The 55,304-nt window shown below is 61.4% G+C and carries 54 protein-coding genes and 2 pseudogenes (2 of these 56 only partly in view); 34 read left to right on the top strand and 22 right to left on the bottom strand.

What is annotated here, in order from left to right:
* Positions 1-216, top strand: the 3' portion of a protein-coding gene (locus Thiofri_RS19525) for an OmpH family outer membrane protein (protein WP_040856103.1). The gene continues 303 nt to the left of window position 1, outside the view; 216 of the gene's 519 nt are visible here — the last part of the coding sequence; its start codon lies beyond the left edge, outside the window; it ends in the stop codon at positions 214-216.
* A gap of 159 nt (positions 217-375) precedes the next feature.
* A complete protein-coding gene (locus Thiofri_RS19520) occupies positions 376-633 on the top strand; it encodes a YdcH family protein (protein WP_009147818.1) in 258 nt (85 codons plus the stop codon).
* Between the two features lie 93 nt (positions 634-726).
* On the opposite strand, the gene Thiofri_RS19515 is transcribed toward Thiofri_RS19520, so the two are convergent.
* Together Thiofri_RS19515 and Thiofri_RS19510 are read right to left on the bottom strand one after the other, a co-directional pair.
* Positions 727-1,614 (bottom strand): amino acid ABC transporter substrate-binding protein, encoded by an 888-nt coding sequence (locus tag Thiofri_RS19515; protein ID WP_009147817.1) that lies wholly within the window; start codon positions 1,612-1,614, stop codon positions 727-729.
* Between the two features lie 9 nt (positions 1,615-1,623).
* Positions 1,624-2,133: a PH domain-containing protein gene (locus tag Thiofri_RS19510; protein WP_009147816.1), complete on the bottom strand. Its 510-nt coding sequence runs from the start codon at positions 2,131-2,133 to the stop codon at positions 1,624-1,626.
* A 372-nt stretch (positions 2,134-2,505) separates the two neighbouring features.
* Here Thiofri_RS19510 and Thiofri_RS19505 point away from each other — a divergent pair, with 372 nt between their 5' ends.
* Together Thiofri_RS19505 and treZ are read left to right on the top strand one after the other, a co-directional pair.
* Entirely contained in the window at positions 2,506-2,946 is a 441-nt protein-coding gene (locus tag Thiofri_RS19505) for a hypothetical protein (RefSeq protein ID WP_040855523.1), read from the top strand.
* Positions 2,947-2,960: 14 nt separating this feature from the next.
* Entirely contained in the window at positions 2,961-4,847 is a 1,887-nt protein-coding gene (gene treZ / locus Thiofri_RS19500) for a malto-oligosyltrehalose trehalohydrolase (protein ID WP_009147814.1), read from the top strand.
* A gap of 8 nt (positions 4,848-4,855) precedes the next feature.
* On the opposite strand, the gene Thiofri_RS19495 is transcribed toward treZ, so the two are convergent.
* Both Thiofri_RS19495 and Thiofri_RS19490 read right to left on the bottom strand, forming a co-directional pair.
* Complete coding sequence (locus tag Thiofri_RS19495; RefSeq protein ID WP_009147813.1) at positions 4,856-5,827, bottom strand: GNAT family N-acetyltransferase; 972 nt, start codon at positions 5,825-5,827, stop codon at positions 4,856-4,858.
* 19 nt (positions 5,828-5,846) lie between these two features.
* Positions 5,847-6,776 carry a DMT family transporter gene (locus tag Thiofri_RS19490; protein ID WP_009147812.1) on the bottom strand — a complete coding sequence of 310 codons (930 nt, stop codon included), beginning with the start codon at positions 6,774-6,776 and terminating at the stop codon, positions 5,847-5,849.
* 363 nt (positions 6,777-7,139) lie between these two features.
* Between Thiofri_RS19490 and Thiofri_RS19485 the strand changes: the two genes are divergently transcribed.
* Together Thiofri_RS19485 and Thiofri_RS19480 are read left to right on the top strand one after the other, a co-directional pair.
* Positions 7,140-7,748 carry an OmpA family protein gene (locus tag Thiofri_RS19485; protein WP_009147811.1) on the top strand — a complete coding sequence of 203 codons (609 nt, stop codon included), beginning with the start codon at positions 7,140-7,142 and terminating at the stop codon, positions 7,746-7,748.
* A gap of 150 nt (positions 7,749-7,898) precedes the next feature.
* Positions 7,899-8,486: an OmpA family protein gene (locus Thiofri_RS19480; protein ID WP_009147810.1), complete on the top strand. Its 588-nt coding sequence runs from the start codon at positions 7,899-7,901 to the stop codon at positions 8,484-8,486.
* 149 nt (positions 8,487-8,635) lie between these two features.
* Here Thiofri_RS19480 and purB read toward each other — a convergent pair whose 3' ends face one another.
* From purB to Thiofri_RS19455, 5 genes are all read right to left on the bottom strand, one after another.
* Entirely contained in the window at positions 8,636-10,003 is a 1,368-nt protein-coding gene (gene purB / locus Thiofri_RS19475; protein WP_009147809.1) for an adenylosuccinate lyase, read from the bottom strand.
* 216 nt (positions 10,004-10,219) lie between these two features.
* Complete coding sequence (gene acnA, locus Thiofri_RS19470; protein ID WP_009147808.1) at positions 10,220-12,886, bottom strand: aconitate hydratase AcnA; 2,667 nt, start codon at positions 12,884-12,886, stop codon at positions 10,220-10,222.
* A gap of 115 nt (positions 12,887-13,001) precedes the next feature.
* Positions 13,002-13,643: a high frequency lysogenization protein HflD gene (gene hflD, locus Thiofri_RS19465; protein ID WP_009147807.1), complete on the bottom strand. Its 642-nt coding sequence runs from the start codon at positions 13,641-13,643 to the stop codon at positions 13,002-13,004.
* Positions 13,644-13,725: 82 nt separating this feature from the next.
* A complete protein-coding gene (mnmA, locus tag Thiofri_RS19460) occupies positions 13,726-14,817 on the bottom strand; it encodes a tRNA 2-thiouridine(34) synthase MnmA (RefSeq protein ID WP_009147806.1) in 1,092 nt (363 codons plus the stop codon).
* Between the two features lie 9 nt (positions 14,818-14,826).
* Positions 14,827-15,891: an agmatine deiminase family protein gene (locus tag Thiofri_RS19455; RefSeq protein WP_009147805.1), complete on the bottom strand. Its 1,065-nt coding sequence runs from the start codon at positions 15,889-15,891 to the stop codon at positions 14,827-14,829.
* Between the two features lie 179 nt (positions 15,892-16,070).
* Here Thiofri_RS19455 and tsaD point away from each other — a divergent pair, with 179 nt between their 5' ends.
* The 7 genes from tsaD to Thiofri_RS19420 all read left to right on the top strand — a co-directional run bounded on the left by tsaD (position 16,071) and on the right by Thiofri_RS19420 (position 22,936).
* A complete protein-coding gene (tsaD, locus tag Thiofri_RS19450; RefSeq protein ID WP_009147804.1) occupies positions 16,071-17,102 on the top strand; it encodes a tRNA (adenosine(37)-N6)-threonylcarbamoyltransferase complex transferase subunit TsaD in 1,032 nt (343 codons plus the stop codon).
* Between the two features lie 94 nt (positions 17,103-17,196).
* Entirely contained in the window at positions 17,197-17,805 is a 609-nt protein-coding gene (locus tag Thiofri_RS19445; protein WP_009147803.1) for a Uma2 family endonuclease, read from the top strand.
* Between the two features lie 102 nt (positions 17,806-17,907).
* On the top strand, positions 17,908-18,705 hold the full coding sequence (locus tag Thiofri_RS19440) for a thiazole synthase (RefSeq protein ID WP_009147802.1): 798 nt from the start codon (positions 17,908-17,910) through the stop codon (positions 18,703-18,705).
* A 23-nt stretch (positions 18,706-18,728) separates the two neighbouring features.
* Positions 18,729-19,463 (top strand): tRNA (guanosine(46)-N7)-methyltransferase TrmB, encoded by a 735-nt coding sequence (gene trmB, locus Thiofri_RS19435; protein ID WP_009147801.1) that lies wholly within the window; start codon positions 18,729-18,731, stop codon positions 19,461-19,463.
* A 32-nt stretch (positions 19,464-19,495) separates the two neighbouring features.
* Positions 19,496-20,920, top strand: a complete 1,425-nt coding sequence (gene tcuA / locus Thiofri_RS19430) for an FAD-dependent tricarballylate dehydrogenase TcuA (RefSeq protein WP_223296703.1) — start codon at positions 19,496-19,498, stop codon at positions 20,918-20,920.
* Positions 20,907-22,064 (top strand): tricarballylate utilization 4Fe-4S protein TcuB, encoded by a 1,158-nt coding sequence (gene tcuB, locus Thiofri_RS19425; protein ID WP_009147799.1) that lies wholly within the window; start codon positions 20,907-20,909, stop codon positions 22,062-22,064. The genes tcuA and tcuB overlap by 14 nt, the downstream gene beginning before the upstream one ends.
* A gap of 119 nt (positions 22,065-22,183) precedes the next feature.
* Positions 22,184-22,936 (top strand): cobalt-precorrin-6A reductase, encoded by a 753-nt coding sequence (locus tag Thiofri_RS19420; RefSeq protein ID WP_009147798.1) that lies wholly within the window; start codon positions 22,184-22,186, stop codon positions 22,934-22,936.
* Between the two features lie 47 nt (positions 22,937-22,983).
* On the opposite strand, the pseudogene cobJ reads toward Thiofri_RS19420, so the two are convergent.
* From cobJ to Thiofri_RS19395, 5 genes and pseudogenes are all read right to left on the bottom strand, one after another.
* Positions 22,984-23,709: pseudogene (gene cobJ / locus Thiofri_RS19415) on the bottom strand (precorrin-3B C(17)-methyltransferase); the annotation flags it as partial.
* A gap of 270 nt (positions 23,710-23,979) precedes the next feature.
* Positions 23,980-24,711: pseudogene (locus tag Thiofri_RS19410) on the bottom strand (precorrin-2 C(20)-methyltransferase); the annotation flags it as partial.
* 16 nt (positions 24,712-24,727) lie between these two features.
* On the bottom strand, positions 24,728-25,360 hold the full coding sequence (locus Thiofri_RS19405; RefSeq protein ID WP_009147796.1) for a precorrin-8X methylmutase: 633 nt from the start codon (positions 25,358-25,360) through the stop codon (positions 24,728-24,730).
* Positions 25,361-25,536: 176 nt separating this feature from the next.
* A complete protein-coding gene (gene cobF / locus Thiofri_RS19400; protein ID WP_009147795.1) occupies positions 25,537-26,319 on the bottom strand; it encodes a precorrin-6A synthase (deacetylating) in 783 nt (260 codons plus the stop codon).
* 42 nt (positions 26,320-26,361) lie between these two features.
* Complete coding sequence (locus Thiofri_RS19395; protein WP_009147794.1) at positions 26,362-27,600, bottom strand: bifunctional cobalt-precorrin-7 (C(5))-methyltransferase/cobalt-precorrin-6B (C(15))-methyltransferase; 1,239 nt, start codon at positions 27,598-27,600, stop codon at positions 26,362-26,364.
* A 138-nt stretch (positions 27,601-27,738) separates the two neighbouring features.
* Between Thiofri_RS19395 and nikR the strand changes: the two genes are divergently transcribed.
* Both nikR and Thiofri_RS19385 read left to right on the top strand, forming a co-directional pair.
* Positions 27,739-28,212, top strand: coding sequence for a nickel-responsive transcriptional regulator NikR (gene nikR, locus Thiofri_RS19390; RefSeq protein ID WP_009147793.1), 474 nt, complete (start codon positions 27,739-27,741; stop codon positions 28,210-28,212).
* Positions 28,213-28,310: 98 nt separating this feature from the next.
* Positions 28,311-29,858, top strand: coding sequence for an ATP-binding protein (locus tag Thiofri_RS19385; protein WP_009147792.1), 1,548 nt, complete (start codon positions 28,311-28,313; stop codon positions 29,856-29,858).
* A 79-nt stretch (positions 29,859-29,937) separates the two neighbouring features.
* On the opposite strand, the gene Thiofri_RS19380 is transcribed toward Thiofri_RS19385, so the two are convergent.
* The 5 genes from Thiofri_RS19380 to Thiofri_RS19360 form a co-directional block, all read right to left on the bottom strand.
* Positions 29,938-30,459 carry a SixA phosphatase family protein gene (locus tag Thiofri_RS19380; RefSeq protein WP_009147791.1) on the bottom strand — a complete coding sequence of 174 codons (522 nt, stop codon included), beginning with the start codon at positions 30,457-30,459 and terminating at the stop codon, positions 29,938-29,940.
* 362 nt (positions 30,460-30,821) lie between these two features.
* A complete protein-coding gene (locus Thiofri_RS19375) occupies positions 30,822-31,160 on the bottom strand; it encodes a TusE/DsrC/DsvC family sulfur relay protein (RefSeq protein ID WP_009147790.1) in 339 nt (112 codons plus the stop codon).
* A 202-nt stretch (positions 31,161-31,362) separates the two neighbouring features.
* Entirely contained in the window at positions 31,363-32,061 is a 699-nt protein-coding gene (cas6, locus tag Thiofri_RS19370) for a type I-MYXAN CRISPR-associated protein Cas6/Cmx6 (protein ID WP_009147789.1), read from the bottom strand.
* Positions 32,062-32,216: 155 nt separating this feature from the next.
* Positions 32,217-33,029: a hypothetical protein gene (locus tag Thiofri_RS19365; protein WP_009147788.1), complete on the bottom strand. Its 813-nt coding sequence runs from the start codon at positions 33,027-33,029 to the stop codon at positions 32,217-32,219.
* A 13-nt stretch (positions 33,030-33,042) separates the two neighbouring features.
* Entirely contained in the window at positions 33,043-33,234 is a 192-nt protein-coding gene (locus tag Thiofri_RS19360) for a hypothetical protein (protein ID WP_009147787.1), read from the bottom strand.
* A 571-nt stretch (positions 33,235-33,805) separates the two neighbouring features.
* Here Thiofri_RS19360 and dsrA point away from each other — a divergent pair.
* The 16 genes from dsrA (at position 33,806) to Thiofri_RS19280 (ending at position 50,033) form a co-directional block, all read left to right on the top strand.
* On the top strand, positions 33,806-35,065 hold the full coding sequence (gene dsrA / locus Thiofri_RS19355) for a dissimilatory-type sulfite reductase subunit alpha (RefSeq protein WP_009147786.1): 1,260 nt from the start codon (positions 33,806-33,808) through the stop codon (positions 35,063-35,065).
* Positions 35,066-35,172: 107 nt separating this feature from the next.
* On the top strand, positions 35,173-36,249 hold the full coding sequence (dsrB, locus tag Thiofri_RS19350) for a dissimilatory-type sulfite reductase subunit beta (RefSeq protein ID WP_009147785.1): 1,077 nt from the start codon (positions 35,173-35,175) through the stop codon (positions 36,247-36,249).
* 148 nt (positions 36,250-36,397) lie between these two features.
* Complete coding sequence (gene tusD, locus Thiofri_RS19345) at positions 36,398-36,790, top strand: sulfurtransferase complex subunit TusD (protein ID WP_009147784.1); 393 nt, start codon at positions 36,398-36,400, stop codon at positions 36,788-36,790.
* Positions 36,791-36,836: 46 nt separating this feature from the next.
* Positions 36,837-37,247: a sulfurtransferase complex subunit TusC gene (gene tusC / locus Thiofri_RS19340; protein ID WP_009147783.1), complete on the top strand. Its 411-nt coding sequence runs from the start codon at positions 36,837-36,839 to the stop codon at positions 37,245-37,247.
* An 11-nt stretch (positions 37,248-37,258) separates the two neighbouring features.
* Positions 37,259-37,567, top strand: coding sequence for a sulfurtransferase complex subunit TusB (gene tusB / locus Thiofri_RS19335; RefSeq protein WP_009147782.1), 309 nt, complete (start codon positions 37,259-37,261; stop codon positions 37,565-37,567).
* A 48-nt stretch (positions 37,568-37,615) separates the two neighbouring features.
* Positions 37,616-37,948 carry a TusE/DsrC/DsvC family sulfur relay protein gene (locus Thiofri_RS19330; RefSeq protein WP_009147781.1) on the top strand — a complete coding sequence of 111 codons (333 nt, stop codon included), beginning with the start codon at positions 37,616-37,618 and terminating at the stop codon, positions 37,946-37,948.
* A gap of 155 nt (positions 37,949-38,103) precedes the next feature.
* Positions 38,104-38,835, top strand: a complete 732-nt coding sequence (locus tag Thiofri_RS19325) for a respiratory nitrate reductase subunit gamma (protein ID WP_009147780.1) — start codon at positions 38,104-38,106, stop codon at positions 38,833-38,835.
* Between the two features lie 143 nt (positions 38,836-38,978).
* A complete protein-coding gene (gene dsrK / locus Thiofri_RS19320) occupies positions 38,979-40,514 on the top strand; it encodes a sulfate reduction electron transfer complex DsrMKJOP subunit DsrK (protein WP_009147779.1) in 1,536 nt (511 codons plus the stop codon).
* A gap of 207 nt (positions 40,515-40,721) precedes the next feature.
* Positions 40,722-42,680, top strand: a complete 1,959-nt coding sequence (locus Thiofri_RS19315; protein ID WP_009147778.1) for an NAD(P)-binding protein — start codon at positions 40,722-40,724, stop codon at positions 42,678-42,680.
* A gap of 152 nt (positions 42,681-42,832) precedes the next feature.
* Positions 42,833-43,420 (top strand): cytochrome c3 family protein, encoded by a 588-nt coding sequence (locus Thiofri_RS19310; protein WP_009147777.1) that lies wholly within the window; start codon positions 42,833-42,835, stop codon positions 43,418-43,420.
* Positions 43,417-44,229 (top strand): sulfate reduction electron transfer complex DsrMKJOP subunit DsrO, encoded by an 813-nt coding sequence (dsrO, locus tag Thiofri_RS19305; protein WP_009147776.1) that lies wholly within the window; start codon positions 43,417-43,419, stop codon positions 44,227-44,229. The genes Thiofri_RS19310 and dsrO overlap by 4 nt, the downstream gene beginning before the upstream one ends.
* Before the next feature lie 19 nt (positions 44,230-44,248).
* Positions 44,249-45,487, top strand: a complete 1,239-nt coding sequence (gene nrfD, locus Thiofri_RS19300) for an NrfD/PsrC family molybdoenzyme membrane anchor subunit (protein WP_009147775.1) — start codon at positions 44,249-44,251, stop codon at positions 45,485-45,487.
* A 75-nt stretch (positions 45,488-45,562) separates the two neighbouring features.
* Complete coding sequence (locus Thiofri_RS19295; RefSeq protein ID WP_009147774.1) at positions 45,563-46,960, top strand: cobyrinate a,c-diamide synthase; 1,398 nt, start codon at positions 45,563-45,565, stop codon at positions 46,958-46,960.
* Between the two features lie 253 nt (positions 46,961-47,213).
* On the top strand, positions 47,214-47,528 hold the full coding sequence (locus tag Thiofri_RS19290) for a HesB/IscA family protein (protein WP_009147773.1): 315 nt from the start codon (positions 47,214-47,216) through the stop codon (positions 47,526-47,528).
* 268 nt (positions 47,529-47,796) lie between these two features.
* Positions 47,797-48,981 (top strand): hypothetical protein, encoded by a 1,185-nt coding sequence (locus Thiofri_RS19285; RefSeq protein ID WP_009147772.1) that lies wholly within the window; start codon positions 47,797-47,799, stop codon positions 48,979-48,981.
* A 17-nt stretch (positions 48,982-48,998) separates the two neighbouring features.
* Positions 48,999-50,033 carry an Lcl C-terminal domain-containing protein gene (locus tag Thiofri_RS19280; RefSeq protein WP_009147771.1) on the top strand — a complete coding sequence of 345 codons (1,035 nt, stop codon included), beginning with the start codon at positions 48,999-49,001 and terminating at the stop codon, positions 50,031-50,033.
* A 113-nt stretch (positions 50,034-50,146) separates the two neighbouring features.
* Here the strand turns inward: Thiofri_RS19280 and Thiofri_RS19275 are convergent, their stop codons facing one another.
* The 3 genes from Thiofri_RS19275 to grxC form a co-directional block, all read right to left on the bottom strand.
* Positions 50,147-50,602 (bottom strand): hypothetical protein, encoded by a 456-nt coding sequence (locus Thiofri_RS19275; protein ID WP_009147770.1) that lies wholly within the window; start codon positions 50,600-50,602, stop codon positions 50,147-50,149.
* A gap of 78 nt (positions 50,603-50,680) precedes the next feature.
* Entirely contained in the window at positions 50,681-51,094 is a 414-nt protein-coding gene (locus Thiofri_RS19270) for an RNA-binding S4 domain-containing protein (RefSeq protein ID WP_009147769.1), read from the bottom strand.
* Positions 51,091-51,357, bottom strand: coding sequence for a glutaredoxin 3 (gene grxC, locus Thiofri_RS19265; RefSeq protein ID WP_009147768.1), 267 nt, complete (start codon positions 51,355-51,357; stop codon positions 51,091-51,093). The genes Thiofri_RS19270 and grxC overlap by 4 nt, the downstream gene beginning before the upstream one ends.
* Before the next feature lie 102 nt (positions 51,358-51,459).
* Here grxC and pepN point away from each other — a divergent pair, with 102 nt between their 5' ends.
* The 3 genes in view from pepN to nikB are tightly spaced (at most 7 nt apart) and all read left to right on the top strand, a layout consistent with a single transcriptional unit that may run on beyond the window.
* Complete coding sequence (gene pepN, locus Thiofri_RS19260) at positions 51,460-54,147, top strand: aminopeptidase N (protein WP_009147767.1); 2,688 nt, start codon at positions 51,460-51,462, stop codon at positions 54,145-54,147.
* 7 nt (positions 54,148-54,154) lie between these two features.
* Entirely contained in the window at positions 54,155-54,763 is a 609-nt protein-coding gene (locus tag Thiofri_RS19255) for a L,D-transpeptidase (protein ID WP_009147766.1), read from the top strand.
* Positions 54,763-55,304, top strand: partial view of a nickel ABC transporter permease gene (nikB, locus tag Thiofri_RS19250; protein ID WP_009147765.1) — the 5' portion only. It continues 379 nt past the right edge of the window; 542 of the gene's 921 nt are visible here — the first part of the coding sequence; its start codon is at positions 54,763-54,765; the stop codon falls past the right edge of the window. Before Thiofri_RS19255 ends, nikB begins: the two co-directional genes overlap by 1 nt.

Here is a 55,304-nt window from a genome sequence, read left to right as displayed (position 1 = left end):
TTCGAGCAAGATTTTTCTGCCATCCAGCGCGAGTTGGCGCAGGCTCAGCAACAGGAGGCCGCCAAGATTCTCGAGCCGGCGGGAAAGGCCTTGAAGGCGATTGCTGAGAAGAAAAAGCTCTCTGCGGTGTTTGAGTCCAGTCAGTCGGGGATTCTGTATCTGGATCCCAAGACCGATCTCACGGATGAGGTGATCGAGTACATGGATAAGAATTAACGATTGGTGGCATGGGCTTGCGTATCGCTGGGCTATACTCACTTTCTTGGTCCCGGCCACCGGGAGAATGAATCTGCTCTTTTACGCTAATGCGGATCAGGCTATCTTGAACAGCGCCCCGGCGATGGCCGGTGCCGAAAATGTGGAGAAAACATACCAATGCTTGGAGAAATGCACGACCTGATCCACGAGTTCCCCGATCTCGTTGGAAAAATCGATGCAATGCGCGAGTCCGATGTGGACTTCGCCGCAGATATGGACAGGTACGATGCGCTGGATGAACGGGTCCGCAGACTCGAGGAGCTGGGTACACCAGTAGCCGACGAGACCATTGAGGACCTCAAGAAAGAGCGTTTGTTGCTGAAAGATCGCCTTTATGCGCGATTGCAAAGCGAAGCCAGCGCGATTGCTTCTTGAAATGCGTGTGCTTGGCAGGGATGCTGGCGCGCTGGCTGCGCGACCGGGTTGAGACAAGGCTGCAGGGATTGCAAATCAACCGGAGCGCCGGCCTCAATCCTGGAGCGCAAAGATGAAGTAGATCGAATCCAGCAGGGGCGTCGGCTGGGCGTCGGCGCCAAACCAGCGCGCGAAGATGCGGTCGATTTCCTCAGACGCATAGATTTGCGCCAGTCCCCGGTTCACCGCTAGGCGAAAGTCCGCGTCGTCGCGCGCCAGCGCGAAGGCGTAAGGGTCCACCGAAAAGTCGGTGTCGATGACCTGAAAGGTATTGGTTTCGCCACTTGCGGCCACCTGTCCGATCAGCACCAAACGGTTATCGGCAAAGGCGTCAATGGCGCCAGCCTGGAGCTGCTCGCGCCCGTCTTTGGAATCCTTGATTGGCTTGAGCTCAGCATTGATCAGGCGCTCGGCCAGGACCGGGCGCAGGCGCTGCTCGGTAGTGGTTTCCGGTATCACGCCAATGGCCTTGCCGCCCAAGTCCGCGAGGCTGCCTATCCCTGAGTCTTTCAGAACCAGAATGCCACCTGATTCGACGAAAACCGGATAGGAAAAATCGACCTTGCGCTGACGCGACAGCGTCATGGTTGTCGTGCCGCAGTCGAGCTCCGCCTCCCCATTGGCCACGGCTGCGATACGCCTCGGGGTGTTGCCCTCGATCCAGGAAATGGCGATACCGTCGAGCCCGAGGTCGCGCTGAATGCTGGCAACGATACGTCGACACAGGTCGACCGAATAACCGCGCGGCAATCCGTCCTCATCTTTGTAGGCGATGGGGTAGGAGTTCTCCGGATAGGCGACACGGATTTTTTGGCTGAGCGCGATGCGTGCGAGTACGCCGCTTTCGCTGTGCGCGGCCAGGGGGGTGAACAGCGCACCCATCGCGAGTAAGAGTGGGGCGATCAGTCTGCGTGCGTCCAGGATTGGCGCGATGGCGTGCATGACTTGGCCTTAACTGGAGGCTGAGGCGTGCTGGCGAATGTGTTCGCGAATCTCGTCCGGGCGCGGAAGGCCCCTGACGGCAAGTTCGGGCTCGTCGCCGGTGGTGAAGATGACTAGATCGCCGGCACCGAGCATGCGTTGCATCAGTGACTGATGAACCCGCACGGTGCGAATCGAGCCCATGTTGATCTCGGTGTAATTCTTGGCGAGCAGACCGTGGGTCCAGAGGATCTCGTTGGAGTGGATTTCCAGCCGGTCGACCAGACCGGCCAACCACCAGCGCAACAGGTTGAAGGCGCTGATTGCGGCGATGCCATAGCCTGCGTAACGTCCCAGGGTGCTCGGCTGAATGCTCCAGCCGTGAGCCGCTGGAAAGCTAGCATAGAGTGTCTCAAGATAGGGCAGTTCGCCGGTTAGCCCAATGTAGAGTCCGGCCGCGAGCAGCAGCCAGGCAATCAGGGTGCCCAGCGGGCGCATTCGCCAGACCGATGGGTGGGCTTCGTAGAGAACTTCCGACATCTTGACCTCCAGCGGGCGGCGATTAGGTGTAATTTGCGGGCATTATATACCCGGTGCGGGTCATACCGAAGCAATCAGGTGGCGGGCGCACCCGGAATATCCGGTCGTGACGGAAGGCGGTCGAGCCGTTAAACTCCCGCCATCAGGCCGTGCTGCAAGCAAGCCGGATCGCCAGTCGCGACTGGTGGCCTTTGTGGCCTCCGATTTGCGATCCTGGTTGTGGCTTTGTTCGCGACTGGGGTTGCGCCCCGATTGCCACTGGTTTAGGCGGTGCGGAAGGCTCTTATCATTCGGATCATAGGCAGGAAAACGATGCCCATTTTTTCATCCCCGTTTTTTTTAATCCGGTCATTGCTCCCGGCAGCTATTTTATTGCCTCTGAGCCTGGGCACCCTGATGCTGACCGGTTGCGCAACTGAGCCCGGGGCGCGCTTCAGTGGCGTTTCGGAGCAGAAAGTGCTGGCGCGTATCCAGCATTATTGCGCCGGCTACTCTGTTGGTGACTACTCCCTGGGCACATTGCTCCAGAAAAACGACGCCTTTCGCGCGCTCACCCTCACGCTCTATCGTGGCGAAATGTCCAATGATGAGTATGTCGATAAGGTGTTCAGCTCGTATCCGGCGGCCGATGGCAATGTGCCCGCAACCGGCTGCGTGATCGCCCAGTTTAACCAGTGTCTCGCGGGAGATTGCGAAATCAAGAAAGCGTCTCCCAACAAAGCAGTGTCGCCGGCGGCAGGGAAACACGTCGCCATGCCAGTCGCCGAGGGTAGCGAGATGTCCGTGTCCCCAGAACTTCAGGCTGAGCTTTAAAAGGGGCGGCAACCGTGACTGAGCGGGAGCGACAGGCGCGGCGGCGCTTGTCCATGCCCTTTGGCTGCGAGCGTGACGTTGACGGGCGCTTTTGCTTTCGGCTTTGGGCGCCAGCGGCGGGTGAACTGCTGCTGCGGCTCAACTCGGGCGGGCGCGAGCATCGGATTCCAATGGAGCGATTGCCGGGCGGCTGGTATCGGCACAGCTCCGACCTTGCGCGCCCTGGCGATCTTTACTGCTTCGAGCTCGGCGATGGGCTTTGCGTGCCCGATCCTGCCTCGCGTTATCAGCCGTTGGATGTTCACGGGCCCAGTCAGGTGGTCGATCCGCAGGCGTTCGACTGGCAGGATGTTCTGTGGCGCGGCCGACTCTGGCATGAGGCGGTATTCTACGAACTCCATGTGGGGACTTTTTCGCCGAGCGGGGATTTCGCCGGTGTCGAGGCGCGGTTGGACGATCTTCGCGACCTTGGCGTGACCGCCATTGAGCTGATGCCGGTTGCCGACTTCCCCGGTCGCTGGAATTGGGGCTACGACGGCGCTCTGCTGTTCGCCCCCGACAGCCGCTATGGCACGCCGGACGATCTCAAGCGGCTGGTGCAGGCCGCGCATCGGCGCGGGCTGATGGTGTTTTTGGATGTGGTGTACAACCACTTTGGCCCCGAAGGCAATTATCTGCATTGCTACGCGCCCGGGTTTTTTCATCCTGAGCGCCACACGCCCTGGGGCGCGGCCATGGATTTTGACGGTCCGGACAGTGCGCCCGTGCGTGAGTTTTTCATCAGTAACGCGCTGTTCTGGATTATCGAATACGGATTCGACGGTTTGCGCCTGGATGCCGTGGACCGCATTGTCGACGATTCCGAGCCGGATATTCTCGCTGAATTGGCGGCTCGGGTTCGATCCGGGCCAGGTTTGGAACGCGAAGTACATCTGGTGCTCGAAAACGATCACAATGATGCTCGCCGCTATGCGCGCGATGGCAGTGGTCGGCCAGTGGTGTTTACTGCCCAGTGGAATGATGATGCGCACCATGCCCTGCATGCGGCCCTGACCGGCGAGGCCGATGGCGTCTATCAGGACTATGCCGATGCGCCCTTTCATCGGGTGGGCAAGGCGCTGGCTGAGGGCTTTTGCTACCAGGGCGAGCCCTCTGCCTTTCGTGGTGGGCGCGCACGCGGCACCCCTAGCGCCCATTTGCCGCCGCTTGCGTTTGTGAATTTTTTGCAGAATCACGACCAGATCGGCAATCGGGGCTTCGGCGAGCGGCTGGAGCACCTAGTCCCGGCGCCATCTTTCGAGGCGGCCTTGGCCCTCGTGCTGCTCTCTCCAACGCCGCCCTTGCTGTTTATGGGGCAGGAATTCGCCGCGACGACAGCCTTTTTGTTTTTTTGCGATCTCGAGCCCGGGTTGATGGGGCAGGTCAACGAGGGACGCCGGCGCGAGTTTGCCACCCAATCAGCGTTTTCGGATCCCGCCCGCCTGCACGCCATCCCTGTAGCGGGCGATCAGCAGACCTTTATCGCCTCCTGTCTCGATTGGACGGAGCGCGAGCGCTCGCCGGGGCGGGAGCGCCTGGCACTGCATACCGAACTCCTGCGCCGGCGCTCGGCGCATATTCTTCCGCTGTTGCCGCGATTGAACTCGGCTGGGCGCTGGCAACGATGCGGGAGGACGGGCCTGTCTTGGCGCTGGCAGACGCAGAGCGGAGAGAGCCTGTGTATCAGCGCAAATCTGGGATCGGTTTCCATCGAATGCAGGGCAGGCGAGGCGCTTGCTGCCTGGCCGGACGAGCCGGAACGCGACCGCGTCGTGCCGATTTACGAACATCCGGTCAGGACAGATTCTCGCTGGCCGGCTGGTTGGGTGTGCTGCTGGATCGAGGCCGCCGAGCGGGCGTAGCGCGAGCTTTAGAGAAAGAGACGACGCAAACCGGGGTGGACCTCGCCTTGCTCCCAGATCTGCTCGAACAACCGGCGCAGACGGCGGGTTTCCGCACCGCTGTTGAAGTCGACCAGGGTGCGGCGCGGGTCCTGGTAACGGGTCAGGAAAAGGCCGGCCTGATCGCACAGTAGGAATTGATCACTGTGCTCGGCCCAGTCTTTCGGGACCAGGCGAATTTGGATGTCTGAGCTCAGCACCCGCGTCAGCTCGATTAGCCGGTGTCCGCGGCGCAGACTGGGCTCGGGGTCGATGACCAATATTCGCACTGGCAGGCGACCGCGCAACTCGATTGCAAGATAACGCAACGCCTCCACAAACTCTTGTTGATCGTAAACCGCCGGTTGCAGATCGGCGCTGAGCAGATCGATCTGCCGATGTGCCTGGGCGGCAAGTTGGCGGGCGGCCAGCGCCAGATGCTCGCTGTGGGTCAGAAACAGCCGGCCTGTCGTTTCGCCGAGTCGGCGCGAGCGCAGATCGGCGTCGATCAGCGCGTCCGGCCTGCGCAGTGCCATGTGTGCAAGCATTTGGCCATGCTTTTCAAAGGGCGCATCCTCTGGGTCGAAACCAAGGTGCGCGAAAAATGCCTGGGTGTTCTCGAGGGCGAACACAAAGGGAGTTATGCGGCGGCTGTCGCGCAGCTCGCGCACGGCGCTCGCCAGCAGCGCGCTGCCGATGCCGCGTCCGCGCCATTCTGGCATTACGGCCAGGCGTTCAATCTGTCCAGACGGCAGCCAGCGCGCAGTGCCAACGGCCTCCACTGATTCGCTAGCCCAGGCCAGTAGGTGATGGGCTTTGCTATCGGCGTGGTCCCATTCGCGTGCTTCCTCGCCACCGAGTTCCTGGATGAAAACCGTCTCCCGAAGCGCACGGAGCGCGCGCCCATGACTGTGCCAGTCGGCGGATTCGATGCGATAAGAGGGTAGCGTGACTGTGGGCATGATCCGAAAGAGTCTGCGGCTAGTCCGGGTCAACGGGTGTCTTGATTGCCGATACAGTAGGCGCTGGCTGCCCGCGCTGGAGACCCTGGGCTGGGCTTTGAGCCCATCGGCGGCTGACGAGCAATCCGGCACCGACAATGAGTATCGAGCCCAATACCAGGCGCCAACTCACAGGCTCGGCCCATATTAGCCATCCATAAAGGGCGCCGAAGATGACCGAGAAATAGCCGAAAGGGGCCATGCGCGAGGCGGGCGCGCGCGATAAGCCAGTGGTTAACGCCAGTTGGCCGAGTGTGGCCAGTGCCGCGATGGCAACCAACCAGAGAAACTCTGTTGGAGTTGGCATTTGCCAACTCCAGATCAGCGGAAACGTGGAAATCGTCGTTGCGATCAGGGCGAAATAAAACACGATCCTCAGCGAGGGTTCGCTATGCGCGAGGCGTCTGATGGTGACCTTTGCCAAGGCAGCGAATATGCCGCCCAAGAGTCCGATGATCGCAACCGGGGCGACGCCCTGCACGCCGGGGGCAAGGATGATCAGAACGCCACAAAAGCCAAGACCAAGCGCGGACCAGATAAGCGGCGTGATGTCCTCGCGCAACCACAGAAAGGCAATGAGGGGGATAAAAATCGGCGCCGTGAGCTTCAGCAGCATGGCCTCAGCCAGGTTGATGTGGGCGATGGCGAAGTAAAATGCGTACATAGCAGACACGCCAGCGACGGCGCGGACTAGATGCAGGCCCGGCACCCGGGTGCGCAGCCCTCCCAGTTCGCGCCTCGCAAACCAGGGCAGCAGTAGCGCTAGGCCGAACAGATTGCGAAAAAAGACAACGACCTCGTTGGGTAATTCCGTCGAGACGAAGCGAATGCTGACCCCCATGGAGGCGAACAGGAGTTCGCCCAGGACAATGAAAAAGCCGGCGACCAGCAGGGAGCGAGGTAAAGGCAAGGCTGGTCTCTGTTAGCGGGTGGAGGGCTGCGGCGTTTCTTGTGATGAGGTGAAAAATTAATATAAACAGGGGGGTATATGTTTATTTCGACATCCGTTTAAGCTTCGCTGCAAAACGACCGGTTAGAAAAAATTTGGTCGCACTTTTGTTTGTAAAATCAGCTACAATAAGAGGCGTAAACATTCAGGAAGGCTGGCGATCGTTAATTTTGACCTATTCACCCACAAGCGCTCAAGTTGGGGCCACGTTGGGGCCTAGTTGGGGCTAGCATCTGAGCTAAATCTGCCGCTTTTTTGACGAATTTCCGATTGTGCTCAATCTTCTTTAGCTCTACCACTCTACACACTTCTGCTGAGGGTTTCATGGGTTCTGACTCTAACAACCGGCAAGTTTCCGTTTTTCCTGCCGTTATAACCGCTGTCGTGCTTGGCGCTGGCGCTGTCTCGGTCGCGCATGCCGAGTTCATTGAGCGTTTCTGGTCGGGGGCAGACGGTGCCGGCTGGACCAACTCCTCAGGCGAATGCTGGCAGAGTCAGAGTGGTGCGAGCAATCTGGCGCCCTGCGCCGCCGCTCCCGAGATTATTGATAGTCTGACTATCGAACTAGTCAACGATGAGTTCGATTTCAACAGCGCCGCAATCAAGCCGGAAATGGCAGCAGCCCTGGATGGCGTTGCGCAGGATGTGCGCAAGAGCAGCGGTGATGAAATGCTCATCATTATTGGCCATACTGATGGCGTTGGCAGCCAGGATTATAATTACGAGCTTGGTCTTCGACGTGCAGAGTCCACCAAAGACTATCTGGGCAGCATCGGCATTCCCGCGAGTCGCATGCTGACCCGCAGCGCTGGTAAACTTGAGCCGATTGCCACCAATGACACTGACGCCGGGCGCGCCCGTAATCGCCGCATCGAGATTCGCACGCAACTTTTCACCCAGGCTGGGCAAGGCATCGATGTCGATATCCAATAACCTTGGTCGATGTCGAACCCACTTACGGATCTCCCTTATGGACCCTTATGGATAAGGCATGGTCGACACCCAACCCTGAATCCCGTGCGGGCTGTCCGGTGCCCGCTGAAACTAAAACGCATTGTTAACTGAAAACGAGAGGAAAGACTGATGTTTCAAAAGACTCAAATGCACCGCGCTGCCGGGCTGGCCGCATCCGCTGCTCTGGCTCTGTCGCTGACCGCTCTGCCCGCCGCTGCTGCGATGGACGAGGAATCTTATTGGTACGCTAAGGGCGATGCGAGCCTGCCAAACGGCCAATTGTGGGCAACCAACTATGGTGAGTGCTGGCAGAGTGCTTACCCGGACGGCCCGACCAACCTGCCGCCTTGTGATCTGGCCGTGCCTGAAGAATTTACCCTGCGCCTGAACTTCGAGTTCGACAAGTACAACATGGCGAACGTTGTTAACCGTGATGAAGTCGCCCGGCTTGATAGCTACATTGCCGACGTAAGAGCTACTCCCGCTCAGGAGAATCTGACCGTGGTTGGTCATACCGACTCGGTTGGCAGCCAGGCTTACAACTACGGCCTTGGTATGCGTCGCGCTACAACGGTGCGTGATTACATGATCCAACAGGGTCTGCCTGCGAGCAGCATTGCCCCAGCACAAAGCCGCGGCAAACTGGAAATGCTGCCTGAGTACCCGACCGACTCAGTCATGCAGCGTCGCGTGACCATCCATTCCAGAGTCGACTGATCCGGCTCATGGCGTCTTGATGGCCGGCTTGGCACTGAGCCGGGCCGGACATCAGGTAGAAAAAAGCCGCTCGGCGTGTGCCGAGCGGCTTTTTTATTGGGGATGGAAAGGGTGCGGGGCGGAGCGAGTCCGGTTCCGGGATGAATCCTTCAGATAGCGCGTGCCTGGATTGCGGCGTTTCCAACATAGCTTCCGGGTGTCAGTTGGCGTAATGCGGCTTTGGCATCGTCCGGGATTTCAAGAGTATCGACGAAGGCGATGAGATCGGGTGACGAGATGCGGCGCCCGCGGGTCAGCGCCTTGAGCTTCTCATAGGGTTCAGGCACACAATAACGGCGCATGACTGTCTGCACAGCTTCTGCCAGTACTTCCCAGTTTTGATCGAGATCGGCGGCCATGCGCGAGGGGTCGGCTTCGAGTTTGCCCAAGCCGCGGCGGGTCGAGGCAATTGCGATCAGACTATGCGCAACCCCCACCCCCAGGTTGCGTAGCGCGGTCGAGTCGCTTAAATCCCGCTGCCAGCGCGATACAGCAAGTTTTGCGCCGAGATGGCCGAGCAGTGCATTGGCGATGCCAAGGTTTCCCTCGGCGTTCTCGAAATCGATCGGATTGACCTTGTGCGGCATGGTGGAGGAGCCGACCTCTCCTGCAACCGTTTTCTGACGAAAATAGCCGATGGAAATATAGGCCCAGAGATCCCGGCACAGATCGAGCAGAATCTGATTGAAACGGGCAAGCGCGTCGAAGAGTTCGGCCATGCCGTCATGCGGCTCGATCTGGGTGGTGTAGGGGTTCCAGGTCAGGCTGAGGGATTCGACAAAGTGCTGGGCAAAGCCAGGCCAGTCGATGTCCGGATAACTAATCAGGTGTGCGTTGTAATTGCCCACGGCCCCATTGATTTTTCCCGGCAGGGCGACGCCAGCAATGGCGTCTCGCTGGCGGCGCAATCGGTGGACCACATTGGCGATCTCTTTGCCCAGAGTGGTCGGCGAGGCCGGCTGCCCGTGGGTGCGCGAGAGCATGGCCAGGTCCGCGTGCTGGTGCGCTAACTCGCGTAACTGCGCGATCAGCCCGTCGATGGCGGGCAGCAGAACCTGCTCGCGTGCCTCATGTAGCATCAGCCCATGAGCCAGGTTGTTAATGTCTTCCGAGGTGCAAGCAAAGTGAATGAACTCGGCCACCGCCGCTAACTCGGGGTGATCGGCCACCTGCTCCTTCAGGAAATATTCCACCGCCTTGACGTCATGATTGGTGGTGCGTTCGATCTCTTTCACGCGCGCCGCTTGTTCGACTGAAAAGCAAGTGGCGATGGACTCCAGTCGGGCATCGGCTTCGGCAGACAAGAACGGCACCTCGGGAATGTCCGGGTGCATGGCTAGCGCACGCAGCCAGGCGATCTCAACGCGGACGCGCCGCTCGATCAGGCCGAATTCGCTGAACATTGGCCGAAGTGTTTCGGTGGCACGCGCATAGCGGCCGTCGATGGGGGAAATGGCTGTTAGAGATGTAAGTTCCACGGAAGATTTTTTTCGCTCCAGTCAGATCCTGCGCTGCCAGATTGCCGGTGCACGCTGGCTGTGAAAGACCGCAAGGACAATAATGCGTTGTGCTATTGCACGGAAATAGATGCTGTAGGGGGAATCGCTTTACACTGACGCGACGGATATCCTTGTGAACAACCGCAAAAAGCTCTGGTTGCTCCGCGATTATATGAATGCATCGATCAACTTCCTTCAACCTCCCGCCAAGCGACGCAGTACATAATGCAGAATGCCCCCATGGCGGTAGTAGTCCGCCTCGTTCGGGGTGTCGATGCGCACCCGCGCGGTGAAGGATACGACTGTGCCATCCGCGCCCGTGGCGGTGACCTGAACCTCCTTCGCGTTGCCATCGTCAAGATCGCCAATGTCGAATGATTCCTGGCCAGTGAGTCCCAAGGCTTCGGCATTGTCACCGGGGGCGAATTGCAGCGGCAGAATGCCCATGCATACCAGATTGGTGCGGTGAATGCGCTCGAAACTCTCGGCTAGAACCGCGCGCACGCCGAGCAGACGGGGACCTTTGGCGGCCCAGTCGCGCGAGGAACCAGAGCCGTATTCCTTGCCAGCAATTACGATAGCCGGCACGCTTTCGGCCTGATAGCGCATGGCGGCATCGTAAATGGACATTGGCTCGCCCGAGGGCTGATGCAGGGTGACCCCACCCTCGGTGCCGGGAGCGAGCTTGTTGCGCAGGCGTATGTTGGCGAAGGTGCCGCGCATCATCACCTGATGATTGCCGCGGCGTGAGCCGTAGGAGTTGAATTCGACCTCGGCCACTCCCTGGTCGAGCAGATAATGTCCAGCCGGGCTGTCGGCCTTAATGGCGCCGGCTGGGGAGATGTGATCGGTGGTGACCGAGTCCCCGAGCAGCGCTAGAACGCGCCCGCCCGTGATGGCCGCGACTGGCTCTGGAGTCAGCGTCATCCCGTCGAAGTAGGGCGGGTGCTGAATGTAGGTGGAATCCGTCGCCCAGTCGTATCGCTGGCCCTCGGGCGCGGCCAGCTCCTGCCAGCGGCTGTCGCCGGCGAAGACCTCGGCGTAACTCTTGCTGAACTGGCTGGCGTTCAGGGCGCTGGCAATGGTGGCCTGAATCTCGGCCTGGCTGGGCCAGAGATCCTTGAGGTACACCGGCTGGCCGTTTTCGTCGGTGGCCAGTGCTTCCTGATAGGGGTCCAGATCCATGCGCCCGGCTAGCGCATAGGCCACCACCAGCGGCGGCGAGGCGAGATAGTTCATGCGTATCTCGGCATGAACCCGACCCTCGAAATTGCGGTTGCCGGAAAGCACCGATGCGACGCTGAGTTGGCCTTCGGCAATGGCGGTGGAAACCTCCGGGCGTAGCGGGCCGGAGTTGCCGATGCAAGTGGTGCAGCCGTAGCCGACCACATGAAAGCCGAGAGTTTTTAAAGGTTCCATCAGCCCGGCGGCTTCCAGGTAGCGGGTGACTACCATGGAGCCGGGGCCGAGCGAGGTCTTGACCCAGGGCGGCACGGTCAGGCCGCGTGCGACGGCTTTTTGCGCCACTAAACCGGCGGCGAGCATCACGCTCGGATTGGAGGTGTTGGTGCAGGAGGTGATGGCGGCGATCACGACGGAGCCATCATTCAGGGTGCAGGATTGGCCGTCGATCTCGGTGGTGACCGGAGTGCCGGGGGCGCGGCCGCTCTCGGCCTGGGTCTTGGCCAGGGCCTCATGAAAGGCGCCTTTCATGGCCGTCAGCGCGACGCGATCCTGCGGGCGTTTGGGGCCGGCCAGGCAGGGCACGACGGAGCTGATGTCCAGCTCCAGCACGTCGCTGAAGCGCGGCTCGGGGCTGGTGGCGTCGGCGAAAAAGCCTTGTTCCTTGGCATAGGCTTCGACTAGAGCAACCTGCTGCGGGTCGCGGCCGGTCAGGCGCAGAAAGTCGAGCGTTTCCTGATCGATGGGGAACAGACCGCAGGTGGCGCCATACTCAGGCGCCATGTTGGCGATGGTGGTGCGCTCGCCCATCGGCAGGGTTGCTACCGCCGGGCCGAAGAACTCGACAAACTTGCCCACCACTCCATGTTGGCGCAGGCGCTCGACGATGGTCAGTACCAGATCGGTGGCGGTAGTGCCTTCGGGCAATTCCCCGGTCAGGCGCATGCCGACCACCTGCGGGATGAGCATGGACACTGGCTGGCCGAGCATGGATGCCTCGGCCTCGATGCCGCCCACGCCCCAGCCGAGCACGCCCAGGCCGTTGATCATGGTGGTGTGGGAGTCGGTGCCTACCAGGGTGTCCGGATAGGCTTGGCGGCGGCCATTGTGCTCGCCGGCGAAGATCACTCGCGCCAGATACTCAACATTCACCTGATGCACAATGCCGGTATCGGGCGGGACCACCTGGAAGTTATCGAAGGCCGTCTGCCCCCACTTCAGAAAGGCATAACGCTCGCGGTTGCGGGCGAATTCCAGTTCGGCATTGCGGGCGAAGGCGCTGTCGCTGGCGTAATGATCCACCTGCACCGAGTGGTCGATGACCAGCTCTGCCGCTTGCAGTGGATTAATGCGCTTTGGGTCGCCGCCAAGTGCGCTCATGGCATCGCGCATAGCGGCGAGGTCCACTACCGCTGGCACGCCGGTGAAGTCTTGCATGAGTACCCGGGCTGGGCGGTATTGGATTTCAGTTGCTGGCTCGGCTGTTGCGTCCCAGGCGGCAAGCGCCTCAATGTCCTCGCGTCGCACGGTGACGCCATCTTCATGGCGGAGCAGATTTTCAAGCAGAATCTTGAGCGAAAACGGCAAGCGCTCGCTGCCCGGCACGGCGTCGAGGCGAAAGATGTCGTAGGTCTGATCGCCGACGCGAAGTTCGGCCTGGGCATTGAAATTCTTGGACATGAGGTAATTTCCGGCGGTGTTGGCGGCGAACCTTTGGATTCAAGATATTGGATTCTAGTCGCCGGGACGCGGCGAGAAAAGGAGGAGCCGTCAGTTGGGGCAGATTAGGGGTGGATCAGGCTGTCTCGTGGCGTGTCAGGTAGTCGCGCGCGGCGCCCAGTAAACGTTTGCGCCCAAACAGAATTTGCCAGCGAGTGCCACCGAGTTGTTGCCACAAGATAGCCGAGCGGATACCGGCAAGCAATAGGGCACGGATGCGGTCCTGATTCTCGTTGTTTTTGAGATAGAGCGGATTACCGCGCACCAGAATGCGTGGCTCCAGCGAGCTGACGTTCTCGGTGTAGAGCGCGGCTAGGGCGGCCAGCATCTCCGGAGAAACCAGGGCGGCCTGGTTGCTTCCCTGCCGGTGCTTGGCGTCGGTGATCTCAATGCCGATGCTGATACGCCGCAGCAACTCCGGGTTTTCACTCAGGGTGCGGCCATGTTTCAGCAGGCTGATCAAATAGCGGGTCATTTCCAGATCGCGGTCCGGCTGCCCGGTGATTTGCCCGATGAGGGCGCGCATACCAAGGGCCACCGCGCCCGGCGGGCCATAAACCGAGGGCGTGTCTGGTGCGTCGATTTGGAACAGGCTATGGATGCAGGGTTCCATGGCCTCGACATCCACCACGCCGCGATTGGCAATGAATTGGACGCAGTGAGCAACCTGGTGCAGACCGGCCAGGGCGATGACGCGCTCGGTATCGTTATGTCCCATTAGAAGAAGTGGTCAGTTGTCAGTGATCGGTGATCAGTCAATTCAGTCGCTGCACTGCCGATGGGCTGTGCGCGAGCCGGATTCAGATTGCGCTGGTGATGATACAGCCTCCCAGGCATCGGTCGCCGTAGTAAAAGACGGCTGACTGGCCAGGCGTTACGGCGCGCTGCGGGGTGGCGAAATGCACTTGGCAATGGCCCTTATGGTACTCGACCAGGGTGCAGGCTTGCAGCGGCTGGCGATGACGGAGGCGGCACAGGCAGTCGAATGGGGCAGGAGCGGGCGGGGCTCCGCTGATCCAATGCAGCTGCTCGCCGCTTAAGCCTTCAGCGAACAGCAGCGGGTGATTGCCACCCTGCACGACGATCAGGACATTCTTGGCGGGATCTTTGGCGGCGACGAACCAGGGCGCCTCGGCGGCGCCGGCTTGGCCACCGATACCAAGCCCCTGGCGCTGGCCGATGGTGTAGTACGCGAGCCCCTGATGTTCGCCCAGCACCTGGCCTTCGGGCGTCTCGATGGGCCCCGGCTCGCGGGGCAGGTAGCGGGCGAGGAAGTCGGCAAAACGTCGCTCGCCGATGAAGCAAATCCCGGTGCTGTCTTTTTTACTCGCATTGGCCAGCCCCAAGCTCTCGGCCATTGCGCGGATCTCGGGTTTGGTCAGATCTGCCAACGGAAAAAGCACGCGCCCGAGCTGCTCCCGATCGAGCCGGTGCAGGAAATAGGTCTGGTCTTTGTTCGCATCCCGGGCAAGGTACAGGCTGGCGCGATCAGCCTGGTGCATCACCCGCGCATAATGCCCAGTGGCGATCCAGTCCGCACCCAGTGTCAGGGCATGATCGAGAAAGGCGCGGAACTTGATCTCGCTGTTGCACAGGATATCTGGGTTCGGGGTGCGCAGCGCGCGGTATTCGGCCAGAAACTGCTCAAATACCCGGTCCCAGTATTCGGTCGCGAAGTTCACTGTGCGCAAGGGGATACCAAGGCGCTCGGTAACCGCTTGGGCATCGGCCAGATCCTCCGCTGCCGCGCAGTAGCCGGGGGCGTCGTCCTCTTCCCAGTTCTTCATAAAGAGCGCTTCGACCTGGTAGCCCTGCTCGATCAGCAGATGCGTGGCGACGGCGGAGTCGACTCCACCCGAGAGGCCAACCAGAACGCGCTGGGATGCGGACATGGCGCTTGCTTAGACCTGGGGCGCGCGGATGGTCAAGCCGGCCGGTAACTGCATGCAGGCGCAGTGCAGGCTGCCGCCTTGGGCGACCAGTGCGCGACAGTCAATGGCATGAACCTGGCGCTGCGGAAAAGCCGCTTGCAGGAGGCGCGTCGCCTCGGCATCGGCAGGGTCCTGGTAAACCGGCAGCAGCAGGGCGCCATTGATGAGTGCAAAATTGGCATAGCCAGCGGGTAAGCGCTGGCCGTCGGCGGCGAATAGGGGGCGCGGCTGGGGCAGCGGCAACAGGCGATAGGGTTGGCCGCTGGAGTCGCGCAGAGCCCGCAGCTCGGCGGTCATCTGTGCGATGGGGTCATGATCGGGGTCCGCCGGATCATCGCAGGTCACATGGGCAATGGTGCGCTGATCGATAAAGCGGGCGAGGGTGTCGATATGACCGTCGGTATCGTCGCCGCTCAACTGGCCATGCTCCAGCCACAGAAAATGGCGGATGCCGAGTCGCTGATGCAATTCCTGCTCAATGTCATCCTGGCTCCAGCCGGGATTGCGCGCCGGATCAAGCAGCGTGCGCCGCACCAGCAGCAGGCTGCCGGCACCGTCGCTGTCGATGGCGCCGCCTTCGAGCAGCAGCTCGCTGCGCTGCCAGGTGCTGTTGCCAAAAACGCCCTGCTCTTGCAGGCGGGCATTGATGGCATCGTCCAGCTCGCTGGCATATTTGCCGCCCCAGCCGTTGAAGCGAAAATCCAGCAGACAGGGCTGCCCCGGAGCGCCCAGCCCTTGGGTCTCCAAGACGGTGATGGGACCATGATCCCGGGTCCAGGTATCATTGCTGCGCGCCAAAGCAAAGATGAGCTGCGATGATGGCACGCCGGCATCGGCCAGCATTCCCGCCACCCGCGCCTGCCAGGCGGTATCCGGGCAGAGAATGAGCGCCGGCTGATAGCGGCAGAGCGCGCACACCATCTCGACATAGACCGCCTCGACCGCATCGAGCTGGTCGCACCAGTCTGTATCAGGATGCGGCCAGGTCAGCATCAGGGCGCTTTGGGGGTACCATTCGGCAGGCAGGGTTTTCATGATGGCGCAAGATTTGTGGCTCTGAATGTGGCAGTCTAAATGCTGACCCCGCGCAGGCAAAGCACGGCAACCGGAAGGTGAAGCGAGAATCTGGCATTTCGTTTGCCATCCGCTACCCCGTGCATGACGCACTGACCAACAATCCTCAACAATCACCGGCAATTATCGAACTAACAATAATGCGCGTCCTCGGCATTGAAACGTCCTGCGATGAGACCGGCGTGGCCATTTATGGCGACGACATGGGTCTGGCTGCTCACGCGGTTTACAGCCAGACCGAGATTCATGCGGAATACGGCGGCGTGGTGCCGGAGCTGGCCTCGCGCGATCATATCCGCAAGACGCTGCCGCTAATCCATCAGGTGCTTGATGAGGCCGGGCTGGGTGCGAATGACATTGATGGCCTGGCCTACACGGCGGGGCCGGGGTTAATCGGCGCTCTGCTGGTTGGTTCCGCGCTCGGGCGCAGTCTGGCCTGGGCCTGGGATGTGCCGGCTATTGGCGTGCATCACATGGAAGGGCATTTGCTCGCGCCCCTGCTCGAAGACCCGGCGCCAGACTTTCCCTTCGTCGCGTTGCTGGTTTCCGGTGGGCATACCCAGCTCGTCGAGGTCCAGGCTGTCGGGCAATACCGGCTGCTTGGCGAGTCAGTCGACGACGCCGCCGGTGAGGCCTTCGACAAGACGGCCAAGATTCTCGGGCTGCCCTATCCCGGCGGTCCGGCGCTCGCGCGCCTAGCCGAGCAGGGCGATCCTACGCGCTATCGCTTTCCCCGTCCGATGACCGACAGGCCGGGGCTGGAATTCAGCTTCAGCGGGCTCAAGACCTTTGCACTCAATACCCTGCATCAGCTTCAGACATCGGGCGAGGATTCAACTCAGGGCTATGCTGATATTGCCCGCGCGTTTGAAGATGCCGTGGTCGATACTCTGGTGATCAAATGCCGACGCGCGCTGCAACACAGCGGCCTGCAGCGTCTGGTGCTGGCTGGTGGCGTCAGCGCCAACTGCCGCTTGCGCGAGCGCATGACAGAGGCGATTGAAGCTATTGGCGGCCGGGCATTCTTCCCACGCCCGGCGCTGTGCACCGACAATGGCGCCATGATTGCTTATGCTGGCTGGTACAGGCTTAAAGCCGGTCAGCGTGAGCCGCTGGCGTTTCGGCCGCGTCCACGCTGGTCGCTGGAGGAGCTTGCGCCTCTGGCTGGCTGAGTGGTGGCGCGGTTTGGGGTCTTTCAGGCGAGGCTTGGCGGTAGGCCCCAAGCCGAGAAAGTGTTCAAGGTTCAATCGAATAATGGAGGTCGCGATGCAGCCTTTGGAAAAACAATCGCTGAGTTTCGAGGAATGGCTCGAAGCCGAGCGCGCTTCTCTGGAGGGAAAGACCGAGTATTTCGGCGGCGAAGTTTTTGCGATGGCCGGTGGCTCGGAAGCGCACAATTTGATCGCGGGCAACGTGCATGCAGAGTTGCGCGCCAGCTTCAAAGGGCGCCCCTGCTATGCCTACACGAGCGACATGAAAGTCTGGATCGCATCGGTCGAGCTCGGTGCATATCCTGACGCCATGGTGATCTGTGGTGAGCGTGAGTTCCGGGATGGGCGGCGGGATGTGGTGACCAATCCCAGTCTGATTGTCGAGGTGCTGTCGGACAGCACTGAGCTCTATGATCGCGGTAAGAAGTTCGAGCACTACCGGAAACTGCCCAGTCTGCAAGGCTATCTGCTGTTGTCGCAACAGCAGGTGAGCGCGGAGCTATTCCAGCGCGATGGTGATGGGCGCTGGTTCCTAAGGGACTACAATCAGCTCGATCAATCCATTGATTTGCCCTGGCTTGATGTCAGCCTGCCGCTGTCGGAGGTCTATGATAAGGTTGAATTCATTCCCGTTGCCAAGACCGATGGCGTTGCCGATGTCTGAGCGTTGCCACTTCAGCGACGGCCATTCTTGGCCGTCATCGCGGAGGTGCCTAAACTTTCGGTTTTTCAAAGACAAGCTATTGATTAAGACTCAGCTCCCATTATGACTGCATCAATTCAAGCATCCGACGCCCTCACCATTGCCGGTCGGAACTACCAGTCCCGCCTGCTCGTTGGTACCGGCAAGTACCGCGACCTTGACGAAACCGCGCGCGCCATCGAGGCGAGCGGCGCCGAGATCGTGACCGTCGCCGTGCGCCGGACCAATATCGGCCAGAACGCGAACGAGCCGAACATCCTCGACCTGCTCCCGCCCGAGCGTTACACCATTCTGCCCAACACTGCCGGCTGCTATGACGCCGAGACCGCGTTGCGCACCTGCCGCCTGGCGCGCGAGTTGCTCGACGGCCACAATCTGGTCAAGCTTGAGGTGCTGGGAGACGAGAAGACCCTGTTTCCCGATGTGGTCGCCACCCTGCAGGCTGCCGAGGTGCTGGTGAAAGAAGGCTTTGAGGTGATGGTCTACACCAACGATGATCCCATCATGGCCAAGCGGCTCGAAGAGGTCGGCTGTGTCGCCGTGATGCCCCTGGCCGCGCCCATCGGCTCTGGACTCGGCATCCGCAATCGGCTAAATATTCTCACCATTGTCGAAAACGCCAAGGTGCCCATTCTGGTCGATGCCGGGGTCGGCACCGCCTCGGATGCCTCCGTGGCCATGGAGCTTGGCTGCGACGGCGTGCTAATGAATACCGCCATCGCCGCAGCCCGCGATCCTATCCTGATGGCCAGCGCCATGCGTAAGGCGATCGAAGCCGGGCGCGAGGCCTATCTGGCGGGTCGCATGCCGGCCAAGCGCTATGCTTCGGCCTCCTCGCCGATTGAGGGGACTTTTTTCTGAGTACTGGCGCCAGTTCCGGGCGCATGCCCCCCGAGCCGCTGATCTTTCCGCCCGCAGAGGCTGATTCCCCGGCGGACATTCGCCGTCGCCCGGTGCGTAGCTTCGTCTTGCGCGAAGGGCGGCTGACAGCGGCGCAAGCCCGTGCCTTCGAGACTCTGTGGTCGCGCTACGGATGCGCCTGGTCGCCGGATCGGGTGCTCGACTTGCCAGCGCTGTTTGGCAATAATCGCCCGGTGGTGCTCGAAATCGGCTTCGGCAATGGCGAGGCCCTGCTGCACATGGCCGCACGCCATCCAGAGCGCAATTATCTGGGGCTTGAAGTCCATCGCCCCGGCATTGGCCATCTACTGCTGGAGTTGGAGCGCACTGGCCTGAACAATGTCCGGGTGTTACGCGAAGATGCCACCGCGTTATTGGCGCACGGGTTGGCACCGGCAAGCCTGGCAGGCGTTTGTCTCTTTTTCCCCGACCCCTGGCCAAAGAAGCGCCATCACAAGCGCCGCATCGTGCAGCCGGCTTTTATCGAGGATCTGGCGCGGGTGCTGGTCAGGGGTGGTGTCTTCCATGCCGCGACCGACTGGGCACCCTATGCTGACTGGATGCTCGAACACCTGTGCGCGGTGTCGAACCAGTTCGAGAACCTGTCGCCGACCGGGGATTTTGTTTCGCGCCCGGATGATCGCCCACTGACCCGTTTCGAGCGCCGTGGCGTGCGTCTTGGGCAGCCAGCGCGGGATCTGCTGTTTCGGCGGCTCTAAGGTGGAAGCGACATCCAACTTCAATTCGCTATTTGCTCGCTTGCGTTCCAGCTCCGATGAAATCTCCCCAGGTCTTGGTCATCGGCGGCGGCATCGCTGGACTCTGTGCGGCGATCAGCGCGCGGCGCGCTGGTGCGCGGGTGCTGCTCATCGAGAGCGCGCCGCGCTGGCGTCGGGGAGGTAACAGTCGGCATGGGCGCAATTTTCGCTTTTTTCATGACCAGCCGAGCGCGCTGGTGGCCGGGAGTTATCCGGCCGATGAGTTCGCCGCCGATCTGACGCGCGCCACCGATGGCAACGGGGATGCAGCACTTGCGTGCGTGCTGATTAACCGTTCGCGCGCCGCGCCGCGCTGGCTGCTGGAGGCGGGTGTGGCTTTGCAAGCGCGGGCCAGGGGGCAGCTGCCTTTTTCGCGCAAGACCGCCTTTTTGCTCGGCGGCGGCCAGGCGATGGTCAATGCGCTCTATGCCCGGGCCGAACGCCTGGGTGTGGATATCCGCTATGAGTGCGCAGCGAGTAAGCCGCGCCTCCAAGGCAACCGGCTGACGGGTATTGATCTGCGTTCGCCCTGTCAGCCTGGGGTGCCTGGTGAAATGGCGGGTGAGACGCCGGGCGAGACATTGGCGCCAGGTGCCGTGGTGCTCGCCTGCGGCGGTGCCCAAGGCAATGCGGACTGGCTGCGCCAGCATTGCGGTGAGCGCGCGGAGGGCTTCATCAATCGCGGCACGCCCGAGGCACGCGGCGAGCTTTTGATCGATTTGCTGGCCAAAGGTGCTCAAGCGGTGGGCGATCCGCGCCGGCTGTATCTGGTCGCGGTGGACGCGCGCTCGCCGGTGGACGATGGTGGCATTGTGACCCGCATTCGCGGCATGCCGCTGGGGCTGGTGGTGGACGGCGACGGCCGGCGTCGGCATGACGAAGGTGCCGATCAGGGCTCGACCCGCTATGCCCTCTGGGGCCAGCGGCTGGCGGACTATCCCGGCCAGATCGGCTATCTGCTGCTGGATGCTGAGGGGCTGAAGGCAGCACCCGCTGCGCTTTATCCGCCCCTGTCCGCCCCTGACCTGCCGAGACTCGCGCGGCTGCTCGGGATGGATGCCGATGCGCTCGAAACCACCTGGCTGACCTACAATGCGGCCATGCGCGCTTTTCCCGCCAGCCACTCGCCGCCGCTTGACCCGCCGCGCACGCAGCCAGCGCGTCCGCTCGCGACCTCACCCTTTGCCGCTTATCCCATGCGCCCTGGGCTGACCTTTACTTACCATGGTCTGGCGGTTGATACCCAAGCAAGGGTGCGACTGGCCAGCGGCGAGCCCATCATCAATCTGTTCGCGGCCGGTACTCTGATGGCGCCGAATCTCTGCCCCCAGGGCTATCTCTCAGGCCTGATGCTGACCATCGGGCTGGTGTTCGGCTGTCTCGCTGGCGAGGAGGCCGCGCGCCATGTTCGAAACTGAGCCCGGCGCGAGCAACTCCCCTCGCGATGAAGCCCGACGGATGCTCGCCATCTGCAACATTTGCGGCTATTGCAACGGCTTTTGCCCGGTATTCGACGCGGCGCGCGAGCGTCCGGTCTTGCGCGCCGGCGATCTGGCCTATCTGGCTCATCTCTGCCATGCCTGCCGCAGTTGCCTGGAAGCCTGCCAGTACGCGCCGCCGCACGCATTTAGCGTCAATGTGCCGCGCACTCTGGAGCGGCTGCGCTGGCGGGATTATGCCGATTTCGCCTGGCCGAAGGGACTGGCGAGCCTGATGCGCGCCTCTGATGGCGCATGGCGGACGGGGCTGGCACCCGCTCTGGCACTGGGTCTGGCACCGGGTCTTGCCATGCTGGCACCGGCGCTGCTGGGCATCTGGTTGTTGCCCTGGTCGCAGCTCACGCAATCGGCGCTGGCATCGGGAGATTTTTATCGCATCGTGCCGTTTTCGGTGATGGTGGGACTGGGCCTGCTGACCCTTGGCTGGGCGCTGCTGTCGATTGGCATCAGCCTGGTCAGCTTCTGGCGCGCGATCAGCCTTGGGCGGCCGCCGGCGCGGCTGACCTGGTCCGGTCTGCGCGCGGCCCTGTGGGATATTGCCAGCCTGCGCCATCTCGACGGCGGCGGACCGGGCTGCACCGATTCCCACACCCGGCTCGCGCCCATGCGGCGCTGGCTGCATCAGTTGTTGGTGCTTGGCTTTCTGTTCTGTCTGGCCGCTACCCTGATCGCCGCCTTCTGGCATCATGGGTTGGAGCGCGCTGCACCCTATGCGGCGGACAGCCTGCCGGTGGTGCTTGGGCTGCTCGGCGGGCTGCTGATGCTGCCGGCTGGGCTGGGCCTTTGGTGGCTGCGGCGTCGGACTAACCCGAAGGTGCTGGCGCCGGAAGTGCAGGGCGGCGAGACCTCGGCGAGCCTGTGGCTGCTGGCCGTGGTGCTGAGCGGACTGGCGCTGCTGATTGGGCGCTCAACTCCGGCCATGGGGATGCTGCTGCTGGCGCATCTGGGCGCTGTCTACGGGTTTTTTCTGCTGCTGCCGGTGAGCAAATTTGTCCATGCCGGTTATCGGCTGCTGGCGGTGCTGCGGTTGCGGCTGGAGCGAAGGGCGCCGGGAGCAGACTGACCCACAGCGTCCAGGTGACTGCGGCCTGGTCCGAAACAAGCCGAAAGTCCCGGTCCGCTGGGCATCACTTGATTGCTGACCAAGACCCGCTCCGAGCGGGCTTCTGAGACGTATCTGGTATGAAAACCAAAAAGATATTAATCCTCGGCGGTGTCACCGAGGGCTACATCCTCGCCGAGGAACTGGCGAGTCGGGAGCCGTTCCACCCCATTAGCTCGCTGGCGGGGCGGACCCAGCATCCGCGCCCGCCGGTGGGAGAAACCCGCATCGGCGGCTTTGGTGGTGTGGAGGGCTTGCACGCCTTTCTGCTCGAGCGTGCCATCGATGCGGTGGTGGATGCCACGCATCCCTTCGCAGACACCATGGGCCAGCACGCGGCCCTGGCCTGCGATCAGGCGAAAGTGCCGTTGCTGCGCCTGGAACGGCCGGCCTGGATGCCTCAACCAGGCGACTGCTGGCATCCAGTGGCGGATTGGGAGCAGGCGGTCGCATTCTTGCAAATTCAGGGTGCGCGTCGGGTCTTGCTGGCACTGGGGGCGCGCGAGCTGGCACCTTTCAGCACACTGTTCGATACCTGGTTTCTGCTGCGCACCGTGACCCAGCCAGACCCCATGCCGCCCTTCACTGCGGCCGAGCTTCTGGTCGCGCGCGGTCCTTTTACGCTGGAGCAGGAGCTTGAACTGCTGCGCCGGCATGAGATCGACACCATCGTGTGCCGCAATAGCGGTGGTGAAGGCGCGGCCGCCAAGCTGGCGGCGGCTCGGGAGTTGGGAATCGCGGTCATCATGCGCGAGCGCCCACAGCGTCCGTCGCTGCCGAGCGTTGCAACAGTTGCCGGGGCTCTGGATTGGCTTTGCGATCAACCTGGCTGAAGCGCGACTCGGCGAAAAAATTTGCCGCTAGATTCCCCCCCCCCCGTTCACCCCTGGCTCCAGCGCGGTGTATAGAGCCAGTCGCCACCTTCTGCGCGGGGCAGCACGCGGCTGCGCGAGGAGCCGATGATCAGCACTGTGCGCATGTCGACGGTTTCCGGGTCCAGGGTTGCGAGTGTTAGCACCCGGGTGCGCTCGTCGGCGCGGCCGACATCATGGCCGAGCGCGACCGGGGTGGTGGGGGCTTTCAGTGCGCGCAGAATTTCCAGTGCTTGCCCAAGGGTGTCGGGGCGCGCCCGTGAACGCGGGTTGTAGAGGGCGAGGACCAGATCTGCCTCGGCGGCCAGGCGCAGGCGCTGTTCGATTAGCGTCCAGGGTTTGAGGTTGTCGGACAGGGACAGGATGCAGAAATCGTGCCCGAGCGGCGCGCCGACCCTGGCGGCCAGTGCTTGAGCCGCTGAGATGCCGGGCAGAATCTCAAGTGTGACCTGTTGCCAAGCTGGGTTCCAAGCCGAATTTTGAGCAGGCTGCTGCTCGGGCTGCGGGCCGCGGTCGAGCACCTCAAAGACTGCGCTGGCCATGGCGAAAATGCCGGGGTCACCGGAGGAGAGCAGCGCCACCCGCCGGCCGCTGGCCGCGAGTTCCAATGCGGCGCGGGCGCGATCCAGCTCTTGGCGGTTATCGGAGGGGTGCACGCGCTGTTCGGGGCGGAAGGGGCCAGCCAGGCGCAGATAGGTTTCGTATCCGAGAAGGTCCTCGGCCTGGTCGATGGCCGCGCGCGCCTGCGGTGTGAGCCATTCCTGCGCGCCTGGGCCCAGGCCCACCACCGTGAGTTGGCCGCCTGCTGTGCTTGTCATCAAGGGCAAGGGGCGAGAGTCGAGGGACCGGCGTGACGCGCGATAGTCTCCCCTGTCGTCTCTGGCATCGGGTGCGACCTCAGTCGGTTTGTCCGGGCAAGCCTCGTCCGCCAATGCCTCACGCTGTTCTTCGGGAGTGGTCACTGGCACTAGCGCGGCGCCTGATTGAATTGCCGGCCAGGTTTCGCCTGGAATCAGGATCATGGCGAAATAGGGCACGCTCGCGGGGGTGATGTCCGGCAGCGGGCGGATACGTTCTTCGCTCATGGTGGCGCGCTCGACATAGCGCGCGCGCTCAAGCAGGCCAAGCTCAGTGATGACCCGCCGCACCTTGGCGAAGTTGGTGCCGAGCTTCATTACCGCAGCCGCTTCGCAGCCGGTGAGGCGGCTGCGAAGCTCGGCTTCCGGCAGGGTGCCGGAGAGTACCAGCAGGCTTTGGTCGCGATACACCAGGGGCGTGCGCAGTGCCGAGGCACTGGCCACCACCGAGCAGACGCCGGCGACCACTTCGGTCGGGAAGCGTCCGACCAGGCGGTCGTGCAGGTACATGAAAGAGCCGTAGAAGAAGGGATCACCCTCGCACAGCACGGCGACATCAATGCCAGTGCTCAGGTGCTCGGCCAGCGTTTCGGCGCTGTGGTCGTAGAAGGCGCGCATCACACCTTCGTAGTCGAAGGGGGGCGGCGGGATTTTGCCGGTGATGGGATAAATCAGCGGAATCAGCCGTTGCTCCGGGCGCAGATATTCGGCCACGGTGGTCAGCGCATTGCCGCGTTTGTTCTCGGCGGCATAGTAGGCCACCACGGGGGCCTCGCGCAGCCGGCGCAGGGCTTTGAGTGTCATGAGCTCGGGGTCGCCGGGGCCGACGCCGAGGCCGATCAGGCGGCCTGGCGCTTGCTCTGGCTGGTGGCTGGCCATACCGGACTGGTGGCGGTCAGACGCTGGCATGAGGATCGCGACCCAAAGCATTGATGGCGGCGGTGGCCATGGCGCTGCCGCCACGCCGCCCGCGCACGGCGACAAAAGGAATGCCGCGACTGTTGGCAACCAGCTCGGCCTTGGACTCGGCCGCGCCGACGAAGCCGACCGGAAAACCCAGAATGAGCGCTGGGCGCGGACAGCCATCATCGAGCATCTCCAGCAGCCTGAAGAGCGCGGTCGGTGCATTGCCGATGGCCACCAGGGCGCCCTCCAAGTGTTCCCGCCACAGCTCGAGCGCGGCGGCGGAGCGGGTGTTGTCAATTTGGCGGGCCAACTCCGGCACATGCGGATCATCCAGGGTGCAGAGGATGGCATTGTCCGCCGGCAGACGCGCGCGGGTGATGCCATAGGCCACCATGCGGCTATCGCACAGAATAGGCGCGCCGGCATCCAGCGCCGCGCGACCGGCAGTGCCAGCATTGGGCGAGAACTGCAAATCATCGACGATATCTGGCATGCCGCAAGAGTGGGCGACACGCACCGCAAGGGCTTCGAGATCGGGCGGGATGCAGGACAAATCCGCTTCGGCGCGGATGATGGCGAAGGATTCGCGGTAAATGGCGTCTGGGGCGCGTTGGTAATGCATTCGGCTGGTGGATATTAGAAAGTGGATAGTGGATTGTGAATCGGGGTTAGGAGGCAATGCCCCTCGGCGCTCCGCTGCGCACTGACAAGGTTCGCAGGATAGCATGAGCATTTTCGGCTGGCTTTCTGGGCGGGCTTTAGCCGGTGAGCAATCAAAGGCCAGTACCAAGAGGCCGGCTAAGGCTGGCGCTCGGGCCGTCGCAGCAGATAAATATCCATCAGCCAGCCGCGTTCGCCGCGCAGGCGTTCAAGCGTGGTGATGATGTCTTCGGCAACGGTATCGAGCGGGCCGGCGATGAGCACCTCATCGGCGGTGCCCAGGTTGGCGCCCCAATGGATGAAAAGCCCTTGGCCGAGGCAATGGCGGAAGGCGCCCCGGCCATCGAGCATGACCACTGTGTTATCGACAGTGGCCGGATCAGCTTGTTCGAGCTGGCGGCCGGTGGTGATGACAATGGGTTCGCCGATGCGGTTCAGCGCGATGGCATGGCGTGCAGTCAGCACTTGCACCGCAGTCAGGCCGGGGATTACCTCAAGGCGCAGCGCGTCAGGGCTTCCGGGCGGCTGCTCGGCAACCAGCTCCGCGAACAGGCTGACGCTCTGGTCATAGAGTGAGGGGTCGCCCCAGATCAGTAACGCGCCTGTCTGGCCATTCTTGAGTTCGCGCGCGATCAGCTCGGCAAAGAGCGCCCGCTTGCGCGCGTGCCAGTCTTGCACCACTTCCAGATAGCCCTCGGCGGTGCGTGCGCGTGCTGGACTCGGCGCGCGTGCCACGCGATAGCTGCCAGGCTCAAGGTAGCTTGCCATGATGGCCTCGCGCGCGGCAATCAGGCTCTCCTTGCCAGGGCCATCCTTGTCGAGCAAAAAGAAGACATCCACCGCGCGCATGGCTGCGATGGCCTCGGTGGTGACAAGATCCGGGCCGCCGGGGCCTATGCCGATTAAAGAGATGTTTTTCATGCTGTTTCGATCATCGCCTGCATGGTGCCAGCGCGCAACGGGCTAAACGGGCTTGGTGATGGCAAGAAGCGTCAGCGGCCGCGCCGGCTCCCACGACTGAAAGCCGCCGAGCGGCCCGGCCTGGGCCAGGGCGACCCGGATCAGCTCGCCGCCGTGGTGCTGATAGAGAGTGGTGAGCAGCAGTTCGCTCTCTAGGGTCACGGCCGTGGCGAGCAGGCGGCCGCCGGGTTTGAGTGCGTCCCAGCAATGCTCGACCAGGCCGGTGGCAGTGAGGCCGCCACCGATGAAGATGGCATCGGGGCGTTCCAATCCCGCGAGTGCAGCGGGCGCGCGGCCTTCAATTAGCTTAAGCTCCGGCACGCCGAGGCGCGCGCGATTGGCCCGGATCAGCGCGCAGCGCTCAGGGTGGGACTCGATGGCAATGGTCTGGCATCGAGTGCCAGCGCGCAGCCATTCGATGCCGATGGAGCCGCAGCCGGCGCCGACATCCCACAGCAGCTCGCCATGATCAGGCGCTAGTCGCGCCAGCACAATGGCGCGCATGTCCTGCTTGGTGAGTTGGCCGTCATGCGCGAAGGCGCTATCGGGCAGTCCCGCGCGGCGCGCTAGGCGCGGAGTGCTCGCATCAGCGCAGCATGCGACTGCCACCAGGTTGAGCGCGGCTCCTGATGGATGATCCCAGCTGACCGCCTGACCTTGGCTGATGCGCTCCCCGGGACCGCCCAGACGTTCAAGGCGCACCATACGGCTATTGCCATAGCCTTGCGCGACCAGCAACTCGGCCAGTTGCGCGGGGGTGTCGCCATCGCGGCTCAGCACCAGCAGCTGGGCCGAGGGTGCCAGATGCAGGGCGACGCTTTCCAACGGCTCGCGATGGGCGGGAATCACCTCTACCTCATGCAGCGCCCAGCCCAGCCGCGCTGCCGCCAGGGAGACCGCCGAGGGCGCCGGCAGCACGCGCAGTTCGGCGGCATCGAACCACTTCGCCAGGGTCGCGCCAACCCCATGAAACATGGGATCACCACTGGCCAACGCTACCACCGGCTGGCCGCGATAGGCGAGCAGTCGCTCATGGGTAGCCGCGAAGGGACTTGGCCAGTTGTGCCGGGTTTGTTCGGGCTTTAGCGGCAGCAGTGCCAGATGGCGAGCGCCGCCGAAGACTACCCGCGCTTGCGCCAGGGCCTGACACGCGGCCTCGCCAAGGCCGGCCAGACCATCCTCGCCGATGCCGATAATGGTCAGCCAAGGGGAGGGGGAGTCTTTGTGGGGTAGGTCGCTCATGGCAGGGCAGACATCGAGTGATTTATGATCAAGCGGCATGATAATTTTCGACAACGATAACCAATGGCTGTCTTGGTGGTAAATAATAGGGCCCGAGACACCTGAGGGGATAGCAGCCGGGAGGAGCAGCAAGCATCAATGCAACGAGTCACCATTACGATCGACGATGACCTGGCCGAGCAGTTTGAGACTTATCGGAAAAGTCGCGGCTATGACAACCGCTCCGAGGCGCTGCGGGATCTGATCCGCGACCGCTTGGGGGCTGAGGAACTCGCCCGGCCGGAGGCCAGCGACTGTCTCGCCACCCTCACCTACGTCTACAACCATCACCAGCGCGAGCTGGCGGCGCGCATGACCCGGCTCTCGCATGATCATCACGACCTGGCCGTCTCCACCCTGCATGTGCACCTAGACCATGACAACTGCATGGAAACCGTGGTGCTGCGCGGCTCGGCGCAGCGGGTGCGGGCCTTCGCGGATGTGGTCAGCGCCGAAACCGGCGTGCGCCATGCCAGACTCTTCCTGCTACCGGTCAGGACATCCGAGCAGGCTCACAGCCACGGGGATGCGCACGGATCAGCGCGGCATCTGCACCTGGAGCCCATGTCCTGACCTTTGCCTCCTTCCCCTCTATCTGGGAACAGATTCGACTTTCTCGCACTGTTGTTTGATGATCGTATTCTATCAACAGCGTCCCCAGGGTCGTGATCATGCCCCGCCGCAAACTGCCCATTGGCATACAGACCTTCGCCAAGATGCGCGAGGAGGATTATTACTACGTCGATAAAACCGGCTTCATCGCCCGGTTGATCGACGAGGGCAGCTTTTACTTTCTCTCCCGTCCGCGCCGCTTCGGCAAATCTCTGCTGATCGACACCATCGGCGAGCTGTTTGCCGGTAACGAGCCGCTGTTTCGCGGGCTGGCGATTCATCCCGACTGGGACTGGTCGGTGCGTTACCCGGTTATCCGCTTGAGCTTCGGCGGCGGGGTGGTGCGCTCTCGCGCGCGGCTCGATACCAAGATTGGCGAGCAGTTGCGTCTGAACATGGCCCGGCTGGATGTCGAATGCACCGAGCCAGAGCCGGAAGCCTGTCTCGCCGAACTGATTGGCCTTGCGCGCCAAAAGAGCGGCCAGCGCGCCGTGGTGCTGGTGGACGAATACGACAAGCCCATCCTCGACAACCTGACCCGCCCTGAGCTGGCGCGCGAGCTGCGCGACGGGCTGCGCAATCTCTACTCCGTGATCAAGGACCGCGAAGCCGACGTGCGCTTTGTCTTCATCACCGGAGTGAGCAAGTTCAGCCGGGTGAGTCTGTTCTCGGGGCTGAATAATTTAAACGACATCACCGTTGATGCACCTTATTCGGCGCTGTGCGGCTATACCGAGACCGATCTGGACACCGTCTTTGCGCCCGAGCTACGCGATTTGGATCGCGCCGAGATTCGCCAGTGGTACAACGGCTACAACTGGCTGGGCGATGCAGTCTACAACCCCTTCGACCTGCTGCTGCTGTTCCAGAAACGCGAGCTGCGTTCGTTCTGGTTCGAGACCGGCTCACCCACCGGGCTGATTGACCTGCTGATGCAGCGCGGAATTTTCACCCCCGATCTATCCCAGACCATCGCCGACGATGAACTGCTATCGAGCTTCGATGTCGATCATATCGCCACCGAAGCCCTGCTGTGGCAGACTGGTTATCTCACCTTCGCTGAGGTGCAACGCATCGGCGCCCGCGCGCGCTACCGCTTGACCTTTCCCAACCTGGAAGTCCAAAGCGCCCTGAATGACGTGCTGGCCAAGGCATTGATGGGCAACGCCAGTCAGGCCAGCCGACTGTCCGGGCAGCTCTACGACATCCTCCAGGCTGGCGACCCCGAACCGCTGCGCGAGCATCTGCACAGCCTGTTCGCTGCTATCCCGCATCATTGGCATGACAACACGCCCATTGCCCATTACGAAGGCTACTGGGCCAGCGTCTTCTACAGCCATCTGGCCGCGCTTGGCTTGGAGCTGATCGCCGAAGACATTACCCACCACGGGCGCATCGACCTGACGCTCAAGTTCAACCACCAAATCTGGCTGTTCGAGTTTAAGGTCGCCGAGCGCTCTCCTACTGGCAGTGCGCTGCAACAGATCAAGGACAAAGGCTATGCCGACAAATACCGCGCGCTCGGGCAGCCGATTTTCCTAATCGGTATCGCCTTTAGTGAACAGCAGCGGCAAATCCAGGACTTTGAGTTCGAGCGTCTCGACTGACGCGCGCGGAGCAGTTTCTGGCGGCAAGTCCGGGGGCGTCCCTCTTTTTCGTGATGCTGGCGCGGATGTGAACTCGCGTTCAGTCCGAGTCGGGCAGGTTTTTTGGGCGGGTCAGGGAGATGAGATTGGCGCAGCCGCGTGTGAGTTGTGACCAGTCGGTCGGCATCTCCAAGCGCGCGATGGCGGCGGTTGGTAGCAGCTTGCCATCGGACGGTGGGTCGAAGTCATTGTCTGTGAGGTGTTGGAGCAGGGATTCGAGTCCGGGATTATGGCCCACCAGCAGTACAGTGCCAGACTGCGGCGGGCATTGATCGAGTAACTCAAGGAGAGTGGCAGCCCTGGCCTCGTAAATGCGCTCGTCCCAGTGAATATTCTGTTTGTTGATATCCAGACGCTTGCAGACCTTGATCACGGTGGCGCGAGCGCGCTCGGCCGGGGAGCTTAGAATAAGGTCCGGCACCAACCCCTCGCGATACAGCCAGGCACCGACTCGCGGTGCATCGCGCTTGCCGCGCTTGGCGAGCGGGCGGTCGAAGTCGCTACGTGCCGAACTGTCCCAGTCGGACTTGGCGTGGCGCATGATGAGCAATTCGCGGGACATTGGGGCAGGTTTATCGGTGGATGCAATGAATGAGAGACTGAGCCTAGCAGGCCGGTTCACCACGCGCCCGGATTTTTAACATATTTGTCATAGTTGTGGAAATCCATTGGGCGCAGTTGCGTGCACAGGGCGGGATTTTTCAGCTATTCGCAGGGTTGTTGCGCAACAGGAGTGCTGCTGTCAGGTCGGTGATGCCTGTATTCTCGGAGATGCCCTTGTTGGGCTGCTCGGCGCTGTTTGGGCGCTGGCTGCTTTCTCGAAACGAATGGGAGGGCGGTTTGCATCCGCCTTTGGCGTTGCGCCGCAGGCGGAAGAAAAGATCAACAAAGCGGGGTATGCGCTGTGGTAGGAGAGAGCCCGTCTCAGTAGCCGCCTTTGCGCATGACCGCAGGCAGGCCCGCGATCTTGGTGCCCTGTTTGGTGGGGGCGAGGGGGAAGAGCTTGTAGACGTCCTTGCTGCTGGGTTTGGAGCCCCATTTCTTGCCCATGTCTTTCAGCAGCGCGCGTTCCATCGGCTGGTTTTGGTTGTTGTTGATGTATTCGTCGCGCAGATGGTTGATGATGTCCCAGTGCTGCTCGGTCAGCTCAATGCCTTCGATCTCGGCAAGCTTGCGCGCGACATCTTCGTTCCAGTCGGTGTAATTGACCAGAAAACCGCTGTCGGTTGTCTCGATACTAGTGCCATTGACCTCGATCGCCATGTCGATGATCCTCTTGTTGTTATTGCTTGGGATGCAACCTTTGGCTGGTTGCCGGTAAGTGCATCATTATATTTAATATTTCTAATGCCGTCACTAGTGGGCGGTGTGGCCCTGCTCGGATGTGGTCACATTAAGCCGGACTCGACCAGATTTGACCTGAAAAATCTGACCTGACAGACCGGACCTGACAGACCGGATCAGATCAGCCCTTGGTCGGTCCAGCAGCCTCTATGCCCTTGTGCGGGATGAACAACCCGCAGCCAAGCTCGCGGTGTGGGCCGATGCCATGTTGCTGCAAGCGCAGGGATTCTTCCAGGCTGAGATCGGCCAGCATCAGGCTGCGGGTCGCTAGCCAGCCGGCCGAGGTACGCAGTTTGACCGATTTGCCGCACAGGGCTTTGCGGATTTTGATATCCAGTTTGGCCAGGGCTGCGGCCGCCCAGTCGAGAAATTCGCTCTCGTTGTTGTCCCCTTCGCAGCAGACATGGCGCGAGAAGATGGTGGTCTCGCGGCTCAGCAGGCGTTCCTTGGCAGCCTCAAGATGCAGCGCATGGCCGGCGATGTCGAAATCCCGATGCTCAAGCGCTGCGCGCAACTCAGGAACGCGATGTTTGGGCACCCGGACGCCAAGTTTGGTGCGGCGCGACAGGATCAGCGGCTGACCGGCATCGGCGTCAGGTCGCTGCCAGCCGTTCTGCGAGCCGGCGACATGAATGCTGTGGATGCCGCAGCAGGGCTCTTCGCTGATCCATGGCGCGGCGCCAAGCAGGGCTTGCGCCAGTGCCTCGGCGTGATCGACCGGCAGCGCGCGGCATTTCAGGGAAAAAAGCAGGTCGACCACTTCATCGTGGGTGGATGGTGCTTGTTCGTGAGTGTCTTCCTGCCAAAAGTTTTGGGTCATAAGGACTTCACCGGCAAAGGCGGGGTGAAAGAGGTCAAGTCGGGTGTTTGGTTTCCCTCGAGCAGCGATTATACCGAGACCCTTTGAGATTTTGGTTTGTTCTGGGCCGTCATCTGGCCCAAAACCGTTAGCCAGTTTGCGATTGGTATAGAGGGTTAATTTAGTGGCAGTTCGGATTGCAACGCCTCGCGGTCGAACCACCAGTCGTCCTGCACAAGCACATCGACGATATTGCGCAGTCGGACCAGAAATTTCTCCGGCTCGCGCAATTCCAGGCGGTCGCGCCAAGCGTCGAAGGCGTCTTGATTGTCAATTTGGCTGTGACGGCGTGCAACTTCCCCGAGTTGCTGGGAGGCGAAGAACATCAGGTTATCGCGCTGGCTACCCTGAGCACGCACATCGGCAAGAAAAAGCGCCGTGGTGGCCGCTACCGCCGCGCCGTCGGCGTCGTCCGGGGTGTCTTCGATCACATGGCTCAGCAGTTCCATGGATAGCTCGGGATCGATTGGGTAGGTGACAGCCAGCCAGATGCCCTGGCCGAGCGCCGAGAGCGACTGCGGCTGTTCGGCGCGGAAGAGCACATCACAGCAATCGGCGGCGGATTCGAAATCTCGTGCCCTGATCAGGCTGTCGAGCGCCTCGCGCGCCATGGGCCAGGCTTCTGCTCCGCGTTCAAGGCTGACCAGGGTGCGCGCGATTTGAAGTTGGAGTTCGGCGCCTTGTTCGTGACTCGCATGGACGCTGGCGCCGGTTTTGGCTTTGGCGCGCTCGAGGTCGCGGTATTGTTCCTGCAGGGTGCTCAGGTGGCTTTCGAGTGCGGCTTCCTCGGCCGAGCGGGGACGCACGGAGTCGGCGGCGGTATCGGCCAAGTGCGACCGGGTGATGTCGTGAAAATCCATGGTGGCAACCTCGGGCGGCGGACAGGGGGCGCTAGCGGCGCTGGTGGTTGTCGACGTCAGGTCGGGCAAGTCGGCTGGCTCCTTAGCGCACCAGGCCGCTGAAGGTGGCTTCGAGCCGGTCTTCCCAATTCTCCGGGGTGTCGGGAAAGGGCGGTTTGACGTCCATCCGGAAAAAACGCTCGCCGTCGCGGGCAATGGCCTGAATGATGGGGAGCAGGTCATCGAAGCTTTCCAGCTCCTGATTGGCGACGAGAATTTCGCTGAGTTTCAACATAAGGGGTGGGACTCCCGATGGTGCCGGTCGGTGATCTGGCCCGCGCCAGCCTTTCGCTTGTGGCGCAAGATGCAGTCGCGGTTTATCGAAAACAACTGTCGCGGCCATGGGCAGAGCAGCAGTGGGACGCTCGTCGAGCAAGCGGCGATCTTTGTCGTTTGAGGTGACATTAGTGCGCCCGGAACGGAACACAAGCCCCGCGCGGCTCAGGGCCAAGCCGGCTAGCGGCTGCTATATGAGAGATTGCTAATATTAGAGGATTTTGACATTCCGCAAGCGCGCGGCTAAGATTTCCGTCTCAGGTTTTCGGCTGACAGTCCTAGATGTCTGAATCTCTGGGGAAAATCTTTTCTGTCAACTATCTCCAAAGGGATAGGTGAGGGGGCTAGCCCCTCCTAATGGTGGAGTAGACCCAGCGTTTTGGTCGGACTAAAGTAGCGGCTGATAGGGATTAACCGGCAGGATGACCGTGAAATAACGGCTGTAGCCTCCGGGGCGGTCGGGACCATGAGCGTTCGGCAGGCTGCCGCAGCCCTGACAAATTTTTTTCTGTTTCGGGAGAATTTGCGCTATGGCAATCGAGAAGCACCACACCCCGATGCTCGACCAGCTCGAGACCGGGCCCTGGCCGAGCTTTATTTCTGGCATCAAGCGGCTGCGCGACGAACACCCGGAAGAGCGCATCAACTCGATGACCAATGACTTGCTCGGGCAGCTTGAGCACTCTTACGAAACTCGCAAGGGTTACTGGAAAGGTGGCACCGTGTCTGTCTTTGGCTACGGCGGTGGCATTATCCCGCGCTTCTCTGAAGTGGGTGCTGCCTTCCCGAAGTCCAAGGAATTCCATACCCTGCGGGTGCAGCCGCCGGCAGGTAACCATTACAGCACCAAGATGCTGCGCCAGCTTGCCGACAGCTGGGAAAAGCATGGCTCTGGCCTTGTGACCTTCCATGGTCAGACCGGTAACATCATGTTTATCGGTGCCGATACGCCGGCGACCCAGCACTTTTTCGACGAAGTCAACGACTATGGCTGGGACCTCGGTGGTGCTGGCCCCTGCGTGCGTACCGCGATGTCCTGCGTCGGCTCGGCGCGCTGCGAAATGTCCTGCACCAATGAGCTGAAGTCTCATCGCATGCTGGTCAATAACTTCACCGACGATGTCCATCGCCCGGCCTTGCCGTATAAATTTAAGTTTAAGGTCTCTGGTTGCCCTAACGACTGCCAGAACGCCATCGAGCGCTCCGACTTCGCGGTTCTTGGCACCTGGCGCGACGATATGAAGGTCGATCAGGACGAGATCAAGAAGTACGTCAAGACCAAGGGCCGCCAGTACATCATTGATAACGTCATCACCCGTTGTCCGACCAATGCCCTGTCGCTGAACGACGACGATTCGATCGAAGTCAACAACCGCGACTGCGTGCGCTGCATGCACTGCCTGAATGTCATGCCCAAGGCGTTGCACCCCGGTGACGACAAGGGCGTGACCATCCTGATCGGCGGTAAGCGCACGCTCAAAATCGGCGATCTGATGGGGACCGTGCTGGTTCCCTTCAAGAAGCTTGAGACCGAGGAAGACTACGAGAGCATGGTCGAGCTCGCCGAGACCATCATCGACTTCTGGGCGGAGAACGGTCTAGAGCACGAGCGCTGCGGTGAGATGATCGAGCGTATCGGCTTGGCGAACTTCCTCGACGGCATCGGCATTGAGGCCGACCCGAACATGCTCGCACATCCGCGTCAGAGTTCCTACATCCGACTGGATGGCTGGGATGAGGCTGCGGAGCAGTGGTTCGAGCGTCAGTCCGAGCAACGCGCGGCCGGTTAATCCAATCCCTTTGTAATGCCGGCTCAGCCCACTGAAGGGCGGCCGGCGCGACAGAATTCCAGCTGCCCGGAAACGGGCGGCGGAGCCAACGAACTGGAGGAAAGTCGATGGCTGCAAAAGATATGCGTGAGCCGATTGAATCCGGCTGTCCCGATCCCTGGCAGTACATGCATCCGACGATGCGTAAAAACTTTGGCCAGTGGAAGTACCACGAGCATCCCCGTCCCGGCGTGCTGCGCCATGTGGCCTACAGTGGCGACGAAATATGGACGGTGAAGGCCGGCACCCAGCGCATTCTGGATGTTTTCACGCTGCGTAAGTTGTGTGACATTGGCGATGAGTTTGCTGACGGCTTTGTGCATTTCACCCTGCGCTCTAACATTGAGTACATGGTGACCGAAGAGGCCAGAGTTCAGCCGCTGATCAGTGCGCTCGAAGATGCTGGCTTTGTGGTGGGCGGTACCCAAAACTCGGTCGCCATGATCTCCCACACCCAGGGTTGGCTGCACTGCGACATTCCCGGCACCGATGCCTCGGGCGTGGTCAAGTCGATGATGGATGAACTCATTGATGAGTTCCGCAACGCCACCATGCCCAACCGGGTGCATATCACCACCTCTTGCTGCCAGATCAACTGCGGTGGCCAGGGCGATATCGCCATCAATATCCAACACACCAAGCCGCCCAAAATCAACCACGATCTGGTGGCTAATGTGTGCGAGCGGCCATCGGTTGTAGCGCGCTGCCCGGTCGCAGCTATCCGTCCGGCCATTGTCAATGGCAAGCCCTCGCTCGAAGTCGACGAGCGCAAGTGCATTTGCTGCGGTGCCTGCTATCCGCCCTGTCCGCCGATGCAGATTAACGACGCCGAGCACTCCAAGCTGGCGATCTGGGTGGGCGGTAATCACTCCAACGCACGCGGCAAGCCGACTTTCCAAAAGCTGGTCGCAGCCGGTATCCCCAATAATCCGCCGCGCTGGCCCGAGGCCACCGCTATCGTCAAGCAAATTCTTAAGGCTTATAAAGAAGGTGCGCGTGACTGGGAGCGGGTGAACGAGTGGATCGAGCGCATTGGTTGGCCGCGCTTCTTCGAGGAAGTCGAGTTGCCCTTCACCAAGTATCACATCGATACCTGGCGCGGTGCGCGAGCCAGCTTTAACTCATCGTCCTACATCCGCTTCTGATGCGGTGCCGGGTGGCACGGCCAGCGGGCTGTGCCATCGGGCAAGAGTAGGGCACAGGTCCATGTTCCGGACCTGAGCAATTGACCGTGAATCTCATGGATTCATTTACCGGGGTGGCCGGGACTATGAACCTTAGGCGAGGTAGTTCATGAAGTTTGCCATTCAGATCAACGAAGGACCCTACCAGCACCAAGCGTCGGACTCCGCGTACTTTTTTACCAAGGCGGCGCTCGATAAGGGGCATGAGGTTTTTCGTGTGTTCTTCTATCACGACGGCGTCGATAACGCGAGTCGGCTGACCACACCGCCGCAAGATGACCGCAATGTCGTCGAGCGCTGGGCCGCGCTGGCCGAGCAGCACGATCTCGACATGGTGGTGTGCGTAGCCGCAGCCCAGCGCCGTGGCATGGTGGATGAGGGTGAGGCGAAGCGTAACGGCAAGGATGCGACCAATATTCACCCGCGCTTCCGCATTTCCGGTCTGGGGCAGTTGGTCGAGGCGGCAATTCAGGCCGAACGTCTGGTCGTTTTCGGCGACTGAGGCCGTGCCAGTTAGCAGCCGCGCCCAGCCATAGGAGCACGAAAATATGTCTGCAACAGTCAAAAAATTTCTGTATCTCAACCGCAAGGCGCCCTACGGCACCATTTATGCGTGGGAGTCGCTTGAGGTCGTCCTGATCGGCGCGGCTTTCGACCAGGATGTCAGCCTCGCCTTTGTTGACGATGGTGTTTACCAGCTCACCAAGGGCCAAGAGACCGCCGGCATCGGCATGAAGAATTTCTCGCCGACTTACGCCGCCCTTGGAGACTATGACGTAAAAAAGATCTTTGTCGAGAAAGAATCCCTCGAAGAGCGCGGCCTGTCGCTTGACGACCTGCAGCACCTAGTCTGGGAGGACGAGGACGAGGACTATGCCGAGAAAGACTCCATCGCGCTCGTCTCGCGTGCCGAAATGGCCGCGCTGATGGATGAGTCCGACGTTGTCTTCAGCTTTTAAGGGAGCCCCGCATGAGTAAGCTTCACACCGTCAACAAGTCGCCCTTCGAGAAGTCCTCGCTGGAGTCCTGTCTGGCGCATGTTAGCGAGGGTGCCGCCGTGCTGCTGTTTGAAGATGGCATTTATGGCGCGCTTAAAGGTACCGCCGCAGCCGAGACTGTCGAGCGCGCGCTCACATCGGTTAAAGTGTATGTGCTGGGCGAGGATCTCAAAGCCCGTGGCTTTGACGAGGATCGCCTGATTAATGGAATCAGCGTCGTGGACTACGGCGGCTTTGTGGATCTCGCCGCGCAAGCCGATGCCGTCCAGGCCTGGTTGTAATTTTCACCACTTCATTCAACTGATTCAAACGAACCTCAGGAGACGACTATGCCGATCGAAGTCAATGGCAAGAGCTTTGAGACTGACGAAGAAGGCTATCTGGCCAATATCAACGACTGGGAGGCCGGCGTTGCCGAAGTCATGTCCAAGGAGGACGACTTGGAACTGACCGACGAGCACTGGGACATTATTAACTTCCTGCGTGAGTACTACGAGGAATACCAGATTGCTCCGGCCGTGCGCGTTCTGACCAAGGCCGTCGGCAAAAAGATGGGCAAGGACAAGGGCAACAGCAAGTATCTGTATGGTCTCTTCCCGTATGGCCCAGCCAAGCAGGCTTGCCGTTACGCGGGTCTGCCTAAGCCAACCGGCTGCGTCTGACCGGCGCAACTGCGCGCTCTCCGGATATCGGGCGTTCGCATCCCCTTGGTTTACTGGGTGTGAGCGTCTCCGGGCCGGAGAGCCGTGCTGCGGCTCGATGAACCGCCGCAGCGTTACGACTGAAGACTGAGGCTGAAGACTGAGGTCGCGCGATTATGTCCTTTATCTCGGATATCTACGCCTATTTGTTCTACTTTGCGACACTGGTGTTGCTTGGCGGTGTGGCGTTCAAGATTCTGCAATATGCGCGCACGCCGGCGCCGCTGAAGATCCCGACCACGCCTGCTCCGACCACCCGCGTCGGTGTGGCGCTGCGCATGACGCGCGAAGTGGTGCTGTTCGAGAGCCTGTTTCGCGGTAATAAATGGACCTGGATCTTCAGTTGGATGTTTCACTTTGGGCTGCTGTTGGTGACCTTGCGCCATTTGCGCTATTTCATCGACCCGGTGCCTGTGCCCATTCAGATGATTCAGCCCTTTGGCATTTATGGTGGCATGGCCATGATCGTCGGACTTGCTGGGCTCTGGACGCGACGCTTTTTCGTTGACCGGGTGCGCTACATTTCATCGCGCTCCGATCACCTGATTCTGGGACTGCTGATCGCCATTGGCCTGACGGGTCTAATGATGCGCTTTGTGGTGCACACCGATATCATCCGAGTGAAAGAATTCTTTGCTGGCCTGTACCAGTTTGAAGTGTTTGTTCTGCCGGCCGATCCAGTCCTGCTGCTGCACCTGTTGCTAGTCGCGCTGCTGATGATTATTTTCCCTTACAGCAAACTGCTCCATGCGCCAGGACTGTTTTTCAGCCCAACGCGCAATCAGGTCGATAACCCGCGCGAGCAACGCCATATTGCGCCTTGGGCGAAACGGCTCGAGCAAGAGTAATGAGCGTGATCAGGATTGCAATCCCGCCATTGCAATCCCAGGCAGCGCCATCCCGGCAGTGCAATTAGGCACCCACGCATGCTGGCAGTATGAGGCAATGATCAAGGCCGCCGGATTCCGAGTTTGAGAAATGGGGTTGATACATGGCTAAGGCAAATTTTCAGGTCCCCGAGCTCAAGGAGTACGCAGAAATCCCGGAGATTGAACCGGGCGTCATGGCGCACTCCAAGACCTTTAAGTCCAAGCCGGAATTTCAGGATGCGCTGGGTTTTCCCGGCGAACTGGTGGAGGACTGGCAGAAAAAGGCCATCGACAAGATGGGCGATCTGCTTGGACGCTATCGATCGCTGCGTGTTTACCTGGATTCTTGCGTCAAGTGCGGCGCCTGCACCGACAAGTGCCACTATTACCTGGGCACTCATGATCCCAAAAACATGCCAGTTGGTCGTCAGGATCTGTTGCGAAAGGTCTATCGGCGGTATTTCACCCTTGCCGGGCGGTTTTTCCCGGATCTGGTCGGCGCGACTGAGCTGACCGAGGACGTGCTCGGGGACTGGTACAACTATTTCCACCAATGTTCTCAGTGCCGTCGCTGTTCAGTGTTCTGTCCCTACGGCATTGATACGGCAGAAATATCCATGGCAGCGCGCGAGATCATGGATCACATCGGTGTTGGGCAGAAGTACTGCAACGAGATCATTGGCAAGGTCTACAAGATCGGCAACAACTTGGGTCTGCCTGGCCCAGCGCTGATTGACACCCTTGAAGGACTCGAGGAAGACGTTTTTGACGATACCGGGGTTGAAGTCAAATTCCCGGTTGACCAGGAGGGTGCCGAGATTCTGTTGGTCACCCCCTCGGCCGATTTCTTTGCTGAGCCCCATGTCGATGGCTTAATTGGCTATGGCAAAGTATTCCACGAGGCCGGTGTGAGCTGGACGATGAGTACTTATGCCTCTGAAGCCGCCAATTTCGGCATGTTCATCGGCTCCTACGACAACATGCGCCGAGTGGCGCTGCGCATTCGTGAGGCAGCCATTAAGCTTGGTGTCAAGCGCATCGTCTTTGGCGAGTGCGGCCATGCCTGGCGTGTGGCCTATAGCTTTTTGAACACGCTGGCCGGCCCCTGGGATTTTCTCGATCAGCGTTATCCGATCCCGCAGCACATCTGCGAGTTCACCTACGATCTTATCCAGCAAGGCAAGCTCAAGTTCGACAAGTCGCAGAACGACGACAAGGTGCTGACCTATCACGATTCCTGCAATGTCGCGCGCGCCTCGCGCATGGGGGATAAACCGGGCGGGCAGTTCGATATTCCGCGCGCCATCATCCGCGAGGTCTGCAACCATTATTACGACATGGATGAAGAGACCATCCGTGATCGGACCTTCTGCTGCGGCGGCGGCGGTGGTCTGCTGACCGACGACCTGATGGAGGTGCGCGTCAAGGGTGCGCAGCCGCGCATTGAGGCGCTGAACCATGTTATCCAGGAAAAGGCCGTGACCCACATGGCCGCGATCTGCGCCATCTGCAAGACTCAGTTCACCAAGGTGCTGCCCTACTACGGCATGGACATGGATCAGATCGTGGGTATTCACCAGTTAGTGTCGAACGCAATCATCCTGACCGGCAAGGAGAGCGACGAGCAAAGCAGCGAGTCGGCCCAGGCAACGGCCTGAACAACCTAAGGAGACGCTGATTTATTCGAGTTTTCGGCCGAGGTCGCTTGCTAAGTGACTGATGCATCTCGGCTCAAATTCTCAGACACTGAATAAATCAGCGCTTCCCTAATTCTGGGCTTCGGTTAATTCTGACCGGGCCCGCTTTGAGTAACGGATAGCGATAGACGGAACCTCTGGGGTTCCAGTCCGGAGGAGAGTGACCCGATGGCGACTTCAAGTGAAGAAATGACCAAGCTTTCCTGGCGCCGGTATGAAGACGGCGACAATGTCTGGGACAGCCTGACCGATAAGATTTTTGTTCAGGACACTTCTCACAAGTGCCCGACTTATGTCCACAAGACGCCACCCTGCCAGGGAAGCTGTCCGTCCGGCGAAGACATCCGTGGCTGGCTACAGATTGTGCGCGGGCTGGAGCAGCCACCCCAGGACGTGACTTGGCAAGAGTACGCCTTCCGCCGCTCCACCGATGCCAATCCTTTCCCGTCGATGATGGGCCGCGTCTGCCCCGCACCCTGTCAGGACGGTTGCAACCGCAACGAGGTGGAAGACTTCGTCGGCATCAATGCGGTCGAGCAGTTCATCGGCGACACCGCTATTGCCAACGGCTACAAATTCGAGTCTGCCCCGGCTGATACGGGCAAGACCGTGGCTATCATCGGTGGCGGTCCAGCGGGTCTCGCGGCCGCCTATCAATTGCGTCGCAAGGGCCATGCAGTGGTCATCTTCGAGGCCAATTCTGGTCTCGGCGGCATGTTCCGCTTCGGCATCCCTGGCTATCGTGTGCCGCGCGACGCTCTGGACTCCGAGATCAACCGTATCCTCGACATGGGCAAGATTGAGGTCAAGCTCAACACCAAGGTGGGTGTGGATATTACGGTTGAACAACTCGAAAAAGACTATGGCGCCGTGCTCTGGGCCATCGGCTGTCAGAGCGGTCGCGGTCTGCCAGTGCCTGGCTGGGACGGCACGCCCAACTGCGTCTCGGGCGTGGGCTTTCTCAAAGCCTTTAACGAAGGCCGCATGAAAGTGACAGCCGAGAAGGTGGTCTGCGTTGGTGGCGGCGATACCTCTATCGACGTGGTCTCGGTCGCACGCCGTCTTGGTCATATCTCCAAGACCAACAAGAGCGATCTGCCCGAGACTGTGATTCACGACGGCTATGTTGCCCATGACGCGGCCACGGCTGCTGCGGCAGAAGGCGCCACAGTGACCCTGACCTCACTGTTTACCCGGGACAAGATGACTGCGGCCGAGCATGAAGTTGACGACGCTCTGCAAGAAGGCGTGACCGTGCTCGATGGTGTCATGCCGGTAGAAGTCATCAAGAACGACGCAGGTCGCGCCATTGGCCTGAAAGTTGCCGACTGCCAGATGACCGACGGCCGTCCAACGCCGGTGGAAGGGACCGAGCGGGTACTAGATGCGGACATCATCGTCTCGGCCATCGGCCAAGGCGGCGATCTGACTGGCTTAGAGCAGTTCGACAACGGTCGCGGTCTGATGAACTCCGATAAGTTCTACCAGGTGCCCGACAAGCCGGGTCATTTTGTTGCCGGCGACATCATTCGCCCGCATTTGCTGACCACGGCCATCGGTCAGGCCTGGGTCGCGGTTGAGTCGATTGACGCCTACCTGGGCCAGGCCGAGCACAAGCGGCGACCCAAGGTCGATGTCCATCACTTCGATCTTCTCGCCAAACTCAACGAAGCCGAGCTTTCTCCTGAGCACTTTGACGCCCACAACGGCGATCTGCGCGGTACCTCTGACGCCAAGTATGCCATCCACAATTATGAGGATCGCTCCGGTGCCGAGGTCATCCCGCACGACGAACTTTTCTTGGGGCATTACCAATACACCCCGCGCATTCATCGCAAGGAAGAAGTCCCAAGCGCCGATGATGTGCTGGGCCACTTCAAGGAACGGGTGATCGGTTACGCCGAAGAAGAAGCCATCAACGAGGCCAAACGTTGCATGAGCTGCGGCATGTGCTTTGAGTGCGATAACTGCGTGATCTTCTGTCCGCAGGATGCTGTCTTCCGCGTCAATAAGAGCGAGAGCACGACCGGTCGCTATGTCGATACCGACTATGCCAAGTGCATTGGTTGTCATATTTGCGCCGATGTCTGCCCGACCGGTTACATCAAGATGGGGCTAGGCGAGTAAGTCCACCGAGTCCACTTAGAGGGGGCGCGGCGTCAACTTTTGACACCGCGCCATCTCAGGGCTGACCCGGACGACAGATACAGGCCAAGATGTTTGATCCGACGATGTTCTAGGAAGGCGGACGAGATCACACAGGATATCCGGAGGCGTTCATGACGGAAGCGAAAGTCACCAACCCTTGGTGGTTCGCGGGTTGTTTCACTCTGATGGTGCTGACAGTAATGGGTAGCGCATTGACGAGTACCGGGGTGGCCCGCGCCGAGGCCATCGGCGGCTTTGTTGTGCCGGGCTCCAAGGCGGCGGAACTTGATCGCTGCGTCGAGCCCACCCGCGAAATGCGTCGCTACCACATGGAGTATATTCGCCATCAGCGCGATACCACTGTCTACAACGGCATTCGACACACCAAGTACAGCCTTTCTGGCTGCGTGGGCTGTCATACAGGACACACCGCTGATGGGACTCCAGTTCCTGTCAATGGCAAGGGGCAGTTCTGTAATGCCTGCCACGAAACGGCTGCAGTGACCCTGAACTGCTTTGATTGCCATGCGACTGTTCCAGACGGGGAAGGCTGGAATCAGGTGACCGAAGAAGAGACATCCGTCCCTTTGCAGGGGTTGCCCCAAGACCCAGCAGCCGCCAGGTCATCCACCACCCGGCCAGCAGGCGTTCGGCCACTCGGCGCCGCACTGGTGCAGGTGCCGGAGGCGGCTCGGCAGGAGGATTTTAAAGAGCCATGAGCGAGCAAATTAAACACTCAGATATCGACCAAAAGCCAGATCTCGAGCAACAGCCTGACCGCAGTCGGCGCGACTTTCTCGCTACCGCCGCCGGGGTGGCTACCGCAGCGGTGGCTCCGGGAGTGTTGCTGCATACGGCTGCGGTTGCTGCTCCGCGCACCACCCCGGTGACCGACATCAAGCGCTGGGGTATGCTGATCGACACCGCGAAATGCGCCGACGGCTGTAACGCCTGTGTTGAAGCATGCGAGCACGAAAACGGCCTCGATTTGCAAGAAGCGCCCGAAGGCATCAAGCCGCTCAAGTGGGACAACCAGCGCGCAACCTGGATCAGAAAAGTCAAACTGCGCGACAACCTGACTGGACGCATGACCAATCTGCCGCTCATGTGTCAGCACTGCGAGAACCCGCCTTGTGTGGACGTGTGTCCGACTGGTGCATCATTTAAGCGTGCTGACGGCATAGTGATGGTGAACCGTCATACTTGCATCGGCTGCCGCTATTGCATGATGGCATGTCCCTACAAGGCGCGCTCATTTATCCACGAGCAAGTGGCTGAGAAGCTTACCCGGTCTCCACGCGGCCAGGGCTGTGTGGAGAGTTGTAACCTCTGCGCCTACCGCCTCGATAACGGCGAAACCAGCACCGCTTGTGCTGACGCCTGCCAGGAGGCCGGCCATGCCGCTATCCTTTTCGGCGACCTGAATGAGCCGCACGGCCCGTTGCGAGAGGCTCTGCGGCAGATCAACAGCCGCCAGATCCGCCAGGATCTCGAACTCAATACCGGCGTGCGCTATGCCGGCATCTAACCCGCGAGGACAAGCGGTCATGAGAAGAATCGTCTATCGCGAATGGCGCATTGAATCATCGCGCTACTGGAGCCTGCTGGCCATACTGGCCGGTGTCATTGCCATTGGCGGGCTTGCCGCGCTCTATATGGAGCACCACGGCCACTGGGTTACCGGCATGACCAATTCGGTGGTCTGGGGAACACCGCATGTATTTGCGGTCTTCTTAATCGTCTCGGCCTCGGGCGCGCTCAATGTCGCCTCCATTGGCACAGTGTTCGACAAATCCTTCTATAAACCCTTGGGCCGCCTGTCCGGCCTGCTGGCAGCTGCCCTGCTGATCGGTGGCCTGCTGGTGCTGGTGCTGGATCTTGGTCGACCGGACCGGCTCGCCGTGGCCATGACCACTTACAATTTCAGTTCCATCTTTGCTTGGAACATTTTTCTCTATACCGGCTTTGTGGCCATAGTTATCGCCTACCTTTGGACCATGGCTGATCGCAAGGGCGACCCCTACAAAAAGCCGGTCGGGTCTTTCGCTTTTCTGTGGCGCCTGGCGCTGACCACTGGTACCGGGTCAATCTTTGGCTTTCTGGTTGGACGCGAAGCTTACGACACGGCGGTTCTGGCGCCCATGTTTGTCGTCATGTCCTTCGCCTACGGGCTTGCCATTTACATTTTGGTGCTGATGTACAGCTTTGAGCAGGATGACCGCCTCATCGGCGCCTTGATGCTCAAACGGCTGAAAAACCTCCTGGGCTTGTTTGTGGCTGGGGTGCTCTATTTCACGCTCATCTATCACCTGACTCGCCTGTATGGTGCTCAGACGCAGAATATCGAGCATTTCCTGCTGGTGAGCGGCGGGATCTACACCCTGGCTTTCTGGTTCGGTTGGATTGTTGTCGGCAGTCTGGTGCCCCTAGGTATCATCTATCACCCGCAACACAACAAGAATCCCAAAGCTATTGCCCTGGCCAGCGCGCTGGTCATCTTTGGTGGGCTGGCGGCCATGTATGTGATCATTATCGGCAGCCAGGCTTACCCGCAGGAAATGTTCCCTGGCAAAACGGTGGTCGAGTTCGGCGCCCCGGGCGATATTGGCGGCGCCGTTGCGCCCTACTGGCCAAGCCTGCCAGAGTTCCTGCTTGGCATTGGCGGCGTGGCCGTGGCCCTGCTGATCACCACAGTTGGTATTCGGGTTTTGCAGTTCCTGCCAGAGTCTTTAGCTGACCGAGAGGTGGACCCTCACATTGCCGCTGCCGAAAGCCGCGGGAAATAGCCTCATCTCAAATTCCCGTAAAACACGGATGCGCGGCTTGTTTCGGGCCGGCCCGAGCCGACCGGCCCGACCTCAATGCCTAGCCTCTACTTCTCCGCAGCGCACAAGTCCTCCGGCAAGACCACGCTGAGCATCGGCCTCACGGCTGAGCTGCGGCGTTGCGGCCTGAAGGTCAGCCCCTTCAAGAAAGGCCCTGACTACATCGACCCCATGTGGCTCGCGCTGGCCGCCGGGCGCGCCTGCTTCAATCTCGATTTTCACACCATGGCTGCCGATGAGATTCGCGCATCTTTTCAGCGCGATGGCCGGGGCAGCGATCTGCGCTTGATTGAGGGCAACGTCGGCCTCTACGACAGCGTCCACATGAATGGCGCCGGCAGCAATGCCGAGTTGGTTAAGCTGCTGGGCGTGCCCCTGGTGTTAGTGATCGACTGTAAGGGCCTGGGCCGTGGCATCGCGCCCCTGCTGTTGGGCTTCCAGGCGTTCGACCCCCAGCTGCCCATTGCCGGGGTGATTTTGAACCGCATCGGCGGTGGCCGTCATGGCGCAAATCTGCTTCGGGTGGTCGAGCATTACACTGATCTACCCGTGCTCGGCATGCTGCCGCGCCTGGCGGAGCTGGATATCGACGAGCGCCATCTCGGGTTGGTGCCGAGCAACGAGGCTCAGGCCACCGGCCACAAGGTTGAGCAGATTCGCGCCCGTGTTGCCGAGCATGTCGACTGCGACGCTCTGCTGGCGATTGCGGCAACCGAGCAGCCTGGACCGCTAGCCCAAACCGCGTCTGCTAGTGCAACGCCGGCAGCCGGGGCCGATGCCAAGCCGATATCAGGGATCAAAATCGGCATCGCGCGCGATGCTGCCTTCGGCTTTTATTATCCGGACGATCTTGCTGCGCTTGAGCAAGCCGGTGCGGAACTGCTGAGCTTTAGTCCGCTGCAATCATCCGAGCTGCCGGGCGTGGATGCCTTGTTGATCGGCGGTGGCTTTCCGGAATTTCACATGGAGGCACTTGCCGCCAATCGCAGTTTGCGCACTGCTGTGGCCGATTTCATCGCCTCTGGCAAGCCGGTTTATGCCGAATGCGGGGGGCTGATGTACCTTTGCCGCCAGCTGCACTGGAACGGCCGCTCGGCGGATATGTGTGCCGTGCTCAATGCCGATGTGGCCATGCATGCCAAGCCCCAGGGACGCGGCTATGTGCGCCTGCGCGAGACCGGAGCCTGTCCTTGGCCGGGCGCGGGCGACAAGGGCGATGTTAACGCACATGAGTTCCATCATTCCGCCGTGGTCAGCCCCGATCCAGACTGGAGCTATGCCTATCAGGTCTTGCGCGGCACCGGGGTGGACGGTCAACATGACGGCATTGTGCACAAACACCTGTTGGCCAGCTATGCCCATCTGCGCGGAGTGGGGGGCAATTGCTGGCCGCAGCGTTTTGTCACCAGCATTCAACGCGCGCTTGGTGGCTGAAGCGCTGCGGCTGATTGCTCGGGACACCATCGCCTGAGACAATGGTGACCGTGAATCATATGGAATCATTCTCCGGTGTCGCCGGGGCCATGAGAGTCAGGAACAATATACCCGTGCGAACGCGCGCTCCGGCACGGTTGAAAATGGCCATGCCACCAACAACCTTTTGCACTCCACCTGTGGTTTCTTCGGGTGGCTGCCCGTTGCGGAGGCCCGGGCAGGACTCAGTGACAGACGACAGGAAATCCGGCGTATGTTCAAAGTGACTCCAACAGCGGCTGAACAGGTCGCGAAAGCCGCGAAACAAGGGGGAACCGAGGGGTTCTCCCTGCGACTGGCAGCCGTGCAGAAACCGGACGGCTCCATCGATTACCGCATGGGATTCGATGAGATCGGCGAGGATGACATCCGCTTCACCTCCGAGGGCGTGGATATCGTTATGGCGCCCGAGTTCGTGCCCCTGCTCGATACGGCGGTGATGGATTTTGTCACCCTGGATGACGGAAATCAGCACTTCATTTTTCTCAACCCCAAGGATCCAACCTACAAGCCTCCGAGCGACGCCTGAGCGCGGGGGCACTGCACCGGCTATACCAATCGCAAAGGAGTTTTCGGTTTTGAGTCGGGTGACGGCCACGGGGGTCTCGGCGGCCCTTGATCGGATCAGGGATGCCGCCGGGAAGCCTACAGGGAAGTATTCACGGCGTCCCCCGTGGCCGTCACCCGGCCCAGAACGAGGCGAAATTTCAAAGGGTTTCGTTATAACCATCCTAAGGCTCATGACCCCGGCCATCCCGGATAATGAATTCCTGTGATTCACAGTAAGGTTCCCACCCTTGGACTTGTCGAGCGAAGACAATCTGCGCCTTAATGTGCTGCTCGCCAACAAGCCGCGCGCCATTCGCATTGATGAGTCAAAACTTATCGTCTCCTGCCTGTCGGACAAAGGCGAGCTTAGTGTCTCCTTGCATCCTACCGGCCGTCCAGAGCCCTACTTGCGCGCCGTGCGCGAGTTGATCTCAGGCAATATTCTGGGCTCCCCCGGCGGCTATCCGGTCTACCTGCGCCGCTGGACGCGCATGGGCCAGATGCGCGATGAAAGCCTGGAGCAACTGCTAATGCTCGGCGAGCCCGAGGCCGTGGTTGCGGCGGTTTGCTCGCCTGGGCTGACAGAGGAACTTGCCCGCCGCGCCTGGTGGGCGATGGAAGACGCCGAGAACGCCCGGCGAATGCTTGCCAACCCGGTCATCGCCGGCAGTGGGCTGGGCGGCGAACTGGCCACCTATCTGATTGAATTTCTGCCGTTCGAGACCGAAAGCGACCGGATGATGGAGTCCGTGTGCTTGGTGTTGCAGCCGGGCCTGATTAGCCCCGAGGAGCGCCAGGATCTATGGCAGAAAGCCGCGCGCAAACAGGCCTATCTGCTCGGGTTCTTGCGCGCGCTGCCGGATGACCTGCCTGAACCGCTGCCGCCGCGACCCGACATTGAGCAACTCGACCAGGTGCTGGCCCCGCTCGCCGCAGAGGGCAACCCGGTCGCGCGTCTGCTGTTGCGCTGCGCCAGCGGTGGCGGCCAGCGGTTTCTTGACAGTCTCTCACGGGTGCTGGCCAAGCCGCCCAACCAGGACGTGGTCACTGCCACCTTTGACCTTATGCGTGAGTATTTCAGCCCGATGCGCCCGGAAGGCGAGCCCAGGCTATCGCTAGCCGAACTCCAGGCCGAGGCGGATGCCTTCGCCAAAGAAGATGCATCCAGTCGTGCTGCATCCAATGGCGCTGAATCGAGTGCTACTGCAGCCGAAGCTGAGGTCAAAGCCGCGTGCGCCGTCTGCCTGGCATGCCTGCCGCGCATTGGCCCTGAGATGTCTGCCTTGCGCCTGCTCTCGGGTGTTAGCTACGCCACTCTGCGCCCGGTGCTGCCGGACCCAACCACTCTCGGCACCCTGATGCGGCGCAAGCTCATGCCAGTGGTCGAACCCTTGCAGGCGGCCATTGCCTGCTTGCGCACCGCGCGTGACTGAAACGCCGGGGATGTCAATTGCCTAGTCAGCTTTTCTGTCTGTCACCAGGGCGCGCGTTCAGACTGCGCGCAGTGCTGCTGATCGGGCTCTGGTTGCTGCCGACCCTGGTCGCAGCCCAAGGCCGGGCTCAGCCCCAGCCCGGCGCCCAGGCCCAGCCTGGCGCTCCGGCCCAGGGACTCGACTGTGGTCGCGGACCAGAGGACAAGTTCGATGAAGAACGCTGGAAACTGAGCGAAGACGGGATCGTCGGCGACGAGCAAAATCGCCTTGTCTGGAAGCAATGCCCCGAAGGTCTGCATGGCGAGCGCTGTCGTGAGGGTCGTCTGGCCTATTTGTCCTGGGAGCGTGCGCTCGAGATCGCCGAGAACAGCACCTTCGCGGGCTTTGATGACTGGCGTATCCCCAAGCTCGACGAACTGCGCCAGATCATCCAGCCCGGCTGCTTTTTCCCGGCCGTGAATTTGTCGCTCTTCCCCAACACACCTTCGGGCTGGTTTTGGTTCGACTCCGCTGAGGCGGACAATTCCCCTCGCGCTGGCCAGCTTGGTTTCGCTTTTGGCAAGGAGTTTAGCGGCAATCAGCGCAATATCGTCCATCTGCGCCTGGTCCGGGAGCTTCCCGAAGAAGGCGAAGCCGAGGCGGACGCCGCAGCTCAAGAGCCCGCGCCAGACGCAGAGGCACCAGATGCCGGTGCGGAGCCGCCTGCGGGAGAACCGGGCGCTGCCGAAGCTGGTCAGAATGCAGCAGGCGCTGCCGGAGCTGACGGACAGGCCGCCGAGCCCGAGCCGGCGGACGCAGCGGCTGATCAGCCTGGCGCACCTGTCGCTGATCAGGCCGGAGAACCGGTCGCTGATCAGGCTGGCGACCAAACTCCAGAACCCGCAGCCGCCCAGGGAACCGCTGAGAATCCCGATCAGCCAGCCGAGCAACCCGCTGCCGGCGCCGCTGCTCAGGAACCTGGACTGCTGCCAGGTCCGCCCCCAATTGCGCCTCCGGCTGAGCCCCCAGCATTGCCCCCAATTGCGCCCCTAGCCCCCGCTCCCGCCAATTGATCCAGGACCAACCAGGGCATAGCGGTTGAAGCTGAAAAACGTTTCGTCATTCGATGCCATGATGGTTTCTCATAATTGGGGCGCTTTGATAACCGGCACTTCCGGTCAGAAAACTAGCGCGACCGCCGCCGGCGTCGTGCCTGATAAGCGGCGATCTGCTGCACGATCTGGCCGAAGGGCAGGGCGTCAAGACGGCCAAATTCGGCAATGGCGCGTTCGATCAAGGCGTCGATGTCGCCGACCATCAAGGGCAGTTTGCGTGCCGGCCAGAGCGCCTTGTGCAGGCCTTGCAGACCGCCAACCTGGACCCGCAGGGCCTTGTTGTGAGCCAGTGCGGACTGCTGATCCAGGGTTTTTAGGGTAAAGCGGGCCTGGGTGCGCAGAATCTCGAGCAGCGCCGCACAGCGCGTTCGCGCCGGCTCGGCATTGCAACGCACCCCTTCGCGCTCGGCCAGGCAGAAGCGACTGGCGCGCGAACAGTCGCACTGGCCGGTCAGAATCGCCTTTTCATAGGGGCAGGCACATTCGTTGATTTCATCGTAGGTTTCGCGCAGTGCCTGGGAGTCCATGCTGTTTCGGATCTGGTGTCAGGGAGCGGAAGAGTGCCTGGAGAGGAGTGATGAGTGTGTGGGCGTGGTAGGCGTTTCTCACTCCTCGCGGCGCGTTTCTCGAAAGGCCTGCAACTGGCGCCGGTCGCGTTTGGTGGGGCGACCCTGTGGGCGTGGGCCGTGCTGGGCATTCTCGCGCGCGGCGCGGGCGAGTTCCTGGCGGCGCAATCGGCTGGCCTCGTCCTCGGCGTACAAAAGCGCTGCCTCGCTTGCCGGGCGGCGTTGTTTGGCCAGAGCGCGAACTTCGATCTCCCAGGCCAGTTCGCCTTTTTGGATGTGCACGCGGCTGCCGGGGCGCAGCGCGCGGCTTGGCTTGCAGCGTTGGCCGTCCACCTGCACCTTGCCACCACTCACGGCGGTGATCGCGAGTTGCCGGGTTTTAAAAAATCGCGCAGCCCACAGCCATTTGTCCAGCCGCTGGCTGGCTCCGGGCGCATCGGGCGTTGCGCTCATGCCGGGTCTTCCCCGAGCAGCAGCGGGTCGAGCCGCTCATCCATGTCGAGCTCGGCCATGTCATCATAGCCACCGATATGGTGCCCATTGATGAAAATCTGCGGCACCGTCAGGCGCTCGCTGCGCTGGATCATCACCGCCTCCTGCGAGGGGTCTTGATCGATGCGGATTTCCTCGAATTCCACCCCTTTTTTAGTCAGCAGCCGCCGGGCGCGCACGCAGTACGGGCAGAAGGCGGTGCTGTACATTTCAATTTTGACCATCGTGCGTTCGATTCGACTGATCTGGTTTAATACCCATGAGGCCGCGCTCGCTCAGCGCGTGCGACCCCGCCTCAGGATAACAAGTTTAGGAAGCCGCCCGATATGTATCGCGACACCCCCAAGCCAACCCGGCTGGAAGATTACCAGCCGCCCGAGTTCCTGATCGACCGCGCCGAACTGCGCTTTGATCTCGACGCCGTCGAGACCCTGGTCAGCGCAGCGCTTGAGATTCGCCGCAATCCGGCTGCCAAGCGCGGCGATGGCTCGCTGCGCCTGGATGGTGAACAGCTGGAGTTGCTGGAAATCGCGCTTGATGACCGGGCGCTGCCGCCGGTCGAGTATGTTGTCGACGAGCGGACGCTGGTCGTACAACGGGTGCCGGATCGCTTCCAGTTGCGCACCCGTGTGCGCATTCATCCTGCCGCCAACACCGCGCTTGAGGGGCTATATATCTCCGGCGACATGCTTTGCACTCAGTGCGAGGCCGAGGGCTTTCGGCGGATGACCTATTTTCTCGACCGCCCGGATGTGATGGCGCGCTTTGCCGTCACTCTGGTCGCTGATGCGACGCGCTATCCGGTGCTGCTGTCCAATGGTAATCCCATCGACCAAGAGACTCTACCCGGTGGCCGCCATCTGGCGCGCTGGGAAGACCCCTTCCCCAAGCCGAGCTACCTCTTCGCCCTGGTGGCCGGCGATCTGGCGCGCATCGAGGACAGCTTCACCACTGCCTCCGGTCGTGAGGTCGCGCTGCACCTTTATATGGAGCCGCGAAATCGCGATAAATGCGGCCATGCCATGCGCTCGCTGAAAGCCGCCATGCGCTGGGACGAGGAGCACTATGGCCGCGAGTACGATCTGGATTTGTTCATGATTGTTGCCGTCAGCCATTTCAACATGGGCGCCATGGAGAACAAGGGGCTCAATGTCTTCAATGCCAAGTATGTCCTGGCGAGCCCCGAGACCGCGACCGATCAGGATTTTGCCGGCATCGCGTCGGTGGTGGCGCACGAATATTTTCACAACTGGACCGGTAACCGCATCACCTGCCGCGACTGGTTCCAGTTGAGCCTGAAAGAAGGCTTTACTGTGTTTCGGGATCAGGAATTCAGCGCCGACCAGGGCGGGCGCGATGTCCAACGCATCGCTGATGTCCGTGCCCTGCGCGCGCGCCAGTTCCCGGAAGATGCCGGGCCCATGGCGCATCCGGTGCGCCCGAGCAGTTATATTGAGATTAATAATTTCTACACCACGACCGTTTACGAGAAGGGCGCCGAGCTGGTGCGCATGCAGGCGCGACTGCTTGGTCCCGAGCGTTTCCGTGCTGCCACCGATCTGTATTTTCAACGCCACGACGGCCAGGCGGTGACAACTGAAGATTTCGTGCGCTGCATGGAAGACGCGAGCGGCCTGGACCTGACCCAATTCCGCCGCTGGTATGAGCAGGCCGGCACGCCGGTGCTCGAGTGCACGGCGGACTGGGAGGCAGGGCAGGGCACTTATCGGCTGGAAGTGCGCCAGCACACCGACCCCACCCCGGGCCAGCCCGAGAAGTCACCGCGGCACATGCCGCTCGCGCTCGGGCTGATCGGTACCGACGGACGAGAACTCCCGGTGCAACTGGCCGGCGAGCCCGCGCCAATCGGGCCCGGTACCCGGGTACTGGAGCTGCGCGAGGCGCGGCAGGTGTTTGAGTTCGTGGGGCTCAGCGAGCGCCCGGTGCCCTCGCTGCTGCGCGGCTTCTCAGCACCAGTTAAGCTGCGTTTTCCCTATTCTGACGAGGAACTGACTCGCCTGATGGCTGCGGACCCAGACGGCGTGGCGCGCTGGAATGCCGCCCAGCAACTGGCCGAGCGGGTGCTGCTGGCCATGGTCGTGACACCCGACACGCCGCCCCCGCAAGCCTTCATCGACGCCTTTGCCGCCGCGCTGGGTGACCAAGAGGCCGATCCGGCGCTGCTCGCCGAGGTGCTGGCACTGCCTTCAGAGTCCTATCTGGGGGATCAAATGCAAGCGGTGGATGTCGATGGCATCCACCGCGCGCGCGAGGCGCTGATGGTGCAGGTCGCCACTGCCCTGCGCGCCGATCTGCTCGAGCGCTATCATGCGCTGCATCGATTCGAGCCGGTGACGGATCAGGCCGCAGCTTCGACCGATCGCGAGCCGGATCTTTCCCCTGCTGCCATGGGCCGGCGCGCGCTCAAGAACCTGTGTCTGGGCTACTTGATGCGCGCGCCCGATGATGCGGTTCTTGCCCTATGCCAACGCCAGTATGCGACCGCCGCCACCATGACTGACCGCATCGCCGGACTGCGTGGGCTCATCCGCCTGCGCGACACCGATCAAGCCGAACTGGCCGAGCAAGCGCTGACCGATTTCTATCAACGCTGGTCGCAGGACGCGCTGGTGCTGGACAAATGGTTTGCGATTCAGGCTCAGGCCAGCGCGCCGGGCACCTTGGGCCGCGTCAAGCAACTGCTCAGGCACGCGAATTTTTCCATCGGCAACCCCAACCGGGTGCGCAGTCTGATTGGCGCCTTCGCCGCTGGCAATCCGGTCTGCTTCCACGCTGCCGACGGCGGCGGTTATCGGTTGTTGGCCGAACAAGTCGCGCGCCTCGATCCGCTCAACCCGCAACTGGCCTCGCGGCTTTTGCATCCGCTCACCCAGTGGCGCCGCCATGATGCCAGCCGTCAGGCGCTGATGCGCGCCGAGCTGGAAGGGCTGCGTGCGCGCGATGGCATCTCGCCTGATTTGTTCGAGGTGCTGGGCAAGTGTCTCGATGCCTGAGCCGGCCATGGGTGAGCAGATTTCGCCAAAGCGCGGACCAGGGCAGGGGCTCAAGCAGCAAGCTGGGCAGGGAGTGCAGGGGGGCCAACCTGAGCTAGCCGTGGCGCTGTGGATCTCGCTTGCCGAGCAGCGGCTCGCCTTGCTTGGTCGCGACGGGTTGCGCCATTTTTACCCCATCTCAACCGCCGTGAACGGACCCGGCGAGCGCAACGGCAGCGGCTGCACGCCGCTCGGCCTGCACCGAGTGCGGTTAAAAATTGGCGATGGTTGCCCACCCGGCACCGTGTTTCGCGCCCGGCGGCCGACCGGAGAAATCTACAGCCCCGAGCTGGCGGCGAGTTATCCGAACCGGGACTGGATTCTCACCCGTATTCTATGGCTTAGCGGGCAGGAGCCCGGTCGCAATCGCGGTGGCGACTGCGATACGCTGCGTCGTTTCATTTACATTCACGGTTGCGCGGACGCCGAGCCCATGGGTGTGCCGCGCTCCCATGGCTGCATCCGTATGCGCGACCCCGACCTGCTGGAGCTCTTCGCGCGCACGCCCATGGGCACTCCGGTGCGCATTGAGCCAGGTCCCTTTCCGCTTGATCTCGGCTGGGGAGGCTGCCTCTGATGGCCGGGGCGCTGTTCGGGCGTCTGGGCGCCACCCTGGTGGTGATGCTGGGCGTCTCCACCCTGGTGTTTTTGCTCCTGCATCTGGTGCCGGGCGATCCGGTCGAGGCGATGCTCGGCGAGAGTGCTCGCCCCGCCGACCTGGCCGCGCTACGCGCCCATCTGGGACTGGACCGCCCACTGTCGGTGCAATACCTGGATTATCTCGCCGGGCTGACGCGGCTCGACCTGGGCCAGTCCCTGACCGACCAGCGCCCGGTTGCTGACATGATCGCCGAGCGCTTTCCCGCCACCCTGCAACTGACTTTGGCCGCGCTGACACTGGCAGTCCTCATCGCCCTGCCGCTCGGCGTGCTGGCGGCGCGCCACCAGGGCGGGCCACTCGACTCTGCCGCCATGGGCTTCTCGGTGCTCGGGATGGCAGTGCCCAATTTCTGGCTCGGCCCCATGCTGATACTGGTGTTCTCCCTGTGGCTTGGCTGGACGCCAGTCAGTGGCCGCGAGGGCTGGAATAGCCTCATCCTGCCGGCGCTGACACTTGG

It is taken from the genome of Thiorhodovibrio frisius, from assembly GCF_033954835.1.
Classification (GTDB): Bacteria; Pseudomonadota; Gammaproteobacteria; order Chromatiales; family Chromatiaceae; genus Thiorhodovibrio; species Thiorhodovibrio frisius.
Note: the sequence above shows the minus strand (reverse complement) of the source record. Positions and strands in the feature narration are given on the sequence as shown.

Excerpts from the sequence above, each read along its gene's own strand:
- Thiofri_RS19445 (WP_009147803.1), top strand. The coding sequence starts at position 17,197 with ATGCAGCCTTTGGAAAAACAATCGCTGAGTTTCGAGGAATGGCTCGAA.
- Thiofri_RS19480 (WP_009147810.1), top strand. The coding sequence starts at position 7,899 with ATGTTTCAAAAGACTCAAATGCACCGCGCTGCCGGGCTGGCCGCATCC.
- pepN (WP_009147767.1), top strand. The coding sequence starts at position 51,460 with ATGTATCGCGACACCCCCAAGCCAACCCGGCTGGAAGATTACCAGCCG.
- Thiofri_RS19515 (WP_009147817.1), bottom strand. The coding sequence starts at position 1,614 with ATGCACGCCATCGCGCCAATCCTGGACGCACGCAGACTGATCGCCCCA.
- Thiofri_RS19255 (WP_009147766.1), top strand. The coding sequence starts at position 54,155 with ATGGGTGAGCAGATTTCGCCAAAGCGCGGACCAGGGCAGGGGCTCAAG.
- Thiofri_RS19325 (WP_009147780.1), top strand. The coding sequence starts at position 38,104 with ATGTCCTTTATCTCGGATATCTACGCCTATTTGTTCTACTTTGCGACA.
- Thiofri_RS19485 (WP_009147811.1), top strand. The coding sequence starts at position 7,140 with ATGGGTTCTGACTCTAACAACCGGCAAGTTTCCGTTTTTCCTGCCGTT.
- Thiofri_RS19330 (WP_009147781.1), top strand. The coding sequence starts at position 37,616 with ATGCCGATCGAAGTCAATGGCAAGAGCTTTGAGACTGACGAAGAAGGC.
- Thiofri_RS19360 (WP_009147787.1), bottom strand. The coding sequence starts at position 33,234 with ATGTTGAAACTCAGCGAAATTCTCGTCGCCAATCAGGAGCTGGAAAGC.
- dsrB (WP_009147785.1), top strand. The coding sequence starts at position 35,173 with ATGGCTGCAAAAGATATGCGTGAGCCGATTGAATCCGGCTGTCCCGAT.
- trmB (WP_009147801.1), top strand. The coding sequence starts at position 18,729 with ATGCCCCCCGAGCCGCTGATCTTTCCGCCCGCAGAGGCTGATTCCCCG.
- acnA (WP_009147808.1), bottom strand. The coding sequence starts at position 12,886 with ATGTCCAAGAATTTCAATGCCCAGGCCGAACTTCGCGTCGGCGATCAG.
- dsrK (WP_009147779.1), top strand. The coding sequence starts at position 38,979 with ATGGCTAAGGCAAATTTTCAGGTCCCCGAGCTCAAGGAGTACGCAGAA.
- grxC (WP_009147768.1), bottom strand. The coding sequence starts at position 51,357 with ATGGTCAAAATTGAAATGTACAGCACCGCCTTCTGCCCGTACTGCGTG.
- Thiofri_RS19455 (WP_009147805.1), bottom strand. The coding sequence starts at position 15,891 with ATGAAAACCCTGCCTGCCGAATGGTACCCCCAAAGCGCCCTGATGCTG.
- dsrA (WP_009147786.1), top strand. The coding sequence starts at position 33,806 with ATGGCAATCGAGAAGCACCACACCCCGATGCTCGACCAGCTCGAGACC.
- Thiofri_RS19405 (WP_009147796.1), bottom strand. The coding sequence starts at position 25,360 with ATGCATTACCAACGCGCCCCAGACGCCATTTACCGCGAATCCTTCGCC.
- tusB (WP_009147782.1), top strand. The coding sequence starts at position 37,259 with ATGAGTAAGCTTCACACCGTCAACAAGTCGCCCTTCGAGAAGTCCTCG.
- Thiofri_RS19290 (WP_009147773.1), top strand. The coding sequence starts at position 47,214 with ATGTTCAAAGTGACTCCAACAGCGGCTGAACAGGTCGCGAAAGCCGCG.
- dsrO (WP_009147776.1), top strand. The coding sequence starts at position 43,417 with ATGAGCGAGCAAATTAAACACTCAGATATCGACCAAAAGCCAGATCTC.
- Thiofri_RS19385 (WP_009147792.1), top strand. The coding sequence starts at position 28,311 with ATGCCCCGCCGCAAACTGCCCATTGGCATACAGACCTTCGCCAAGATG.
- mnmA (WP_009147806.1), bottom strand. The coding sequence starts at position 14,817 with ATGTCCGCATCCCAGCGCGTTCTGGTTGGCCTCTCGGGTGGAGTCGAC.
- Thiofri_RS19495 (WP_009147813.1), bottom strand. The coding sequence starts at position 5,827 with ATGCCCACAGTCACGCTACCCTCTTATCGCATCGAATCCGCCGACTGG.
- Thiofri_RS19315 (WP_009147778.1), top strand. The coding sequence starts at position 40,722 with ATGGCGACTTCAAGTGAAGAAATGACCAAGCTTTCCTGGCGCCGGTAT.
- nrfD (WP_009147775.1), top strand. The coding sequence starts at position 44,249 with ATGAGAAGAATCGTCTATCGCGAATGGCGCATTGAATCATCGCGCTAC.
- cobF (WP_009147795.1), bottom strand. The coding sequence starts at position 26,319 with ATGAAAAACATCTCTTTAATCGGCATAGGCCCCGGCGGCCCGGATCTT.
- Thiofri_RS19275 (WP_009147770.1), bottom strand. The coding sequence starts at position 50,602 with ATGGACTCCCAGGCACTGCGCGAAACCTACGATGAAATCAACGAATGT.
- Thiofri_RS19375 (WP_009147790.1), bottom strand. The coding sequence starts at position 31,160 with ATGGCGATCGAGGTCAATGGCACTAGTATCGAGACAACCGACAGCGGT.
- Thiofri_RS19270 (WP_009147769.1), bottom strand. The coding sequence starts at position 51,094 with ATGAGCGCAACGCCCGATGCGCCCGGAGCCAGCCAGCGGCTGGACAAA.
- cas6 (WP_009147789.1), bottom strand. The coding sequence starts at position 32,061 with ATGACCCAAAACTTTTGGCAGGAAGACACTCACGAACAAGCACCATCC.
- nikR (WP_009147793.1), top strand. The coding sequence starts at position 27,739 with ATGCAACGAGTCACCATTACGATCGACGATGACCTGGCCGAGCAGTTT.
- tcuB (WP_009147799.1), top strand. The coding sequence starts at position 20,907 with ATGTTCGAAACTGAGCCCGGCGCGAGCAACTCCCCTCGCGATGAAGCC.
- Thiofri_RS19295 (WP_009147774.1), top strand. The coding sequence starts at position 45,563 with ATGCCTAGCCTCTACTTCTCCGCAGCGCACAAGTCCTCCGGCAAGACC.
- tusC (WP_009147783.1), top strand. The coding sequence starts at position 36,837 with ATGTCTGCAACAGTCAAAAAATTTCTGTATCTCAACCGCAAGGCGCCC.
- hflD (WP_009147807.1), bottom strand. The coding sequence starts at position 13,643 with ATGGGACATAACGATACCGAGCGCGTCATCGCCCTGGCCGGTCTGCAC.
- Thiofri_RS19395 (WP_009147794.1), bottom strand. The coding sequence starts at position 27,600 with ATGAGCGACCTACCCCACAAAGACTCCCCCTCCCCTTGGCTGACCATT.
- Thiofri_RS19310 (WP_009147777.1), top strand. The coding sequence starts at position 42,833 with ATGACGGAAGCGAAAGTCACCAACCCTTGGTGGTTCGCGGGTTGTTTC.
- Thiofri_RS19520 (WP_009147818.1), top strand. The coding sequence starts at position 376 with ATGCTTGGAGAAATGCACGACCTGATCCACGAGTTCCCCGATCTCGTT.
- Thiofri_RS19380 (WP_009147791.1), bottom strand. The coding sequence starts at position 30,459 with ATGTCCCGCGAATTGCTCATCATGCGCCACGCCAAGTCCGACTGGGAC.
- Thiofri_RS19510 (WP_009147816.1), bottom strand. The coding sequence starts at position 2,133 with ATGTCGGAAGTTCTCTACGAAGCCCACCCATCGGTCTGGCGAATGCGC.
- Thiofri_RS19420 (WP_009147798.1), top strand. The coding sequence starts at position 22,184 with ATGAAAACCAAAAAGATATTAATCCTCGGCGGTGTCACCGAGGGCTAC.
- tusD (WP_009147784.1), top strand. The coding sequence starts at position 36,398 with ATGAAGTTTGCCATTCAGATCAACGAAGGACCCTACCAGCACCAAGCG.
- tsaD (WP_009147804.1), top strand. The coding sequence starts at position 16,071 with ATGCGCGTCCTCGGCATTGAAACGTCCTGCGATGAGACCGGCGTGGCC.
- Thiofri_RS19440 (WP_009147802.1), top strand. The coding sequence starts at position 17,908 with ATGACTGCATCAATTCAAGCATCCGACGCCCTCACCATTGCCGGTCGG.